This is a genomic window from Paenibacillus bouchesdurhonensis, from assembly GCF_900155685.1.
GTDB classification, from domain to species: Bacteria; Bacillota; Bacilli; order Paenibacillales; family Paenibacillaceae; genus Fontibacillus; species Fontibacillus bouchesdurhonensis.
On the sequence record NZ_LT732548.1, the window covers coordinates 2,631,019 to 2,688,689 of the forward strand.

At 47.9% G+C, this 57,671-nt stretch carries 48 protein-coding genes, 1 tRNA gene and 1 pseudogene (1 of these 50 running past the window's edge); 39 read left to right on the top strand and 11 right to left on the bottom strand.

Annotated features, from left to right (window positions below; all coding sequences use genetic code 11):
• The 5 genes from CZ379_RS16180 to CZ379_RS16200 all read left to right on the top strand — a co-directional run.
• Positions 1–1,883: dynamin family protein (locus CZ379_RS16180; protein ID WP_199925634.1), on the top strand; the 1,883-nt coding region annotated here is incomplete at its 5' end.
• 124 nt (positions 1,884–2,007) lie between these two features.
• Positions 2,008–3,777: an ABC transporter ATP-binding protein gene (locus CZ379_RS16185; RefSeq protein WP_110932565.1), complete on the top strand. Its 1,770-nt coding sequence runs from the start codon at positions 2,008–2,010 to the stop codon at positions 3,775–3,777.
• 1 nt (position 3,778) lies between these two features.
• Complete coding sequence (locus CZ379_RS16190; protein ID WP_234404926.1) at positions 3,779–5,629, top strand: ABC transporter ATP-binding protein; 1,851 nt, start codon at positions 3,779–3,781, stop codon at positions 5,627–5,629.
• A 113-nt stretch (positions 5,630–5,742) separates the two neighbouring features.
• The gene (purT, locus tag CZ379_RS16195) at positions 5,743–6,927 is read left to right on the top strand and encodes a formate-dependent phosphoribosylglycinamide formyltransferase (RefSeq protein ID WP_110932566.1); all 1,185 of its coding nucleotides are present in this window, start codon (positions 5,743–5,745) and stop codon (positions 6,925–6,927) included.
• A complete protein-coding gene (locus tag CZ379_RS16200) occupies positions 6,920–7,378 on the top strand; it encodes a GNAT family N-acetyltransferase (protein ID WP_110932567.1) in 459 nt (152 codons plus the stop codon). The genes purT and CZ379_RS16200 overlap by 8 nt, the downstream gene beginning before the upstream one ends.
• A gap of 112 nt (positions 7,379–7,490) precedes the next feature.
• Here the strand turns inward: CZ379_RS16200 and CZ379_RS16205 are convergent, their stop codons facing one another.
• A complete protein-coding gene (locus CZ379_RS16205) occupies positions 7,491–8,072 on the bottom strand; it encodes a hypothetical protein (protein ID WP_110932568.1) in 582 nt (193 codons plus the stop codon).
• A gap of 193 nt (positions 8,073–8,265) precedes the next feature.
• Between CZ379_RS16205 and CZ379_RS16210 the strand changes: the two genes are divergently transcribed.
• The 7 genes from CZ379_RS16210 (at position 8,266) to CZ379_RS16240 (ending at position 17,393) form a co-directional block, all read left to right on the top strand.
• Entirely contained in the window at positions 8,266–9,921 is a 1,656-nt protein-coding gene (locus CZ379_RS16210) for a response regulator (RefSeq protein ID WP_110932569.1), read from the top strand.
• Complete coding sequence (locus CZ379_RS16215; protein WP_110932570.1) at positions 9,918–11,708, top strand: sensor histidine kinase; 1,791 nt, start codon at positions 9,918–9,920, stop codon at positions 11,706–11,708. The genes CZ379_RS16210 and CZ379_RS16215 overlap by 4 nt, the downstream gene beginning before the upstream one ends.
• 2 nt (positions 11,709–11,710) lie before the next feature.
• Positions 11,711–12,706, top strand: coding sequence for a substrate-binding domain-containing protein (locus CZ379_RS16220; RefSeq protein ID WP_110932571.1), 996 nt, complete (start codon positions 11,711–11,713; stop codon positions 12,704–12,706).
• 318 nt (positions 12,707–13,024) lie between these two features.
• A complete protein-coding gene (locus CZ379_RS16225; protein ID WP_110932572.1) occupies positions 13,025–14,056 on the top strand; it encodes a galactose ABC transporter substrate-binding protein in 1,032 nt (343 codons plus the stop codon).
• A 148-nt stretch (positions 14,057–14,204) separates the two neighbouring features.
• Positions 14,205–15,716 (top strand): sugar ABC transporter ATP-binding protein, encoded by a 1,512-nt coding sequence (locus tag CZ379_RS16230; RefSeq protein ID WP_110932573.1) that lies wholly within the window; start codon positions 14,205–14,207, stop codon positions 15,714–15,716.
• Positions 15,717–15,741: 25 nt separating this feature from the next.
• Entirely contained in the window at positions 15,742–16,749 is a 1,008-nt protein-coding gene (gene mglC, locus CZ379_RS16235; protein ID WP_110932574.1) for a galactose/methyl galactoside ABC transporter permease MglC, read from the top strand.
• A gap of 98 nt (positions 16,750–16,847) precedes the next feature.
• Positions 16,848–17,393 (top strand): CAP domain-containing protein, encoded by a 546-nt coding sequence (locus CZ379_RS16240; RefSeq protein ID WP_110932575.1) that lies wholly within the window; start codon positions 16,848–16,850, stop codon positions 17,391–17,393.
• Positions 17,394–17,537: 144 nt separating this feature from the next.
• Here the strand turns inward: CZ379_RS16240 and CZ379_RS16245 are convergent.
• A tRNA-Lys gene (locus CZ379_RS16245) sits at positions 17,538–17,610 on the bottom strand.
• 204 nt (positions 17,611–17,814) lie between these two features.
• Here CZ379_RS16245 and CZ379_RS16250 point away from each other — a divergent pair.
• The 5 genes from CZ379_RS16250 to gyrA all read left to right on the top strand — a co-directional run bounded on the left by CZ379_RS16250 (position 17,815) and on the right by gyrA (position 25,267).
• Positions 17,815–18,639, top strand: coding sequence for a GDSL-type esterase/lipase family protein (locus CZ379_RS16250; RefSeq protein ID WP_110932576.1), 825 nt, complete (start codon positions 17,815–17,817; stop codon positions 18,637–18,639).
• 39 nt (positions 18,640–18,678) lie between these two features.
• A complete protein-coding gene (locus CZ379_RS16255; protein WP_110932577.1) occupies positions 18,679–19,743 on the top strand; it encodes an ABC transporter ATP-binding protein in 1,065 nt (354 codons plus the stop codon).
• Position 19,744: 1 nt separating this feature from the next.
• The gene (locus CZ379_RS16260; RefSeq protein ID WP_407668705.1) at positions 19,745–20,725 is read left to right on the top strand and encodes an ABC transporter permease subunit; all 981 of its coding nucleotides are present in this window, start codon (positions 19,745–19,747) and stop codon (positions 20,723–20,725) included.
• Positions 20,726–20,805: 80 nt separating this feature from the next.
• Positions 20,806–22,791, top strand: coding sequence for a DNA topoisomerase IV subunit B (parE, locus tag CZ379_RS16265; RefSeq protein ID WP_110932579.1), 1,986 nt, complete (start codon positions 20,806–20,808; stop codon positions 22,789–22,791).
• Between the two features lie 13 nt (positions 22,792–22,804).
• Positions 22,805–25,267 (top strand): DNA gyrase subunit A, encoded by a 2,463-nt coding sequence (gene gyrA / locus CZ379_RS16270; RefSeq protein ID WP_110932580.1) that lies wholly within the window; start codon positions 22,805–22,807, stop codon positions 25,265–25,267.
• A 123-nt stretch (positions 25,268–25,390) separates the two neighbouring features.
• On the opposite strand, the gene CZ379_RS16275 is transcribed toward gyrA, so the two are convergent.
• A complete protein-coding gene (locus CZ379_RS16275) occupies positions 25,391–26,269 on the bottom strand; it encodes a LysR family transcriptional regulator (protein ID WP_110932581.1) in 879 nt (292 codons plus the stop codon).
• A gap of 119 nt (positions 26,270–26,388) precedes the next feature.
• Between CZ379_RS16275 and CZ379_RS16280 the strand changes: the two genes are divergently transcribed.
• Together CZ379_RS16280 and CZ379_RS16290 are read left to right on the top strand one after the other, a co-directional pair.
• Positions 26,389–27,456 carry a branched-chain amino acid aminotransferase gene (locus tag CZ379_RS16280; RefSeq protein WP_110932582.1) on the top strand — a complete coding sequence of 356 codons (1,068 nt, stop codon included), beginning with the start codon at positions 26,389–26,391 and terminating at the stop codon, positions 27,454–27,456.
• 274 nt (positions 27,457–27,730) lie between these two features.
• Positions 27,731–28,141 (top strand): MarR family winged helix-turn-helix transcriptional regulator, encoded by a 411-nt coding sequence (locus CZ379_RS16290; RefSeq protein WP_110932584.1) that lies wholly within the window; start codon positions 27,731–27,733, stop codon positions 28,139–28,141.
• A gap of 149 nt (positions 28,142–28,290) precedes the next feature.
• On the opposite strand, the gene CZ379_RS16295 is transcribed toward CZ379_RS16290, so the two are convergent.
• Positions 28,291–29,043 carry an RluA family pseudouridine synthase gene (locus CZ379_RS16295; protein WP_110932585.1) on the bottom strand — a complete coding sequence of 251 codons (753 nt, stop codon included), beginning with the start codon at positions 29,041–29,043 and terminating at the stop codon, positions 28,291–28,293.
• A 3-nt stretch (positions 29,044–29,046) separates the two neighbouring features.
• The gene (locus tag CZ379_RS16300; RefSeq protein ID WP_110932586.1) at positions 29,047–29,910 is read right to left on the bottom strand and encodes a class I SAM-dependent methyltransferase; all 864 of its coding nucleotides are present in this window, start codon (positions 29,908–29,910) and stop codon (positions 29,047–29,049) included.
• Positions 29,911–30,291: 381 nt separating this feature from the next.
• Between CZ379_RS16300 and CZ379_RS16305 the strand changes: the two genes are divergently transcribed.
• The 3 genes from CZ379_RS16305 (at position 30,292) to CZ379_RS16315 (ending at position 33,681) form a co-directional block, all read left to right on the top strand.
• Entirely contained in the window at positions 30,292–31,098 is an 807-nt protein-coding gene (locus CZ379_RS16305) for an ABC transporter ATP-binding protein (protein ID WP_110932587.1), read from the top strand.
• 108 nt (positions 31,099–31,206) lie between these two features.
• Positions 31,207–32,046: a prohibitin family protein gene (locus tag CZ379_RS16310; protein WP_110932588.1), complete on the top strand. Its 840-nt coding sequence runs from the start codon at positions 31,207–31,209 to the stop codon at positions 32,044–32,046.
• A 207-nt stretch (positions 32,047–32,253) separates the two neighbouring features.
• Positions 32,254–33,681, top strand: coding sequence for a M14 family metallopeptidase (locus CZ379_RS16315; RefSeq protein WP_234404927.1), 1,428 nt, complete (start codon positions 32,254–32,256; stop codon positions 33,679–33,681).
• A gap of 34 nt (positions 33,682–33,715) precedes the next feature.
• Here CZ379_RS16315 and CZ379_RS16320 read toward each other — a convergent pair whose 3' ends face one another.
• The 4 genes from CZ379_RS16320 to CZ379_RS16335 are packed head-to-tail and all read right to left on the bottom strand — an operon-like array spanning position 33,716 to position 37,859.
• Positions 33,716–34,813: a GerAB/ArcD/ProY family transporter gene (locus CZ379_RS16320; protein WP_110932589.1), complete on the bottom strand. Its 1,098-nt coding sequence runs from the start codon at positions 34,811–34,813 to the stop codon at positions 33,716–33,718.
• A 30-nt stretch (positions 34,814–34,843) separates the two neighbouring features.
• Positions 34,844–35,056 carry a hypothetical protein gene (locus CZ379_RS16325; protein WP_110932590.1) on the bottom strand — a complete coding sequence of 71 codons (213 nt, stop codon included), beginning with the start codon at positions 35,054–35,056 and terminating at the stop codon, positions 34,844–34,846.
• 11 nt (positions 35,057–35,067) lie between these two features.
• Complete coding sequence (locus CZ379_RS16330; protein ID WP_199925635.1) at positions 35,068–36,252, bottom strand: Ger(x)C family spore germination protein; 1,185 nt, start codon at positions 36,250–36,252, stop codon at positions 35,068–35,070.
• Between the two features lie 2 nt (positions 36,253–36,254).
• Positions 36,255–37,859, bottom strand: coding sequence for a spore germination protein (locus CZ379_RS16335; RefSeq protein ID WP_110932592.1), 1,605 nt, complete (start codon positions 37,857–37,859; stop codon positions 36,255–36,257).
• Positions 37,860–38,109: 250 nt separating this feature from the next.
• On the opposite strand from CZ379_RS16335, the gene CZ379_RS16340 reads away from it, so the two are divergent.
• The 8 genes and pseudogenes from CZ379_RS16340 (at position 38,110) to nrdF (ending at position 46,317) form a co-directional block, all read left to right on the top strand.
• Positions 38,110–38,937 carry a sensor histidine kinase gene (locus CZ379_RS16340; protein ID WP_110934417.1) on the top strand — a complete coding sequence of 276 codons (828 nt, stop codon included), beginning with the start codon at positions 38,110–38,112 and terminating at the stop codon, positions 38,935–38,937.
• A gap of 81 nt (positions 38,938–39,018) precedes the next feature.
• Positions 39,019–39,114: pseudogene (locus CZ379_RS26695) on the top strand (hypothetical protein); the annotation flags it as partial.
• A gap of 180 nt (positions 39,115–39,294) precedes the next feature.
• Positions 39,295–40,320, top strand: coding sequence for an iron-hydroxamate ABC transporter substrate-binding protein (locus CZ379_RS16345; RefSeq protein WP_110932593.1), 1,026 nt, complete (start codon positions 39,295–39,297; stop codon positions 40,318–40,320).
• Positions 40,321–40,447: 127 nt separating this feature from the next.
• Positions 40,448–41,434, top strand: a complete 987-nt coding sequence (locus tag CZ379_RS16350) for a FecCD family ABC transporter permease (protein ID WP_407668706.1) — start codon at positions 40,448–40,450, stop codon at positions 41,432–41,434.
• Positions 41,435–42,475 (top strand): FecCD family ABC transporter permease, encoded by a 1,041-nt coding sequence (locus tag CZ379_RS16355; RefSeq protein ID WP_110932595.1) that lies wholly within the window; start codon positions 41,435–41,437, stop codon positions 42,473–42,475.
• A gap of 280 nt (positions 42,476–42,755) precedes the next feature.
• Positions 42,756–43,166, top strand: a complete 411-nt coding sequence (nrdI, locus tag CZ379_RS16360; RefSeq protein WP_110934418.1) for a class Ib ribonucleoside-diphosphate reductase assembly flavoprotein NrdI — start codon at positions 42,756–42,758, stop codon at positions 43,164–43,166.
• Between the two features lie 10 nt (positions 43,167–43,176).
• Complete coding sequence (gene nrdE / locus CZ379_RS16365) at positions 43,177–45,231, top strand: class 1b ribonucleoside-diphosphate reductase subunit alpha (protein ID WP_234405055.1); 2,055 nt, start codon at positions 43,177–43,179, stop codon at positions 45,229–45,231.
• Between the two features lie 90 nt (positions 45,232–45,321).
• Complete coding sequence (gene nrdF / locus CZ379_RS16370) at positions 45,322–46,317, top strand: class 1b ribonucleoside-diphosphate reductase subunit beta (RefSeq protein ID WP_110932597.1); 996 nt, start codon at positions 45,322–45,324, stop codon at positions 46,315–46,317.
• Between the two features lie 130 nt (positions 46,318–46,447).
• Here the strand turns inward: nrdF and CZ379_RS16375 are convergent, their stop codons facing one another.
• Entirely contained in the window at positions 46,448–46,876 is a 429-nt protein-coding gene (locus CZ379_RS16375) for a VOC family protein (protein ID WP_110932598.1), read from the bottom strand.
• Positions 46,877–47,216: 340 nt separating this feature from the next.
• On the opposite strand from CZ379_RS16375, the gene CZ379_RS26255 reads away from it, so the two are divergent.
• Both CZ379_RS26255 and CZ379_RS16380 read left to right on the top strand, forming a co-directional pair.
• A complete protein-coding gene (locus tag CZ379_RS26255) occupies positions 47,217–47,558 on the top strand; it encodes a sce7726 family protein (protein ID WP_267890519.1) in 342 nt (113 codons plus the stop codon).
• Positions 47,559–47,744: 186 nt separating this feature from the next.
• A complete protein-coding gene (locus tag CZ379_RS16380) occupies positions 47,745–48,017 on the top strand; it encodes a DUF6809 family protein (RefSeq protein WP_110932599.1) in 273 nt (90 codons plus the stop codon).
• A 206-nt stretch (positions 48,018–48,223) separates the two neighbouring features.
• Here CZ379_RS16380 and CZ379_RS16385 read toward each other — a convergent pair whose 3' ends face one another.
• Entirely contained in the window at positions 48,224–51,148 is a 2,925-nt protein-coding gene (locus CZ379_RS16385) for a hybrid sensor histidine kinase/response regulator (protein WP_234404928.1), read from the bottom strand.
• A 360-nt stretch (positions 51,149–51,508) separates the two neighbouring features.
• On the opposite strand from CZ379_RS16385, the gene CZ379_RS16390 reads away from it, so the two are divergent.
• The 7 genes from CZ379_RS16390 to sigI all read left to right on the top strand — a co-directional run.
• A complete protein-coding gene (locus CZ379_RS16390; RefSeq protein ID WP_110932601.1) occupies positions 51,509–54,109 on the top strand; it encodes a J domain-containing protein in 2,601 nt (866 codons plus the stop codon).
• Positions 54,102–54,770, top strand: coding sequence for a DUF1266 domain-containing protein (locus CZ379_RS16395; protein WP_234404929.1), 669 nt, complete (start codon positions 54,102–54,104; stop codon positions 54,768–54,770). Before CZ379_RS16390 ends, CZ379_RS16395 begins: the two co-directional genes overlap by 8 nt.
• 256 nt (positions 54,771–55,026) lie before the next feature.
• Positions 55,027–55,650: a hypothetical protein gene (locus CZ379_RS16400; RefSeq protein ID WP_110932603.1), complete on the top strand. Its 624-nt coding sequence runs from the start codon at positions 55,027–55,029 to the stop codon at positions 55,648–55,650.
• A complete protein-coding gene (locus tag CZ379_RS16405; RefSeq protein WP_110932604.1) occupies positions 55,643–56,158 on the top strand; it encodes an accessory gene regulator ArgB-like protein in 516 nt (171 codons plus the stop codon). Before CZ379_RS16400 ends, CZ379_RS16405 begins: the two co-directional genes overlap by 8 nt.
• A 2-nt stretch (positions 56,159–56,160) precedes the next feature.
• Positions 56,161–56,283 carry a cyclic lactone autoinducer peptide gene (locus CZ379_RS16410; protein WP_074048639.1) on the top strand — a complete coding sequence of 41 codons (123 nt, stop codon included), beginning with the start codon at positions 56,161–56,163 and terminating at the stop codon, positions 56,281–56,283.
• Positions 56,284–56,452: 169 nt separating this feature from the next.
• Positions 56,453–57,463, top strand: a complete 1,011-nt coding sequence (locus CZ379_RS16415; RefSeq protein WP_110932605.1) for a phosphotransferase — start codon at positions 56,453–56,455, stop codon at positions 57,461–57,463.
• A 98-nt stretch (positions 57,464–57,561) separates the two neighbouring features.
• A protein-coding gene (gene sigI / locus CZ379_RS16420; protein WP_110932606.1) for an RNA polymerase sigma-I factor crosses the window boundary here: on the top strand, positions 57,562–57,671 show its 5' portion. 613 nt of this gene lie beyond the right edge of the window; the window shows 110 of its 723 coding nt (coding positions 1–110); its start codon is at positions 57,562–57,564; its stop codon lies beyond the right edge, outside the window.

Here is a 57,671-nt window from a genome sequence, read left to right on the forward strand (position 1 = left end):
GGCTGAGCGAGGCGGCGGCGGTGCTGAGCGCCGCCGCCGAGGCGCTGGCCCCGTACCCCGCCTTCGGGTCGGGGGTACGGGAGCTGCGCGTCCGCGCGGCGGCACTTCGCGGCGGACGCTTCACAGTCGCGCTGTTCGGAGCCTTCAGCGCGGGCAAATCCTCCTTCGCGAACGCCCTGCTGGGCGCTCAGGTTCTGCCGGTATCGCCGCATCCGACGACCGCGGCGATCAATCGCATTATCGCGCCGGAAGGGGACATGAAGCATGGCCAGGCGGCCATTACCTTCAAGACCCCCGAAGCGATGCGCGAGGATTTGGCTTACTCCTTTGAGGCGCTGCAGCTTGGAGCTTGGAAGGAAGGCAACTGGCTGTCTGAAGTAAGGAGATTGAAGGCGCCAGATGTCCCTCCTTCCGGGCGAGCCCATTTCAGCTTCCTGAAAGCGGCTGCCCTAGGCTGGGAGCAAAATGCTTCGCGGCTTGGAAGCCGGGAAGTGACCGGATTGGAGCAATTCGCAGAATATGTGGCCGAAGAGAGCCGTGCTTGCTTCGTAGCGGGTATCGATTTGTATTATTCTTGTCCGCTCACAGAGCAGGGAATTGTGATCGTGGATACTCCAGGGGCGGATTCTATTCATGCCCGGCATACTGGAGTCACCTTTGAATATATGAAAAACAGTGATGCACTGCTGTATGTTACCTATTACAACCATGCCTTCTCCCGAGCAGATCGCCAGTTCCTGAGCCATTTGGGCCGGGTGAAGGGCAACTTTGCGCTCGACAAAATGTTCTTTATCGTCAACGCTGCCGACTTGGCGGCGACGCCGGGCGAGCTGTCCAGCGTAGTCGAGCATGTGGAAGATGGTCTGCGTGCGGCCGGAATTGAGTCGCCGCAAATTTATCCGGTATCGAGCATCATTGCATTGGAATCCAAGCAAAGCGGAGAGGCCGCCAAGCTCGAAACTTCGGGATTCTCCCGGTTCGAGGCTCGTTTCTTCCGCTTTATCGGCGAAGATTTAGCGGGGGTAGCTATTAATGGGGCACGCCATGAGCTGGAGCAGTTCATTGCGCGGGCAGAGCAGTGGAGCAATACGCTGGCCAAAAGCGAGGAAGAACGCGAACAGCTTAAAGCTCAATTGACCTTGGATCGCCAGCGCTTTATTGCGAAGCTTGGAGAGCTGACGGGTAGCAATAAAGCGGCGGAGATCGCTCAGGAAACCGAAGAATTGTTATTTCATGTTCGCAGACGTCTGCAATTTCTAGCGGGTGATTTGTATCATGAATATTTCCATCCTTCGCTCCTACAGGATGACGGTGGGGATATGAAGCGGAAATTTGCCGCTTCTTTAAAGGGATGGATGGCTCAACTCAGCATAGAGCTTGAGCGCGAGGTTCAAGCGACTTCTCTGCGTCTTGAGAAGAAATGCGAGTCGCTGCTTTCGAAGGAAGCCCATGCTTGGCTTGTGGTGCTGAAGGAAGAAATCGAGTCGCTGCCTGGATTGTCGATTTATGGAACCTCTGCCTGGCTGACTCCGAGCATCCAAGAAGGAGGCTTGGGGGATGGCCTTAAGGCTGCCTCATATTGGAGCTATTTTAGAAATCCAAAGACATTTTTTGAAGGAGGGGGTAAGCAGAGATTGCGTGACGCGCTGGAGGAACCGCTAAGCGCAAGCATCAAAGAAGCGGTTCAGCGTTGCGGAGACGATTTAATCCAATTTTATGCGGAAGAGACCTCGTCAAGATTTGCAGCGATTGCTGCTTCGTTTGAGGCGCAGTGGAATGAATGGGAGAACAGCGTATCCAGTATGCCTGACGCGGCGAATCCAGATGAGTCGTGGAAGGCTGTTCCGCAGCGCCTTCAAACTCTGTATCAGGAATTGCTTTAAAGAACACAAGAACACAAGAACACAAAAACAACATAACTGAAGAGTAACGCAGACGTCGCGAAGAGGGGCAAATAATTTTAATATTGCAAGCCATCGATGACAGGCGTTACTGGGAGGAAATGACATGGAAGTACTAAGGCAATTAAGAGGTTATTATCGGGAACGGCGAACTTATTTAATATTGTCGATCCTGTGCTTGGCTGCAGCGACTGGATTTGGACTCGTATATCCTTTGCTGCTTCGAAATTTGATTGATGATGTGATTAGTCCCGGCAATTACGAAGGGGTATTATGGATTGCTTTGACGGCCTTAGGTGTCGTCATCATCAAAGCATTCTTGCAGTTTTTACACGGATTTTTCGGCGGAAGGCTTGGCAACTATCTCGCTTATCGACTTCGGAATGCCTGTTATGAGAAGCTGCAATTTCTATCGTTCCGCTATTATGATAGAGCGAAGACTGGGGATTTGATGTCCCGGCTAACGGGAGATCTGGAGGCAATTCGGAACTTCGTCGGCTTTGGATTTGCACAATTGCTCAATCTGGTGCTGATGGTTGTGTTTGGATCGATTATGATGATGTCGATTCACTGGCAGTTAACCCTGATCACGATGATCACGATTCCGTTTCTAGCTGGGGTTGCCTTGAAGTTCGAGTCCAAAATTCACCCGGCCTTCCAGGAAATGCGTCTTGCTCTGAGTTCGCTGACGACGGCGGTTCAGGAGAATGTAACTGGGGTGCGTACTGTCAAATCATTTGCCCGCGAGCCCTACGAGATGGAGAAGTTCTCTCATCGCAATGAGCGCTATAAGGATAATCAGATTTTTGCCTCAATGCTGTGGAGTAAATTTTTCCCTGTCATGGAGCTGCTTGCGTCGATTAGTGTAGCTGTTCTGCTGGCTGTTGGAGGAACTCTTGTCGTTAAGGAGCAGTTGACGCTTGGAGATTTGGTCGCCTTCTTCAGCTTAATTTGGTTCATTATCGGCCCGATGTGGGGGCTAGGCTTCCATATTAACAACTATACGCAATCCAAGGCCTCGGGGGAACGGGTGCTGGAAATCCTGAATCAGAACGTAGATGTGAAGGATGAAGACAGTGCGGTCGATCTGGATTTGGAGAATGTGCAGGGCAAGGTGGAATTCGATCATGTCACCTTTGCTTACGGCAACAAAATGCCTGCGTTAACGGATATCCATTTTACAGCGGAGCCGGGGGCGGTCATCGGCTTTCTTGGCGGCACCGGATCAGGCAAGTCGACGATTATTCAGCTGCTCATGCGCGCCTATAATGTGAATGAGGGAAGCATTCGACTCGACGGAAGAGATATTAATGATATACGCATCCAAAGTTTGCGCAGCGGGATTGCAACTGTATTTCAGGAGACCTTCCTGTTCTCTTCCAGCATTCGGAACAATATCGCTTACGGCATTACACAAGTATCCATGGAGGAAATCATTCATGCGGCCAAGCTCGCGAAGGCCCATGATTTCATAATGGAATTGCCCGATGGATACGATACCGTCGTCGGCGAACGAGGGATGGGGCTGTCCGGGGGCCAGAAGCAGCGGATCGCCATTGCGCGCGCTTTGCTTATAAATCCTAAGATTCTCATTCTTGACGATGCAACAAGTGCGGTTGATATGGAAACCGAGCATGAAATTCAATCGGGCTTCCAAGAAGTAATGCAGGGCCGAACCACCTTCATTATTGCCCACCGAATCTCATCGCTTCGTCATGCGGATGAAATTCTGGTGTTGGATGAAGGGCGAATTGTACAGCGTGGCAAGCATGAAGAACTGATTCATGTCCCTGGACCGTATCAAGAAGTATACCGAATTCAATATGCTGACCATCTGTCCCGGGCTAACGAGAGCAATGAAGGGAAGGTGTTGTAGCATGCATACTGAAACTCATAGCAATCAGGCGTTCAAGGGAAAGAAGCAGAAGACGCGGATTGAGGAGCGCTTCGTATATCAGGATGATGAGCTGATCGACAAGGCGTTTGACTGGAAGCAGTTCCGCCGCTTGTTCTCTTACATGAAGCCTTATGCGAAGCAGATGCTGCCGCTTGTGCTGCTAATGACCGTCCTAGGGACGATTACGAAGCTGACCGTTCCTTTTTTGACGAGTGTCGCCATTGACAAAGCGATAGCTCCCGCGATTGGCAACCCCAGCTTAAGGCTGCTTTACATTTTAACGGGGATTATCGTCGCGCTTTACATCGTGCAGTGGATATCCAGTCGACTTCGCATCAAGTATACGAACATTATCGGACAGAGAGTGATCTATGACCTTCGTTCCGACCTGTTCAAGCATATCCAGAAGCTGTCGTTTAATTTCTTTGATAAGCGACCGGCGGGTTCGGTGCTCGTACGCGTCACGAACGACGTCAACTCGCTGCAGGATTTGTTCACGAACGGCGTCGTCAACTTGATGATCGACTGTGTACAATTAGCAGGGATCGTTGTCATTCTGCTGCTGATTAACTGGCAGCTGGGCCTTGCCGTCATGATTACCGTTCCGATTATGTTCTTCGTGTCGACAAAGCTAAGGCAGAAGATCCGAATCGCATGGCAGGAAGTGCGGATGCGAAATTCCCGGATCAATTCTCACTTGAATGAATCGATTCAAGGAATCCGCGTAACCCAGGCGTATACGCAGGAGCATGAGAACATGCGCTTTTTCGATATGATGAATATGGACAGCAAGAAGTCTTGGGATAAAGCCTCGGCGATGAACCAGATGTTTGGACCAATTATCGAAATCACCGGCGGATTAGGAACTTTTATTTTGTTCATGCTCGGTGCCTACATGATTCAAACCGGCGAGCTGACGATCGGGCTGCTTGTAGCGTTCAGCAACTACGTCGGGAATTTCTGGGATCCGATCAACCGACTTGGAATGATGTATAACCAACTGCTTGTCGCCATGGCTTCATCGGAGCGTATCTTTGAATTTATCGATGAGGAGCCGAGTATTGCCGATAAGGCGGGGGCGAAGCCGCTTCCGCCGATTGAAGGGAATATTGAGTTCAAAAATGTCATATTTGAATATGAGAAGAACCGGCCGGCTCTGAAGGGAATTTCCTTGGACGTTCAAGCAGGGCAATCAATCGCCCTTGTGGGCCACACCGGATCAGGGAAAAGCACGATCATTAATCTGTTAAGCAGGTTCTATGATACGACCGAGGGCTCCGTTCATATCGACGGCCATGATATCCGGGATGTTACGGTTCGCAGCCTGCGAAGCCAGATCGGCATCGTTCTTCAGGACACGTTCATTTTCTCGGGAAGCATCCGCGACAATATTCGTTTTGGCCGGCTAGATGCCACGGATGAGGAGGTCGAAGCAGCGGCTAAAGCGGTGGATGCGCATGACTTCATCATGAAGCTCCCGGGCGGCTATGATACCGAGGTGGAGGAGCGCGGAAACGCCTTGTCGATGGGACAGCGTCAGCTGTTGTCCTTCGCGCGGGCGCTGCTGGCCAACCCTCGTATCCTGATTCTTGACGAAGCGACGGCGAGTATTGATACGGAAACCGAACTTAAAATCCAAGAGGCGCTGAAGGTGCTGTTGAAGGGAAGAACGTCATTTATTGTTGCCCACCGTTTGTCCACGATCCGAAATGCTGATAATATCGTCGTGCTGGATCATGGAGAGATTAAGGAGCAAGGTTCCCATGAACAATTAATGGCGAAAAAGGGAATTTATAGCGGACTTGTCGAAGCCCAGTTTCGTTTTTTGTAATTTTCTGAAGATTTTAATCACATTTTAATGTCGAACTCTTGCTTTATTTCTCATAAAACCTGAAAATAGATGGAGATGAATTAACTCAACATTCAAGGGGGATATCTGTAGTCATGTGGGGTGCTCCTCTATCAGAGCATGCCAAGAGCATTATGCTGCTTGGCAGTGGGGAATTAGGTAAGGAAGTTGTCATTGAAGCTCAGCGGCTCGGCGTCAGGTGCATTGCCGTGGATCGCTATGAGCACGCGCCCGCAATGGGAGTCGCACATGAATCCTATGTTATCGATATGCTGGATGGTGAGGCGCTTCGCGCGTTGATTGCCAGCGTCTCACCAGATCTTATTATTCCAGAGGTCGAAGCAATTGCGACAGATGTTCTTGTTGAACTGGAGCGAGAGGGCTATAAAGTTATCCCGACGGCAGGAGCTACCAGGCTCACGATGGATCGGGAGGGCATTCGCCGGCTTGCTGCGGAAGAGCTTGGCCTGCCGACGGCTAGTTATCGGTTTGCCAACAGCTTGGAAGAGCTGGAATCGGCCGTAGCCGAAATCGGCTACCCTTGTGTAATTAAGCCGTTAATGAGCTCATCTGGCAAGGGACAAAGCGTATGCCGGAAACCAGCCGATGTATCGCATTGCTGGCAGGCTGCTCTGGAGGGGGCTCGCGCCAAGCAAATGCGGGTCATTGTTGAATCTTTTATCCCTTTTACAAGCGAGATTACGTTGTTGACTGTTCGATCTGCCTCAGGGACGCTCTTTTGCCCGCCGATCGGCCATGTCCAGCAGGATGGTGATTATGTCGAATCATGGCAGCCTCATGTCATGAGCCCAGCCCAGCTTTCGGAAGTGGAGATGATCGCCCGGAAAGTAACGGACGCGCTCGGGGGCTACGGTGTGTTCGGCGTTGAATTGTTCCTGACGGAGGAGGGGGTCGTGTTTAGCGAGGTATCCCCCAGGCCGCATGATACGGGCATGGTCACGATGATGACCCAGGATTTATCGGAGTTCGCCTTGCATGTAAGGGCGATTCTGGGATTCCCGATACCATCCATTGAACTGGTTACACCAGGTGCTTCTGCAACACTCAAGAGTGATCAGGAAGGGGAAGCCTTCATTATCACAGGCATGGAGGAAGCTTTGAGCGTGCCAAGAACGCAAATTCGCGTGTTCGGCAAACCGCTTAGCAAGCAGGGAAGACGGATGGCTGTTGCTCTAAGTGGAGCAGAGGATGTTGAAACAGCTCGCAGCCGCGCGAAACAAGCGGCTAGCTCATTAAAGGTGGTAAAGATCAATGAGTAGTATGGTGTTGGCACCGGCTTTAGTCATTCGCAGAAGTTGTTCCGGAGATGTCGAGCAGATGCTGCCCTTAATGCGCCAGCTTAAATATCCAACGACACCAAGCGTGCTGCATGAGCGGCTTTGCCTGCTGGAGGAGCATCCGTTATTGTGTAGTTATGTCGCTGAATTGGATGGCAAACTTATAGGTACAACCTTTTTGAAGCAGCATCAGACGCATGACATGAGCCATCCGGTAACGCTGATTACAGCGATGGTTGTTGACGAGAAGCACCGCAGTACGGGTGTTGGTCGTCAGCTTGTGGAGGCGGCTGAAGCTTGGGCCCAGGAGCAAGGCAGCAACCAGCTTGTTCTGTCTGCTGGTGGAGAGCGCAATATGCTGGCGAAGTCTTTTTACGAGCATATGGGCTTTATATGCCGGGGATACCGTCTAAGCAAGTCATTAGATTCATAGAGAGAGTAGATATCGAACCTTCGAATATAGCTGAATTTATAAGAACCTCGCCCATGGCGAGGTTCTTTGCTGCATTCTATTTGATTGTCGGAGACATGATTTGCGAAGCTTCCTATACGACGTATGAAGGCTGCTGCTGAAGCTTATTATTTCTTCGATAGCAGCATAGCTCACGATAGGTTTCTAGGCGGCCTCGGAATATGAGCTCAAGGTGAGAGCAGGATTCCAAATCCGCAGGGGTTGTGAGGGCGGCGGACTTATTTACGAGATGTACTCCGCCTTGTAGAAACACGGAGCTGACGAATTGGGAGCAGAAGTAAGAGTTCGCTCCGCCGAGCTCCATGTTGAGGATGATGCCGAGAATACCCAGAAAATTATAGCTGTACAGTTCATCGTTTTCTTCAAACTGACGGACGTAGGTTCGCATACGTTCGTAAGTCTCTTTACTGACGGTGCAGCTATAAATGGCGCAAGTTGCTTTCTCGAATACACCGGAGTGGATGTTCTCCTTCACAAAACCACCGAAGACGGGGATGAGAGGATGCTTCCGGCCAAAGCTGTAAACTTCACGAAGTTCGGAATCAAATGCGATCGAGGCATGATTATATGGCGCTCTTGTGTACAAACCAATCATTTTCGTGACGATGGTCCGCGGATTACTCAGCAGAATAAAAATTTGTGTTTCGTTGTTCATATTTTTTTCAACCGCCATTTAATTTTTAGGTTATGTACTACTATTTATTGATATTACCATGGTATGACAGTTCATGGAATACCAAAACCGTCTAAAGGCGTAAATAATACTAGACTATAGTCTTGGCCACCAGTTTACATTTAGCAGTCGATGTTATAAAATCGGGTGGAAATCTAGGAGGAGTTGATGCTCCATGTATAAATTAATATTAGCAGACGATGAAGCGGATGTGCGGGAAGGGCTCATCGGGCAGATCGATTGGGCTGGTCTAGGGTTTATAGTCATGGATACGGCTGAGAACGGGAAGGAAGCGGCAGAGCTGATTGAGAAGCATGTCCCGGATGTCGTTGTAACAGATATTCAAATGCCGTTTATGAACGGCTTGCAGCTGTCGGAGTGGACGAGGACTCATTATCCGTCTACAAAGATCATTATACTTACCGGCTTTGAGGAGTTTGAATACGCTCAGCAGGCGATCCGCCTGCAAATCGATGAATACATACTTAAACCGTTCTCCGCAGGCGAGTTGGCGGCGGTATTGCAGAAGGTGAAACGGCATATTGACGAGGAATTGGCGGAGAGAGAAAATGTACAGACGTTAACGGAACATTATCGTCAAAGCTTGCCGGTTCTCCAAAGCTTGTTCCTCTCCTCCCTCGTATCCCGGCGTTTGCCGAAGGCTGAAATACGGGAGAAAGGCAGACACTATGAAATGGACTTAGAGGGACAGGGTTATATGGTTTCGGTCGTTAGTGTAGACTCTCTACAACTGTCGGAGCCAAAAGAAGAGGAATCCTCAACTGCCGGTTCTCCCTCTCTGCGGGATATGAAGGATAACCAGCTTCAGCTGTTTGCAGTGCTGAATATCGCGGATGAAATTACGAAACGGGAACAATTCGGCCGTGTCTTCATTCATCATGATGTCGTAGTGCTATTAAGCATATGCTCGGTGCAGGACAAGGAGCATATTACCGCGAGAACACTGGAGATCCTCGAAGAAATCCGCTTTAGCGTGGAACGCTATCTGAAGCTGAGCATTACCTGTGGGGCCGGCTCGGCCGTGATGAACCTGAGCGATTTGGTGATTTCATATGATGAGGCTCAACAGGCGCTGGATTATCGCCTAATTCTCGGTCTTAACAAGGTGATTTGGATTCATGATGTCGAGACAAGGCAGAGCATGCCATTCATTTATGACGATACCCGCGAGAAGGAATTGATTCGCTGCCTTAAGGTAGGAAGCGATGGCGAATTGCATCAATTGCTGGACGAGTTGTTCTCGGTTTTAGTCGACAGTAGGGTTTCGTACGAGGATTTCCAAGTGCACCTGCTAGAAATGCTGACGACGGTCATTCGGGTAGCCAAAGAATTCCGGGTCAACCTGGATCAGTTATTTGGCGATGAAAGAGCACTGCTTGGACATTTCGCTAAAATCACCCATGCTAGTGAAGCGAAATCCTGGTTTATCAGCATATGTGTCAAGCTAAGGAGTTCAATCGCATCGGAACGGCAATCCAGCTACAGCCGGTTAGTGGCTGAGGCCAAGGAATACATCGAGGCCAATTATCATGACAGCGATATTTCGATAAACAGAGTATCCAAGCATCTGCATATTAGTACGGGGTACTTCAGTAATATTTTTAAACGGGAAATGAAAATGACCTTCGTCAATTATTTGCTGGGAATTCGCATGGAAGCGGCGCAGCACTTACTTCGGAACACGGAATTGAAAGCGTTTGAAATCGCTGAGAAGGTAGGCTTTACCGATCCAAATTACTTCAGCTTCTGCTTTCGAAAGAAATTCGGCATTTCTCCGAAGGAATTTCGTAATGGAGCCGAATCGTCATGAAAATATGGAGACATGTCAGTTCATTCTTCAAGCAATTTCATGTGCGAAAAATCCAAACGATTATTTCGTTATCTACTATTTCGATTACAGTGCTCGTAGTCATTCTTGTCAGCTACATGTTATTTGACCGCTTCTCCCAAGCTTCGGAAGAAAATACATATTTGAATTTAAATCAAATCATTGAACAAGTTAACGCGAATTTGGAGCTATATGTAAGCGGTATGGAGGATATATTCGAGGTTGCCGAGGAGAAGGTCAACGCGGGAGGCAAGCTAAGCGACGAGACGCTTGAGGAACAGCTGGGAACGATCCTAAATACGCGTGAAGATCTTGTGTCGATTGCTCTGTTCTCTATGGATGGTCAATTGGTGCGCAACGTGCCTTCTATTCCAATGCGACAAAATACAAAGCTAACGGAGCAGGCCTGGTTTACAATGGCTCAGAAAAATCCCGGGAAACTGCAGTTTACACCGCCCCACATTCAAAATTTATTCAAGTGGGAGTATCGTTGGGTCGTTTCGATGAGCAAAGTTATTCCGTATTATGATGGGGACATGATCAAACAAGGCGTACTCGCGATTGATGTGAACTTCCGAACGATTGATGAGCTTAGCCAGAGAGTGAGCCTTGGCAAGCAGGGTTATGTCTATATTATCGATGCGGCGGGAAACATTGTGTATCATCCGCAGCAGCAGCTGATTTATGCTGGGCTGAAATATGAAAATTTGGAGCCCGTTCTGAATTATAGCTTCGGGAGCTACTTGGATGAGGCGGAAGGAGAGCAGCGAATTATTCTCATTCAGACGGTACAGCCAATTGGGTGGAAAATAGTGGGAGTTGCCTATGTGGAAGAATTTCTGACTACGAAGCAGGATTTGCGGGATTTCATCGTCTGGTTTCTGATAGGTGTTCTCGTTGTCGTTCTGATTGTATCGATATACGTGTCCGCCAGAATATCACAGCCGATCCGCAGGCTGGAGCGTTCCGTTAAAATGGTGGAAAAGGGGAATTTTCGTACTGCGGTAGATGTCGGCGGGGTATATGAAGTAGAGCAGTTGTCCAAACGCTTTAATCTTATGCTGCGGCGCATTCGTGAACTGATGGATCAAATCATTGAGGAGCAGGAAGCCAAGCGAAAAAGCGAGCTGGATGTGCTTCAATCTCAGATTAATCCGCATTTTTTGTACAATACCTTGAACTCGGTTACCCGGCTTGCCGAAATGGGAAGGAACGAAGAGGTTGTAACGACGATTACGTCGTTGTCCCGATTTTTCCGCATTAGCTTGAGCAAAGGCAGTCATATTATTTCGGTTCAGGAAGAACTGGAGCACGTCAGGAACTATTTGATTATTCAGACAATTCGTTTTAAAAATAAATTTCGCTATGAAATCGAATGCGAGGAGCAGGCGCTCGAATGTCTTACTCTCAAGCTTATATTGCAGCCGCTGGTTGAGAATGCGATTCACCATGGAATCGAGCAACTGGCGGAGGAAGGCTTTATTGGGGTCTATATTTCTTTGCAGGATGAGCATTTGCGGCTGAAAATTAAAGACAATGGCGTGGGCATGACTCCGGACAGATTATCGAAAGTAAGGACAGGGGCCGCGCGGAGTGATAGCGGCTCCGGCTCCGGTGTAGGCGTGAGGAACGTTCAGGAGCGGATTGCTTTATATTACGGGGCCCCATATGGATTGCATTTTGAAAGCGAGCTTGAAGAGGGAACTACCGTGACGATTAGGATACCCGTCGTTAGGCCGGAAAACGAGCAAGGGGGGAAGAGAGCTTGAGAATGTTATTGAAATGGAGCGAGTGCCTGCGGATATCCCGCTTGCTTCCCTTGCTCTTGATCCCGGTCGTAATTCTGCTTGCTTCCTGTACTTCCGCTGTAAATCCGCAGCATGAACGAAATGTGCTTGTTGTGGATATGATCGTTAAGTTGGATCGCGGGGATTATTGGAGAACGATTCGCATGGGCGCTGAAGTAGCTGCGAAAGAATATAATGTCCAGTTGAATTATATGGCGCCAAGCAATGAGAATGACTTCAGAGATCAAATTATGCTCATGGAGGAGGCTATCGCAAGACGACCGGACGCAATTATTCTGTCGGCAAGTGATTATGAAGCGCTCGGACAGGTAACGGATCGCTCCTCCTACTATGATATACCCGTTGTTTCCATGGACTCGGAGGTCGCCTCTACCAAGGTAAAAACTTACGTCGGCACCAACAATTATGAAGCAGGTCAGAAGGCAGCAGAGCGTTTAGTGCAGCTCATTGGAGAGAATAGCCAGGTTGGGATTGTAAATTTCGTGAAGGGTGCCAAGAATGCCGATCAGCGGGAGGAAGGATTCCTGGATTATGTGGCTCGCTTTCCGGGCATTGAGGTCGTGGATATTCAATACTGCGGTTCCGATGAGGAGCTTGCTTACCGGTTAACGAAGGAAATGCTGGCAAATTACCCCGGAATAGATGGGTTGGTGTCCTTAAGCGCGGAATCCTCGATTGGTGCGGGACGGGCGGTTAGCGATCTAGGCTATGGCGGCATCGTCAAGATGATCACATTCGATAATCCACCGGAGATGCTGGAGCTGATGCAGGAGGATAAGGTACAGGCGATGGTCGTACAAAATCCGTTCAATAACGGATATTTGGCCGTGGTCGCCGCGGTTCAAGCCGCACGCGGGGAGAAACTGGAGGATCGGATACCGACAGATACGAAGCTGATCGACTTGGATAATATGCTGTGGCCAGAGCACCAGAAGCTGCTTTTTCCATTTGTGCAGTAGGATTGTCGCTTGATGGAGAAGAACTGAAGCAGGGGCTGCGGCGGCTGGCGGAGCATTTTGGTGAAATCACAGTGTCGCGTCAAGGGAGATATGTAGACTAAGCAAAAATAATATGGTGCTGGATCGCTGCACTTAGCGGCAGGCCTGGGTTACAGCCTCGTTCCAATTTGGAACGGGGCTTCTTATGTTTTTCATACTTCCTCAGAATTTTAATAGAACATCTCAGAATTTTTGATTCGCTTTAACGGAGAAACCCGTCATAATGTAAGCGTAACTACAACATAAAGAAGATAAAAATGATTTCAGGAGGTCAAAACGATGAAAAAAATTGCTTCTGCAATGCTGGCTGCCGCACTTCTTGGTACTGCGGTAGTTGGATGCTCCAACGGCGGTAATAAGGAGGGCTCTGGCGGGGGCGCGACTCCTAATGTAGGCGTGGCTATATACAAGTTCGATGATACCTTCATGACTGGCGTCCGCAATTCGATCAGGCAGAACGCGGATGGGCTCGCAAAGGTAGAGATTGTCGACAGTCAAAACTCCCAGCCTACTCAGAATGACAAGGTCGACTTATTCCTAACGAAGAAAACAAACGCACTGATTATTAATCCGGTTGATCGTACAGCGGCTGGCGTCATTATCGATAAAGCAAAGGCCAAGGATACGCCGGTCGTATTCTTGAACCGGGAACCGCTGCCTGAAGATATGAAGAAATGGGATAAGGTGTATTACGTTGGGGCGAGAGCAGAAGAATCTGGAACATTATCCGGCCAAATCATTGCAGATTACTGGAAAGCCAACCCGGAGGCCGACAAGAATGGTGACGGTGTGTTGCAATACGTCATGCTGAAGGGCGAGCCAGGCCACCAAGACGCCGAGCTGCGTACCCAGTACTCCATCCAAGCTATTGAGGATGCTGGAATTAAAGTAGAGAAAGTAAATGAGGATACGGCCATGTGGGATCGGGTAAAAGGTCAGGAAAAAATGGCGGCATTCCTTGCAGCTAACGGCGATAAGATCGAAGCTGTTCTTGCAAATAACGATGACATGGCCTTAGGTGCTATCGAATCGCTTAAAGCGGCTGGCTATTTCACAGGCGACAAATATATTCCGGTTGTGGGCGTCGATGCGACAGCCCCTGCACTGCAAGCCCTTGAGCAAGGCACGATGCTTGGAACAGTGCTAAACGACGCACAGAACCAAGGTAAAGCTGCGGTTACGCTTGCTTCCTTGCTTGCCCAAGGAGCGGAAATTAATAGCGACAGCGTTGGCTTCGAAATTTCCGATAATCAGTTTGTTTGGATTCCTTATCAGAAAGTAACGAAGGAAAACGCAGCCGAGTTCAAATAAGTCAACGGACAGCAGGGTTCTCAGCAAGAGACAGAAATGGGAGGTTCGGGACTTTCGGGAACGAGCCTCCTTTTTTCATAAGATAGGAACAATTAGAGCAACGCTTGCTGTGCCTCTCATACAAGAAATAAATCAGGAGGCGTAAATAATGTCTGAACAATCATATATGCTTGAAATGAAAAAGATTACGAAAGAGTTCCCCGGCGTCAAGGCGCTGGATGAGGTTACTCTACAGGTAAGGCCAGGTACCGTCCATGCCCTAATGGGGGAGAATGGGGCGGGCAAATCAACGCTAATGAAGTGCCTGTTCGGCATTTATCGGCCGGACGGCGGAGAAATATTTATTAACGGCAAGAAAGCGGATATTAACAATTCTAGCAATGCGCTGGCTCTCGGCGTGTCGATGATTCATCAGGAGCTGCATCCCGTTCCTTACCGTAATGTGATGGAAAACATATGGCTCGGAAGGTTCCCGGTGCGAGGCTTCGGCCCCTTTAAGATGGTCGATCACCGTAAAATGTATCGGGATACGGAGGAGCTGTTTAAAGAGCTCGATATAGATATTGAACCCGAGATCCTTGTCGGTAAATTATCGGTTTCAAAAATTCAATCGATCGAAATTGCGAAGGCAGTTTCTTTCAATTCGCAAATTATCGTTATGGATGAGCCAACCTCCTCGTTAACGAGTGTGGAGGTGGAGCAGTTGTTCCGAATTATTAATGATTTGAAGAAGCGCGGCGTCGCGATTATATATATATCGCACAAGATGGAAGAAATCTTGAGAATATCCGATGATGTGACGATTATGCGTGACGGGCAAAAAATCGGGACGTGGCCCGCGGCTGAAATGACGACGGATCTCATTATTTCGAAGATGGTTGGACGGGATTTAACTCAGCGTTTTCCCGATCGGCATAATACGCCGAATGGAGTCATCATGAAAGTGGATCAATTGACTTCTCCGGAGCCGAAATCATTCAAGAACATTTCATTTGAGCTGCGCAAAGGCGAAATTCTCGGTATAGGCGGCCTCGTGGGTGCACAGCGCACGGAATTGGTGGAGGCTTTGTTCGGTCTGCGCAAAATCCAGTCCGGCACGATCGAGATTAACGGAAAAGTAGCGAAAATCCGCAGCTCCAGCGATGCGAAGAAGCTAGGATTTGCTCTGCTTACGGAGGAGCGGCGCACGACAGGCATTTTCTCGGTGCTATCGGTGCACGAGAACGGGGCTATAGCCAATATGAAGCGTTATGTTAAGCCCTATGGATTGCTCGATGAGAAGAAGAAGAAGCTCGAAGTCAACTCGATGGTCGAGAAATTGCGAACGAAGACACCGACACATAAGACCCTGATTATGAACTTGTCGGGCGGCAATCAGCAGAAGGTGCTGCTGGCAAGATGGCTGCTGACCGAACCGGAAATCCTGCTGCTCGATGAGCCGACGCGCGGCATTGATGTAGGCGCTAAATTTGAAATCTACTCTATTATTGCCGAACTGGCGGAGCAAGGGAAAAGCATCATCATGATTTCATCCGAAATGCCTGAGCTGCTGGGCATGTCTGACCGAATCATGGTTATGTCCGAAGGCCGGCTTACCGGTATTCTGGATGGGGATCAAGCTTCGGAGAGAGAAATTATGACTTTGGCAGCCCAGCATTGAGGCTTATAAAGAAGGAGAGACGATCATGAATGTTAAGAAAATGCAAGGATTCGTATCCGAGTACGCGATCTATATTGTGCTTGCCGTGCTAATTATCGGAATTACCGTATACGATCCTAACTTTATCGGAATTAGCTCATTGCGGGATATTTTGATTCAATCATCCACGCGGGTAATTATCGCCCTTGGGGTGGCATTTATTCTGATCACTGGGGGCACGGATTTGTCCGCCGGACGGATGGTGGGCTTGACGGCGGTCATCTCGGCATCCATGCTGCAACTGCAGGACTATCCACGGCGATTTTTTCCGAATCTGCCCGAGCTGCCGCTAATCGTTCCGATTTTGCTTGCAATCGCCGTAGGCGTCGTGTTCGGATTAATTAACGGTATCATTGTATCGAAGTTTAAAGTACCGCCGTTTATTGCGACATTAGGCTCCATGGTTGCTATTTATGGCATCAACTCATTGTATTTCGACACAGCGCCGAACCATTCGCAACCGATCGGCGGGCTACGTGAGGATTTTACGATGCTGGGCTCGGGGAGCATCGGCACGGGACAATTTTCCATACCCAACATCGTGATTATCGCCATTTTCGTCTGTCTGATTGTTTGGGTCATGTTCAACAAGACAAGACTCGGCAAAAATATGTATGCGATCGGCGGCAATGAGCAGGCTGCGAAAGTATCGGGGATTAATGTCTCCAGAAACCTGATCATTATTTATTCGATCGCCGGTGCTTTATATGGCTTGGCTGGTGTGCTTGAAGCGGCGCGTACAGGCGGGGCTACGAACAACTACGGCAACATGTATGAGCTTGATGCGATTGCTGCTTGTGTTGTCGGCGGCGTATCGACAACGGGCGGGATCGGCAAGGTTCAAGGCGTGATGGCTGGGGTACTTATTTTTACAGTAATCAACTACGGGTTGACGTTTATCGGTGTTGGGCCGTACTGGCAGCAAATTATTAAAGGGGCGATTATTGTCGCAGCAGTAGCCTTTGATATGCGGAAATACGCGGCTAAGAAGTAATCTTTCCCATAAATTACTCATGCAGTACTCCCGGAGTCATGTTAGAATATGACATGATACTCCAAAGAATGTAAGGAGTCTGAAGGAGGGAATACAGCATGAATAAACTGAAGGCGGCAGCAATTCTGTCAGGCGTGATGTTATTTGGCTTGATGGCTTCGCTAACAGTGGCTCCGGGGCTAGCAGGCGTTGGGAACGGAACAGTCTTTGCGGCTTCGACAAAAACATCTCAGGCATCCGCCAAGCAGATGGCTGCCGTATATGCGCAAATCCAAGCCGAGAATGCGGCCAAGGTAGTCGCTTTGGTCAATGTGGAACGGAAGAATGCGGGACTGAAGCCGCTCATCGTGCATACGAACTTATCCAAAATGGCTAAAGACAAAGCCATCGATATGTACAAAAATAATTATTTTAGCCATACCTCGCCTAACTATGGATCGCCATTCGATATGATGGATGCCTACAATATTACTTATCGATATGCAGGCGAGAATATTGCTAAAGGACAGAAGACCCCTTCTGAGGTCGTAACCGCTTGGATGAACAGCCCAGGGCATAAAGCAAATATGTTGAATTCCAAGTATACTTTAATAGGCGTTGGTTATTTCAACGGCCACTGGGTTCAGGAATTTATCGGAAAATAATATGATATGACAAAGATTTACCCGGTAATTAAGTTTGCCGGGTAAATTTTTTTGACTAGGCTTTATTCGTACTTTTCTCTAACACAAAAGAGCCGCTTTGTCATCCAGTGCGGATGCAAAACAGCTCTTAATCAAGCTTAAAAATGGGTTATGCAGGGGTCGAACCTGCGACCTGCCGATTAAGAGTCGGCTGCTCTACCAGCTAAGCTAATAACCCTTATAATTACCTGCACAAAGTATTATACTCCTCTCATTTTTGAAAATCCAGTTTTTTTATTTGGGTTTTTATGGATACTATTTAAAGGCAAGGACAAGACGGATTTGCTTATTATTAGAAGAAGTTTTATGTTAGTTATTAGCTGGAAAGGTTATTAAGGAACGAATGAATCGGAAATAATGGCACAGGAGGACGAGGGACAAGATGAATTCCACTTCACGAGTATGGCGGACGACGGGGGTATTATCGTTGTTGTCCACCTTATTGCTTATTGCCGGATTTCTGTACGCCGTGAGAGATGTGATATTGCCTGGAGCAGTTGGAAGTGGGGCTGAAGTGCACCAAGGAACGGCTGGAAATCCTGAAGAAGAGTCTAACGTACCGCCACAGAAGGCCGAAGTGCTGAATGTGACGGCGATCGGTGACTCTCTTGCCAAAGGGACGGGTGATGACAGCGGGAAAGGGTTTGCCAGGCGTTTCGTGGAGCTGATCAAAGAGCAAGGGATGGATTCCAAACTGGTGAATAACCTTGGCATCAACGGCTTGACGACGGAAGGTCTCATGGCTCTCCTGGATGAAAAGGGAGTTCAATATTCATTGAGTCAGGCCCATATTATCATCCTGTCCATCGGTGGAAACGATCTGTTTGATGGAGGGGAGAATTTGCAAACCGCAGGGAAGCTTCCTACGGAATTAGACCTGGAGCAATCCGTGTCACAAGCCTCCATGCGGCTAGGGGCAATTGCCGATAAGATTCGGGAGACGAATCCCGAGGCGCAGCTTGTCTACATCAGCTTATATAACCCGTTTTCCGATTTGCCCGGGATGCGGGAAATTGGCGATGAAGCCGTATCGCGCTGGAATCATATCGTAACAAATATATTGCGTGAACGGGAAAGAACGCTCGTCGTGCCGACCTTTGATTTATTTACATACAATTCACAGAAATATTTAGCAAGCGACCATTTTCACCCGAATGGGGCAGGATATCAGATTATTGCTGAACGGATGATGCAGGGGATTTATTGATGCTGAATCCATCATGTGAAGGCAGAAGGAGTGGGATATATGACCGCGGCGGACAAGGCTGTGAAGGAACAAGTTCAAAAGGAGCGGCATAAAACGGAAGAACGAACGGCGCTTGGAAGCCGTGAAGGGACGGAAAAGCGCAACGAAAAACAGCGGAAGACGGTGCTAAGCGTACAGCATCTACGGAAGAAGATCGGCCGCAAGTGGATTGTGAAGGATGTTACTTTTGAGGTGCAGGAAGGCGAGGTTTTTGGCTTTCTAGGGCCAAATGGAGCCGGGAAGACAACAACGATCCGGATGCTGGTTGATTTGATTCGACCGACCAAGGGCAAGGTGACGATTTGCGGATACGATGTGAGAAGACAGCCGGAGCAAGCGCTTGCCTACGTAGGTTCGATTGTAGAGAACCCTGAGGTGTACCCTTATTTGACGGGATGGGAAAATCTGCAGCATTTTGGCCGGATGCTGCCTGGCGTGGATGAGCAGCGAATCAGCGAGGTAGTGGATGTCGTTGGTCTTGACCAGCGTATTCATGATAAGGTTAAGACATATTCACTTGGCATGCGCCAGCGCCTTGGCATTGCTCAAGCCTTGCTCGGACGACCCAAGCTGTTGATCCTGGATGAGCCAACGAATGGGCTCGACCCGAAGGGGATCAAGGAATTGCGCCTGTTTATTCGGCGGCTGGCCGAAGAGGGCTTAGCCGTATTTGTGTCCAGTCATTTGCTTAGCGAAATTCAATTGCTGTGCGATCGCGTAGCAATTATTAGCCGAGGCCGCGTGCTTGCAGTAGGAGCCGTCGAAGAGCTGATCTCTGAAAATTCCAATTACATCGTATGGGAGCTTTCCCCTCGAGACCGCGGCCTAAAGCTTCTTGAAGAAGCCGGAATTACGATGATTCCTGAAGTGGATGCGGTGCTGGATGATACAATCATCGCTGGATTGAGCGAGGAGGCTATTGTTACGCAAATGCTGCCTGACGATGTACAAGCAGTCCTTCCCCGCCTAGTCGCCGAAGGCATCCGAATTCACGCTGTTCAAAGAATCAATCCTACATTAGAACAGCTATTCCTGGAATTGACGGAAGGTGAGAGTATTGAATAGTATGATGGCATTAGTGAAGAATGAAACCATTAAGATGATCAAGAAGAAGCGCTTCTATGTCATCCTGCTGGTGTTGCTCGTACTTGTACCTATATTTTCCTATGCGCAGTTAAGGGCCGCTGAGGAGAAGCGGAGTAAATTCGGCACCGATTGGCGCCGGGAGGTACAGCAGGCGATAACCGATAATCAAAACTCGCTCGGGAGCGACCGTGTGCCGGAGGAGTGGAAGAAATACCGCCAAATCTATATTCAGCAGATGAAATATTATCTGGAGCATGATGTGAACCCTCGACAGCCGGGGGCCGTTGCGTTCACGAAGGAGTTCCTGGATAATGCGGCGACTTTATTTATTCCGCTGCTGATCATGGGGGTTGGGTCGGATATTGTTTCTTCCGAAAGAACGAGCGGGACGATTAAAATGCTGCTGACACGGCCCATCAGACGCTGGAAAGTGCTGCTTAGCAAGCTGATTACGCTGCTGATGTTCGTATCGCTCATCATTGTCTCCACGTTTGTCGTCTGTTATTTGGTGTCCGGATTGTTTTTTGGCTATAAAGGATTCAATCTGCCAGTGTTCACCGGATTTAAGCTTCAAGGCGCAGATGTCGATATATCAGGAGTACACGCTGTACCTCAGTGGAAGTATATATTGATGCAAATGGGGCTCATCTGGTTTGTTAGCTCGGTCGTTGCTATGCTGGCATTTATGGTGTCTGTGCTCGTACGCAGCACGGCAGCCAGTATCGTCATTATGATGGCAGCGTTAATAGCCGGTAATATTCTAACGAATTTGGCCTCAGCGTGGACGAGTGCGAAATATTTGTTCATGGTCAATTTAGGATTGACGCAATATCTGGCGGGAACGCCTGCCCCGATTGAGGGAATGACGCTTGGCTTCTCGCTGGCGGTACTTGCCGTTTGGGGGCTTGGTTCACTCCTTGTTTCATTCCTTGTCTTTACGAAACAGGACATATTGAATTAAAATGTACAAGGAAACCAAAACATCTGTTTGCATTTGTTAGTAAAATGTCTACATAAAGAAGTATAAAAGGGGGAGCATGAATGGCCGATCAAATCGATTTGTTCGAGGAAACTGCCCTGCCAGCGGCAGGCGGAGCGGACTCAGGATACGACGCGGACGACATTCAAGTGCTCGAAGGGCTTGTCGCGGTACGCAAACGACCAGGTATGTATATCGGCAGTACGAGCTCGTCGGGACTTCATCATTTGGTGTGGGAGATCGTGGATAATGCCGTAGACGAGCACTTAGCGAAGTACTGTTCAAAAATTGATATTTCGCTGAATAGGGACGGTTCAGTCACCATATTCGACAATGGGCGTGGCATTCCAACGAGTATACACAAAACCGGGATACCGACCCCGCAGGTCGTATTCACGATTCTGCATGCCGGGGGCAAATTCGGCGGTTCAGGCTACAAGAAATCGGGCGGCCTGCACGGTGTCGGCGCTTCGGTAACGAATGCGTTATCAGAGTGGCTCGAAGTAGATATTTATCGGGACGGCAAAATTCACCGCCAGCGCTTCGAGTACTGGGTTGATAAAAAGGGGATTGAGCATGTCGGAGAACCGGTGACCGGGCTAGAAATCATCGGCAACACGAACCGAACTGGAACGAAAGTCACGTTCAAGCCGGATATTCGGGTCTTTCCTTCTGGAATCGGACTTAGTTATGATACGCTTGCTGAACGTTTGCAGGAGATTGCGTTCTTGAATTCTGGGCTCAAAGTTACGCTTAAGGACGAACGATCCGATCGTGCGGACGAGTTCTTCTATGAAGGCGGGGCGAGCCAGTTCGTTCAATTTCTGAATGAAGGCAAAGATGTTCTACATGACGTGATCCACTTCTACTCGGAGAAGGATGATGTGGAAGTCGAGGTTGCTTTGCAGTATAACGGCGGTTATACTGAGACGCTTGCCTCGTTCGTCAACTCGATTCCTACCCGTGGAGGAGGAACGCATGAGACAGGGTTTAAGACTGCTTATACGAGGGTGATGAATGATTATGCCCGCAAGAACAGCATCCTGAAGGAGAAGGACAAGAACTTGGAGGGAAATGATCTCCGCGAAGGCATGATGGCGGTAATCAACGTGAAAATGGCGGAAGTGGAGTTCGTTGGCCAGACTAAGGATCAACTGGGCAGCGCTTCGGCCCGAAGCACGGTAGATGCCGTCGTATCGGAGAATATGGCGCTGTTTCTGGAGGAGAATCCGCAGGTTGCACAGCTGCTCATTAAGAAAGCTGTGCAGGCGTCCAAGGCGCGAGAAGCAGCTCGTAAAGCCCGGGATGAAATGCGAACGGGCAAGAAGCGCAGCGAGAGCTCAAATCTCGGCGGCAAGCTAACGCCGGCCCAATCGAAGGATTTTACGCGCAATGAGCTGTTTATCGTAGAAGGTGACTCTGCTGGAGGCTCCGCGAAACAGGGGCGGGACTCGAAAATCCAGGCGATCCTTCCGCTGAAAGGGAAGCCGATGAACCCGGAGAAGGCCAAGCTGGCCGATATTTTGAAGAACGATGAGTATCGATATATTATTTCGGCGATCGGTGCAGGAATAGGTACGGAATTTGCGCTGGAAGACAGCAATTATTCCAAGATCATCATTATGACGGATGCGGATACAGACGGCGCGCATATCCAGGTGCTGCTGCTGACCTTTTTCTATCGCTATATGAAGCCGCTGATCGATGCAGGACGGGTGTATATCGCCCAGCCTCCGTTATATAAAATTACGCGCAAATCTGGCAAGCTGGAGACCGTCAGATATGCATGGACGGATGAACAGCTTCAAAATTATTTGAAGGAATTCGGCAAAAACTTTGAGTTGCAGCGTTATAAAGGACTCGGAGAGATGAACCCGGATCAGCTGTGGGAAACGACGATGAATCCGGAAACGCGCACGCTGCTCCAGGTGCAGATTGAAGATGCTACGAAGGCCGAGCGCCGCGTGTCCACGCTGATGGGCGATAAGGTCGATCCACGGAAGCGCTGGATCGTCGAGAATGTAGATTTCACGGAGTATGAGGAATAGAGGGTGACTTGATTTGAGTTTATTGGAGAACTTTTTGCCGGCCTATCTGGAGGAAGTCGTTGGTGACCGGTTCGGCCGGTATTCCAAATATATCATTCAGGATCGCGCCATTCCGGATGTGCGCGACGGCCTGAAGCCCGTTCAAAGACGGATTTTGTATGCGATGTACGACTCGGGGAATAACCCGGACAAGCCATACCGCAAATCCGCCAAAACCGTCGGTGACGTCATGGGGAACTATCACCCGCATGGCGACTCTTCAATCTACGAGGGAATGGTGCGGATGGCGCAGCCTTGGAAGATGGGGCATGTGCTCATCGACGGTCATGGGAACTGGGGCTCTCAGGATGACGACCCGGCGGCCGCGATGCGTTATACCGAAGCGAGACTGTCGCCGATCGCCATGGAGCTGCTGCGCGACATCGATAAGCGGACGGTGCAATTTAAAGATAACTTCGATAATACGGCGATGGAGCCTGTCGTGCTTCCTTCTCGTTATCCGAATCTGCTCGTAAATGGCGTAAGCGGAATTTCTGCCGGTTTCGCCACCGAAATTCCGCCGCATAATCTGCGCGAGGTGATTGATGCCTGTATCGCGGTAATGGAGAAGCCAAGTATGAGCCTGGAGGATATTCGCGCTTATGTGAAAGGCCCGGATTTCCCGACCAGCGGTATCATTATGGGGGAAGAAGGCATCAACGACGCTTACGAGACAGGGAGAGGCCGCATCTATATTCGCGCCAAGACGGAAATCGAATCGCTGCGCGGCGGAAAGCAGCAGATCGTCATAACGGAGATTCCTTATCAGGTGGTCAAATCCCGTCTAGTTACCGCGATGGAAAATATTCGTCTGGAGAAGAAGGTGGACGGCATTGCCGAAGTACGTGATGAGAGCGGCCGTGAAGGGCTGCGGATTGTCGTCGAGCTGCGGAAGGATGCCGATGCCCAGGGGATATTGGCTTATTTGCTGAAGAAAACCGATTTGCAGGTGACTTATAACTTTAATATGGTAGCGATTGTGAACAAGGCACCACGTCAGCTTGGCCTAAAAGCAATCCTCGAAGCTTATATCGCTCATCAGCGTGAGGTTGTGACCTACCGGACGCAGTATGAGCTGGAGAAAGCGGAGGATCGGGCTCATGTTCTCGAAGGCTTGGTAAAGGCGTTGAACATTTTAGACGAGGTCATCGCTGCCATCAAGGCTTCCAAGAACCGTCAGGACGCGCAGAACAATTTGCAGTGGATGTTCGGTTTTACCGAGCGGCAAGCGGATTCGATTCTGACCTTGCAATTGTACCGATTGACGAATTTGGAAATAACGTCGCTGCAGAAAGAACTGAATGAACTGCAAAAGAAAATAGCCACACTGCGGGGAATTTTGGATAGCGACAAGAAGTTGGTCTCGGTTATTAAGAAGGAACTGCTTGAAATCCGGGACAAATACGGCATAGATCGCCGTTCGGCGATTCAGGAGGAAGTAGAGGAAATCAAGGTTAATCTTGAGGTCATGGTCGCTCAAGAGGATGTACTCGTGACCATGTCCCACGAGGGTTATATCAAGCGTACGAGCATGCTGTCCTTTACACGCTCCGGCGGAGAGTTGGATGGATCGGGCGTGAAGGATGGGGACTATATGAAGCACATCCTGGAGGTCGATACGCTGCAAAATGTGCTGATATTCACGCAGCGCGGACAATATTTCGTACTACCGGTGCATCAAATCCCCGAATTCAAGTGGAAGGACAACGGGACGGCGATCGTCAACGTAATCGGATTGGCCAAGGAAGACCGAATCGTCAGCGTCATTCCGCTGAAAACCTTTGAGGAGCCGGATGCGAGCCTCGTATTCGTCACGAAACGGGGGCAGGTAAAACGCACTCTGCTTAAAGACTACGAGACGAAGCGATCTGGAGCCGTTGCTGCTGCAAGGGTCGCGGACGGTGATGAAATTATCCAGGTGCAATTAAGCCGGAATCAAGCCGAGATACTACTGTTAACGAAGGACGGCATGGCCATTCGCTTTGCGGAAAATGAAGTTAATCCAATGGGGCGCGTCGCTGCTGGCGTCAGGGGCATCGGCCTGAAAGACGGCGATGAAGTGGTGAGCGCAATCTGGGTGGAAGGCGAGGAAGGCGAAGTCCTCGTCGTCTCGGACTTAGGATATGGCAAGCGCAGTCTGCTGCTGGATTATCCAATGCAGAGCCGGGGAGGTCGCGGCGTACAGACGTTTGAGTTCAAGGAGGGCAAGCGCGTGAAGCCCAACGGAAGCCGCATCGTGGGCGGATTCCATTGCAAGGACGCGCTGAACATCATGGCGATGACGAAGCAGGGCGAGTCTTATGTGTTTAACACGGAGTCTGCACCTCTAGCTGATCGTAAATCAATAGGCAAGGGATTGGCTGCTGTAGGCAAAGGGGATGAAATTATCGATCTGCTGGTTATTCCGCAGCGCGATCATGAAGAACCTGTAAAGTAGCCCCAGAATACATTGAAGAAAGCTCTTCTATCGTTTTTAAGTTTTGTGGAGGAGAGCTTTTTCGAGTGATTAGGCCAGCCAGAATATTCTGGCTGGCCTTTTTTGTTAATTTAGATGTGTCTGTCAGGTGGTCTGCAAATTGGAGGATAAGTGCTCGATAAAAGCCTGAATCGCCGTATCCATGTATGTATCTTTGCGGTACACGATACCGACGCTTCTGTAGGGAGAGGGATCACCAATCGGGATGCTGACCAGACCCGGATCCTTTAGTGTCGCGGTGTAGGATCTAGGTACGACGGTCAAGCCTACGTGATGGGCGACCATCTGGCATTGGGATTCCATGGTGGATAGTTCTATGACGGGGCTAAGCTGTAGGCCGATTTCAGCGCAAGCCGCATCAAGCATCTGCCGCGCGAGAAATTTCGGAGGAAATAAGACAAGCGGCGACTTGGCAAGCTCCGTCAATTCAATGCTACGGAGCCCTGCAAAAGGATGATCGCAGGGAACGATAACGACGAGCTCCTCTTTGTACAACGGAAGACTGACGAGTTGTTCATCCTTCAGCGGCAGAAATACAACTCCCAAATCGAGCTTATTGCTCAACAGCCGCTCCCGCGTCTCCTCGGTAGCCAGCTCTACGACAGATAACTCTATACCCGGGAATTGGCGGTGAAAGGAGATGAGGGAATGGATTAGCAGATGATTGCCCGAGCAGCCGATTCTCAATCTGCCGCGCCTCATTCCGGTAAGTTCGCCGATCACTAGCTTGGCTTGATCCAATTCATGGAATACCCGGCGTGCATGCTCCAGCAGAACGAAGCCTGCTTGTGTTAGATGTATTTTTTTGCCCGATCGGTGAAAAAGCGGCGTGCCCAGCTCCTCCTCCAGCAAACGGATTTGGTGGCTAAGCGTCGGTTGGGATATGCCGAGATTCTCGGCAGCCTTTGTGAAATGCAGTTCCTCGCTTACCGCGATAAAATATTCTAGCAGCCGATGCTCCAAGTTCTCCCTCCTATTGATAGATATGATCTATGATTATAATCGATACCATATTATTGATCAATAATCGAATCAACGCTATAGTAAGAATAGAGTTATTATTCGAGAGGACGTGTCGTAGTATGGATAGCTTGCACATTGAACTTAGTCAGAACTTGAAGCAGAAGCCGGAGTCGGGCGCCTTGGGCTTTGGGCAATATTTCAGTGATCATATGTTTGTGATGGAGTATTCGCTCGAGAAAGGATGGCATGATTCCAAAATCGTACCTTACGGGCCGATCGCGCTCGATCCTTCAGCGATGGTGTTCCATTATGGACAAGAAGTGTTTGAAGGGATGAAGGCTTATCGGTCGTCAACGGGGGAGTTAGTGCTGTTCCGGCCGGATATGAATTTGAAGCGGCTGAACGAGTCATGCGAGCGATTAAGCATTCCTACGGTGGATTCTTCCACGCTGCTGCATGCAATTACGGAGCTTGTGAAAATCGATGCATCCTGGATTCCTTCCGGAGAAGAGAATGCACTGTATATTCGTCCGTTTATTATCGCGACTGAGCCTTGTCTTGGTGTACGGGCCTCGCACACATATAAACTGCTTGTTATTCTCTCGCCGGTCGGCTCATATTATCCAGAAGGCATTCATCCGGTCAGCATTTATGTCGAGCAGCGCTATGTTCGGGCATTCCGAGGCGGAACGGGAGCAGCCAAAACAGCAAGCAACTATGCGGCCAGTATTAAAGCACAGGAGGACGCAAAGAAATCAGGATTCTCGCAGGTGCTGTGGCTTGATGGCATAGAGAGCAAGTATGTGGAGGAAGTCGGAAGTATGAATGTCTTCTTTAAGGTGAACGGAGAGGTCATTACACCAGCGCTTTCGGGGAGTATTCTTGCCGGGGTCACGCGCGACTCCGTCATCGCTCTGCTGAAATCTTGGGGGATTCCCGTAAGCGAACGCAAAGTGGCGATGAAGGAATTGGTCGAAGCGCATGAGCAGGGATTGCTTGAAGAAGCCTTTGGAACAGGTACGGCTGCTGTTATCTCGCCGATTGGCAGTATGAAATGGGGAGAGATGGAGCTGAGCATTGCCGATGGTAAGACCGGGGAGTTGTCTAAGAAGCTGTATGATACGATTACAGGCATTCAGCGCGGACAATTGGATGATCCGCTTGGCTGGAGATATACGATGGAGTAATTTATTTGAATAGCAGATATAAAGATAGAACGAAATGCACAGATCCAGCCGATTCTTCGGCTGGTTTTTTGTACATTATGGATTTTACTGGAATATAGGAGGATTTTGTAGGAAGGACGGCGAATTTAATTAAAGACGTGAAGAAAACAATGCTAATCATATCGATGGTGCTTTTTCTTACATATGACGAATGAAGGTTATCAGCAAGGACGCGAATATCCAATATAAGAAAGAACCACTTAAATCAAGCAGTGAGGCGGACAGGGGGATATCAGTGCATACCGAGGAATTTGGAAAGTTACTGAGCAAAATAGTGAAAGACTACCAGAATCACTTGGAGGAGGAGCTTGCACCAACATTAACTACGTCGCAGTTGTCGGTGCTCGAAGTATTAGAGCAGAATGGCCAACTGAAGCCGTCTGACCTAATTCCATTTCTAGCAACGACCCCGGCGGCAGTGACGATGCTATTGGATCGCATGGAGAAAGCAGAGCTTATTCGCAGGGATCGGGATGAGGCGGATCGGCGGATCGTCTGGATTTCGATTACGGAGAAGGGCAAGGCCGAGGCTGACCGCGGAATTTCAATTCGACATGAATATTTGGACGGCGTGCTTAGCCGCATTTCCACGCATAATCAGCAGCTGCTTGTTTATTTAATGGGTAAAATTTCTGGAACGAAGTAGGGATTCTACTATCAAAATAATATAGACAAAGACGCGCATTACTTGCGAGACTGGAATGTTAAAAGTGCAATCATTGTAAATACTTGGCGCTGAAGCAATGAAGAACCTGAGATTTGAGTCTCAGGTTCTTTTTTGGCACTCGACCAAATTTAGAACTGACGAGCCAGTTCCTGATAGCTTTGCCTGTTCCACAGGCTCCATGGGGCCTCGTCCGGCGGTAGGGAAGTGATATGAATCTGCTCCCTCGATACCGGATGAGGGAAGCCGACATACAGCGACCACAGAGCGATCTGCTGGCCGGGCTTGTTGAAGGCCTGTCCGTACTTCTGGTCGCCGTATAGCGGGCAGCCGATATGGCTGAGCTGCACCCGGATTTGGTGGGGGCGGCCGGTGAGCAGGGTAACCTGGATCAGCGTCAGATTGTCGCCTGCGGCTGTCCCAATGACCTCATAATCGAGAATGGCCTCTTTGCCGCCAGGCGTTCCCTTGGCAACGACGGAGACGGTATTGGTGCGTTCGTTTTTTAGAAGCGTGTTCGTAAGGCGGCCCTGCCGCTTCGAAGGCAGCCCATGCACGATGGCAAGGTAAGTCTTGTCGAATCTGCGGCTGCGGACGGCCTCGGATAACCGAGAGGCGGCCTTGGATGTCTTTGCAAAGATCATCGCGCCGCCGACAGGCCGATCCAGCCGATGGACGAGCCCCAAATACACATTGCCCGGCTTCTGGTAACGTTCCTTGATATCCTCCTTCAGCAAGGACAGCAGGTCAGGATCGCCGCTCGCATCCCCTTGGGTAGGGATGTTAACCGGCTTAACGATCCCCAATAGATGGTTATCCTCGTATAAAATATCGAAATCTGATTCGCTCGCGTTTCGGCCCCCGACGTTGTTGTTCGCAGTCATGAATCATTCCTCCCAGCGGCCGAGGATCCCGCAAGGAAGATTCAGTCCGGAATTCGTAATTGGCAGGCCGATTTCGCCGGCAGAGATGCTGCCTCCGTAGCGCTTCTTAACGGTCATCGACAGGATGTTATGAAGCACGGTTGGAGAGATGCCTGTTGTGTAGGAATTGATTAGGAAGAAGAGCGGGTTGTCCGACAGAATGGACACACACGACTCTACGAATGGATACAAGCTTGTCTCCAGCTTCCACATTTCGCCGCCAGGTCCACGTCCATAGGAAGGGGGATCCATAATGATGGCATCATAGCGATTGCCGCGCCGCTGCTCACGCTGGACGAATTTGAATACGTCATCCGTAATGTAGCGTATCGGCCGATCGGCAAGTCCGGACAAGGCCGCGTTCTCCTTGGCCCACGACACCATTCCTTTAGCAGCATCAACGTGCACAACGGATGCGCCGGCGGAAGCAGCTGCAACAGTAGCTCCCCCCGTATAGGCAAACAAGTTCAGCACCTGGATTTTGCGGCCAGCACGCGATATTTTGTCCATCATCCAGCTCCAGTTCGCTGCTTGCTCTGGGAAAAGACCGGTGTGCTTGAAGCTCGTAGGCCGAATATAAAACTTAAGCTGCTCGTACGAGATCGTCCAACGCTCCGGGATTTGCTTCTTCATCTCCCATTGTCCGCCGCCTGAGGAGCTTCGGTGGTAATGGCCGTGTACATTTCTCCACTGTTGGGATTCGTGCTGAATCGGCCAAATAATTTGCGGATCGGGACGGCGCAGAATGATATCTCCCCAGCGCTCCAGTTTCTCCCCGCCTCCCGCATCAATGATTTCGTAGTCCTGCCAGTTGTTTGCTACATGCATTAGTTAATCCATCCTTCCGATATCCTCTAAAAAATCATCGTTAAAACTATCAAATGAAAACGGACAAGCCGCCTCACATCGCGTTATTTACGCTGCAAACCTTCGGATGTTATTGTACCTCATTATTCCATACCCATGCTACCCAGTTGTAGAACAAGTATGCTTTGAACACGCTTGAACAATGTTATTGTTATAAAATGTGAAGTTTTCTTTAAACTTTGTGTATCAAAAGTGACTGATGCTGGTGTGGAATCATTGTTTCATACGGAAAATGACTATTTTTATTAACTTGACAAGTTTATTGCAGCGGGTTAGCTTGGTAAATATTATACTAGAGAATTAATGGCTGGTCGGAGTTTAGTATGGCAGGGAGGCTTTTAAATGAATGAAGTGAATCGATCTGCTCATCAGAATCAAGTGATTGAGATGCATGATGTAAGCTGGCGGCGTGACGGGAAAACCGTGCTCAAGGCGATAGATTGGCAGATAGCCGAGGGTGAGAATTGGGCTTTGTTCGGGCTGAACGGCTCCGGCAAAACCACGCTGTTAAACATGCTGAATGGATACATTTGGCCCACGACAGGCACCGTTTCCGTGCTAGGGCATAAATATGGTGAAGTGGATGTTAGGGAAATGCGCAAATCGATCGGTTGGGTTAGTTCATCCCTGCAGCAAAGACTGCATGGGTCTGAGAAGGTACAGGATTTGGTTGTAAGCGGCAAGTTTGCCTCAATCGGTCTATATGAGAAGCCGAGCAGTGAGGATTTTGATCGTGCTGAAATGTTAATGCATCAGCTGAGATGCGATCATTTATTGGGTCGTATGTATCAGACATGCTCGCAGGGCGAACAGCAGAAGCTGCTGATTGCCCGTGCACTGATGGCGCAGCCAAAGCTGCTTATTCTGGACGAAGCCGCCAACGGCCTTGATTTCATATCAAAGGAAGGGCTGCTGGACAGTATTCAGGAACTGGCGCTGGACAAAGAAGCTCCTCACATGATTTATGTGACTCATCATACCGAGGAAATCGTTCCGGCTTTTGCGAAGACGCTGTTGCTTCGGCGCGGCGAAGTATTTATGCAGGGGGATACGACAGAAATGTTCAGCGGGGAAATCCTTTCTGATTTCTTTGAGATGCCAGTGGATGTCAGCTGGAGGAATGATAGGGCTTGGTTATCCAAAAGATAAATATATGCAATTCCATTAAATTGTTACCTTTTGCGATGTGGTGCGTATTACAAAGAAACGACGCCAAGTTAGCCGGCGAACGCTATATACATGTGGAGGGGATCTTAAATGGAAGCAGTACCAAACAAACCGAAGAAAAACCCAGGATACCGGGGAGCCATTGCAGTCGTAGTCATCGTGATATTAGCTATAGTGGGTATGAATAGTGTAACGCAGGTTCAATATGGTCATGTTGGATTGTATAAAACTTTTGGCAAGCTGAACGATAACGTGCTTGCGCCTGGGATACATTTGAAGGTTCCTTTTATTCAAACTGTAATTCAAGTCAATACTCAGGTAACGAAAGCGGAAACAGACACGACTGCATCCTCCAAGGATTTACAGCCTGTATCCACCCATGTCGTTGTGAACTATTCCGTAAATAAAGAGGCTGCCTTCAATCTGATGAACAACGTCGGCGGCAATTATGATTCCGTTATTATTAATCCTGCTGTACAAGAAGTGGTGAAGGAAGTCACCGCACGTTATCCCGCTGAGGATTTGATTGCAAAGCGTGACGTCGTAGCTGGGGAAATCAGCGAGCATTTAACCACAAGAATGGCGAAATATGATTTGATCGTGAATGAAATCAACATCGTTAATTTCAAATTCTCCGAGGCGTTTGACACCTCCATCGAAGCGAAGCAGGTTGCTCAGCAGCAGGCGTTGAAGGCGGAAAATGATCTGAAGCGGATCGAAATCGAAGCGAAGCAAAAAATCGCACAGGCCCAAGCCGAGGCAGAATCCCTCAAGCTGAAAAAGCAGGAAGTTACGCCAGAGCTCGTGCAATTGAAGCAAATCGAGGTACAAGAGAAGGCGCTGGAAAAATGGGACGGACGTCTTCCGTCCGTGACTGGTGGGGCAACTCCGTTCATCGACATTCAGTCTTTCACAAATCAGCAGCAATAAATAGGAATGACAATGTGCTACTAAACCGTCAAGCGTCGGCTTGACGGTTTTTCTTGTTGCAGGCTAAAGCCAGGAGGTTTAATTGGCGGGCCGCTATGTCGAAATGTGGTGAAAAATAACGAAAAATATATTGCCAGATTGCTAGATTTCTTATATCCTCCCTAATAGGTCTAAAGAATGATATTACATGTTGCGGGGGAAAGTTGGATGAACAGTCATAGCGGCATCAGCAGAAAGTTATGGCTTCCAGTCGTTGTAGTATTTCTATCAGTTACTATGCTTAGTTCTATCGCTAGTGCGAGCAGTGGCGGCATCGTGAAAAACGATGCGGTGATGAGTTATGAGAAGATGACCTCGTACATTGCCGAGCTGGCGGAACGTTATCCAGAAATCATAGAGTATCACTCTATTGGCAAGACGCCTTATGGCCGAGAGATTTGGGCAGTGAGAATGGGGCAGGGCGAAGCAACCATTTTTATTAACGGGTCGCATCATGCTAGGGAATGGTTGACCACGACATTAAATATGCAGATGATCGAGTATTATGCCCAGGCGTATCGGGCAGGCACGAACATCGAGGGGTACGATGTCCGAAAAGTGCTCAATGAAACGACGATCTGGTTCGTGCCCATGGTTAATCCGGACGGGGTTACGCTCCAACAGTCTGGTCTAAAGGCATTTCCGGAGAATTCAAGAAATGCTCTGCTTCAAATGAATAGAGGCAGTAAAGACTTTAAACGCTGGAAAGCCAATGCACAGGGCATAGATTTGAACCGCCAATATCCTGCGGGATGGAACACGATACATAATAATGCGCCAGGGCCGAACTGGATGAATTACAAAGGGACAAAGCCGCTGCAAACGAAGGAAAATCAAAGTCTAGTAGATTTTACCTACTCCATTAATCCGGAAATCGCTATATCCTATCATTCGGCAGGAAGAATTCTATATTGGAACTATATGAATAATCCTGCTAATTTGGCTCGGGATCAAAAGCTCGCTAATACTTTTTCCACTATGACGGGGTATAGCTTGGTTCAGCCTGTGAGTACCTCTTCCGGGGGAGGATATACAGATTGGTTCATCAGCACATTTGGCCGGCCCGCATTTACACCAGAGATTGGAATTAAGACAGGGGAATCGCATTTGCCGCTTTCTGCGTTTGCTGAAGAATGGAGGCGCAACAAGGGAGTCGGTCTGTGGCTCGCGGATGAAGGATACCGGCTGTGGCTGAGCAGTAATCGAAACCGGGCGGAGCAGCCTGTGGAGGAGAGCGATTTCGTGCTTACCGAGGAGCGGGATGTATATGACGAGCCTCATTTTCTGTCCACGGCAAAGGGGAAAGTAAGTCCACAAACGTTACAAGCGATTGCTAAAGTGGGTCATTGGTATAAAATTCAGGCTAGTGACGGTTTGGGCTGGATCTATGAACCCTATCCGCTGCTCGGTAGCGAAACCGAAGTGAACGAAACTCTTGAGCTTAAGCAGGTTACCGTTTTTTATGAGAAGCCTTTGAATCGGACGACGGAGAAGGGCAGACTCGCTCCGATGACTGTACAGGCAAGCAAAAAGTGGGGGGAATGGTATTTGGTATTAACTCCGATAGGAGAATACTGGATTGAATGGGATAACTAATATCGTTGGACTATGCGAAGGAAACAAGGAATGCCTAGGCATTCCTTGTTCTGTTTTTACGGGATTTGATGCCGTTCGTAATCCAGTAAATCGTTGGAATTACAAACACTGTGAAGAGGAGAATCGGCGGCAATCCCTGTAAAAGCAGATGATTCAACTCGACCTGGGAGCGGACAAAGATCGGCGATAGAATGCAGGAAAATGCGGTGAATGGAAGGGCCAGCGATTTGTGATCCGGTAATTTCAGCAACAGGGATATGCAATAGACGGCGATAAATAACATAAAAGAAATTTTAATAAAAAGGCTCGTAAGCCATAATACGATCAAAATAGGATCTAAAGTTTCAACGAATGAACTTATCCGCAAGGAGCGAACGAGATCCAGATCGGGATAGGTTAGGTTGGCTGCCAAATCCGGGCCAAGGATCATCAAGGCTGGGAGTAAATGGGACAATATAATGATAATCGAAGAAATCGATGTAATCGCAATCGTCCTGTATACTTTCTTTGGCGATTTAATATATGGCATGATTAGGAAGAGGAAAGCAAACTCACCAAAGATGCTGCAGCTGTTATATATGCCTATGCCAACATGCCTGAGGCTTAATTGGTTAAAAAAAGCCGGCAGCATTTCTATTTGTATGGCTTGCGACACCAAAAAAGGGACGGCGATAAAGGCCAGCATGCTAATAAGTAAAATACCTAAGGACGCTCTGAAAATTGTGATGATGCCTGATCGAACTCCATAAGAGACGCAAATTCCGAATAGCAGCGCTACTACCCATGGTGGTGTTCCGGGCAAGTATACTTGAATGAGAAAGTCTTCAAGCTCTCGAAAGTTGATCGAGGCGAGCAAAAGATTGATTATGGCTACTAAGCCGACAAAAATCGTATGGGGCACTTTTCCTACAATGCTGCCACCATATTCAATAATCGTTTCATTAGGACGGGACACGGTGACTTTATACGCGGGGTAAAGCAAAACGATGCTTAACAGTCCCCCTGCTATTAAGCTAACAGGAGTGGAAAAGTGGCTTTTCTGGATGAACAGGCCCATCATGAAAGCGAGTGTCACCGTAAATATATACAAACTATACATCGCAAATATTTGCAGATGAGTTACTTTTTGCATATGTATTCCTCCCTTCAAGGATGAACTTTGTTACAGCCATCTGCCTAAAAAGCGATAGAGTCCATTCAAGGCTAATTCTAGATTATATTTGTCCCTTACCAGGTGCTGAGCTTCTAGAATGATGAGCAAAATGATATTAACGGTAACGAGCTTCCACAGCTTGGATGTTCCATCATGGCGCTTGCGCCAATCTGCCCATTCAAACCAAGTGATGAGAACGAAAATGAGGGCAATGATGAACATGCGGTGTCCCCCTATTCTATTTTGATCGTCTGATAAGCTTCACCGGTTCGCAGCAGCTTCATGTTTACTACGGATTCGATATCTAAATCCTTGGCATAGAACTCATTCCAGTCGGACTTCATTCCTCGCCAGACCGCAGGGTATTTCCAGCTTAAATAATCCTTTAAGTGGAACACGTCGGATCGAGCCTTGCGGGTCAAATTAATTAATTGCATAATTCGGCTTTGAATTTCCCGATCCAGCGCCTTTTGCAAAAGAATAAGATGTTCTTCGTTTCTGAGATTCAGATTAGAATCCGAGGTTAATACTATTGCGGTACCTTTGGTATGTAATCGAAAATAGGGTACATCATTTTTGATTCTTGTTTTGAATTTCGTATTGACGTGCTGCACATTAAAAGTGATATCCTTTCCATCGGTAGGCGATTTAATGCCGATCGTCATATCCTTGATATTGGAACTGACCAATAAGGCGGAACCCATTTCTTGCTTATTTAGAAGGGGGCTGATTACCCGCCCCCTTTTTAGAATAGCGGCACCATCAACGCCAAGCCATTTGTCAGTACTTTCCATTTTGGCCAAAATGGCAGGCTGCTTCCCATAGGTCAGCATAGGTATGAGCACATCTCCAGATTCGTATCTTGCACGGAGAACGTCTCTCAACGTGGTATCAATCGTTTGCTTTTGATCAACATATGCTCTTAGAATAACGGAAATAAAACGTTCAAATGTTGTCGGTGTCTCAACGAGCTCCAGCACTCTCCCCGGGAATATAAATACGTTGGCACTGATATGAAAGGCGATATGTCTGCTGATGAAATCCAGCACGGGGTCGGTTCCCTGCTGCGCCAGTTTTTGGCCAAGCACGAGGATCCGGGTTTGCCCAAAGGTAATATCTCTGGATAGATCGCTCTGAATGTCCTGTAAGGCTAACGCCAGGTTTTTCCCCGTCTTCGTTACATAGGCAAAAGGATTTTTGCCGGCTTGGCCTGATCCTCCAACATCTCCAGGAATCATCCGGTTGGGCAGCGGAAAACCGAGCGTCAGCTCAAATTGTCCATTATCATTCAAATCAATCATCATCAAATTGGCAAATGCCCGTTCGTTCAGCTCTACGGGTGACCAGCAGCCGCTGATGTTTAAAAAAACGATGGCAGATAGAATGAGAAGAAACGATCTATTCTTCAGCGTCTTCACGCTCATTCCTCCTTTTGCTTTTCCCAGCCGCGCGCATTATTCTTCTGGCGCTTCTCGTTATGCGTTGAGAGTATAGGGCGGTTCTGCATCGCCCACCAAGGTGCACGGAAAATTGTATCGTTCAGATCCGCTTTGACAAGCGGGGTGAAAGGTGACAAGTAAGGTATTCCGAAAGATTTGAGATTAAGCAAATGGATATAGAGAATGATTAATCCACAGGTGATTCCGAACAGACCCAAAATGGAGGCCAAAGCCATTATCGGAAAGCGGAGCAGTCGTATAGACAGCCCGAGATCAAAATGGGGGATAATAAAAGAGGCAATCCCGGTCAGCGAGACAATGATGACCATGGCTGCTGAGACGATCCCCGCCTGAACCGCTGCGGTGCCGATAATAAGCGCTCCAATAATCGATACTGCCTGGCCGATGGACTTGGGAATGCGTATCGAAGCTTCCCGTAGAGCTTCGAAGGCAAGCTCCATGATAAAGGCTTCGACAAAGGCGGGAAAGGGCACGATTTCTCTAGCCGCAGCGATGGTCATTAACAATTTGTAAGGAATCATTTCCGGATGAAAAGTCGTAATTGCGATGTATAAAGATGGCAGCAGCAGAGAAACGATGAGAAACAGGTAGCGAATCCAGCGAATCCACGTTGCCGCGATGTAACGCTGATAATAATCTTCTGCGGTCTGCATCAGCATGGCCAGAGTAACCGGAGCAATAATCGCAGAGGGGCTACCGTCCACGATGATGGATACACGCCCTTCAAGCAGTGAGGCGCTGACGATATCGGGCCGCTCAGTATATTCCACTTGCGGAAAAGGGGAGAAGGGGGAGTCTTCGATCGTTTCCTCTAAGGTCGAGGAGCCTACGACACCGTCGATTTCCAGATAGGATAACCTTCTTTTAAGTTCCCGGACAAGCTCAGGTTTGCAGACGCCATCGATATAAGCAATGATGATTCTTGTATTCGTTTCCGTGCCCATCGTAATTTCTTCCGTCTTAAAATTTTTGCTCTTTAATCTTCTGCGCACCATGGTCAGATTCGTCTCAAGACTCTCGATAAAGGCTTCCCTTGGTCCGCGAATGACCGATTCATTCGGAGCTTCTTCGATCGCTCTGGTAGAGAACGAGGAGACGGAAGGAAAGGTCATAATCCTAGGTTCTCCATCAATAATTAACGCTATTCCTGAGCTGAGGACGGTGGAAATGGCTTGATTGCTATCTGTGATGATTTGAATCTCGGATACGGATATCGCTTTTTCCTCAAACAGAAAGCGGATCAGATCACCATCCTTGGATGGGTCATAATTCAGCAGGCCGCGCATGATGACATCTTGGATCGTCGTCTGGTCGGCCATGCCTCTTAGATAAATTAATGTGCAAGCTTGTCCAGTGCTGATTGAGAATTGGCGGTATACGACATCCGAGCAATTTTCAAGCTCTTGCTTGATCCATGGCAAACGCCATCCGAGCTGTTCTTGTTCAGTGAAAGGAGGGGGATTGTCAAGGGAATACGGGCTGTTGGCGGATGACGCATTTTTCGATTCAGAAATATTAGCCGAATTTTTAGATGGTTTGCGCAATATTCTTCTCCATAACGGCATCTCGCTTATTCCTCCTTTCGAATCTGCAGGTAATATAAACATTTACTTACCCCTGATTTTTTATTCCAGAAATAGCTTTGTTTCGGCCATATCGCTATTTGGCACGGGTGACATTTGCCGAATCGTCCCCTTTCTTATTACTGACAGTACGATATTTTTATAACCGTACATTGTTCGCAAGAACAGTTTCCATTAAAGTAAGGATAGCTGGCAGCAGCAATGTCATCTTATCTGGAGGCTGTATATGCGGATGTCGTATAAACAAATCAAATGGCTGATTCTTATTATTCCTACTATCACAATTGGACTGTGGGAGTATATTCGTCATGAATATTTGCTTGCCTATATTTCGATGGAGCTTGGAAATTGGCTAACTCCAGCCATCGTATTTTTGGTGTCTATTCTTTTGTTGACTCAGCTATTCAGAAAAATGGAGCTTATTCAAAAGGAATTAAACGAAGCTAAAGCGCTTAAAGCGGCACTGGAGGAGCGTGAAAAAATAGCTAGGGAGATTCATGACGGCATAGCCCAGTCTTTGTTCCTTCTAAATACGCAGATCAATAAAATAGAGCAGGTGCAGGTTTCCGACAAAATCACGTTCGAGAAATTGAAAAAGAATATTTATCGGATGAATACCGATGCAAGACAAGCGATCGCGAATTTGCGCTATCCGGTGACCCCCGAATCCATATCCTGGATGCAAGGCATCAGCAGTATACTGGAGGAGCTGGAGAGGGAGTCCAATTTGAAATCCCGAGTTAACTGGGACATCCCGGAGGAGCTGCTTTCGGCACGGGACAAGATCGAGCTGTTTGCGCTGATACGCGAGTCGCTCTTTAATATTCGCAAGCATGCAAATGCGTCCGAGGTTCAAATTGAAGGCCATATTGCGGACAAGGGGTGGCAATGTCTCATCATGGATGATGGAGTTGGTTTTGATCGGGGGGAACAACTTAGCAGTGACCGGTATGGCATTAAAATGATGCAGGATCGTGCGGCAGCCATGGACTGGTATTTCAATATTGAAAGAGTCGCTGCGCAAACGATCGTTATGATTCGCAAGGAGAAAACGATGTGACGAAGGGCAACTTGCGTGGAATTCTCCCAATTTCTTTAGCCATAATACGAAAACGCCTACAGTATTTTTATTTATCATTGCGAGCTGGAGGTATTCCGCGGAAAACGAGTGCTGATCTCCGGGGGCGGCGATTCCGCGGTGGATTGGGCGAACGAACTGGAGCCTATTGCGGCGACTCCTGCTAAATGGCCTCGGGGGTAACTCCACAACATCAAAGTATTATCTTGACGATATTTATCTAAGGACATATAATGAGAACGATTATCAATATCAATGAATATTGAGTCAAAGGATTAGACGGCTTCTAGTCAACGATAAGTAATCACTAGCGATATTAAGAAGAGGAGATTAATAGAGATGAGAAACCATCAAGTACGTAGATTCGGTTATGCTATGATCATTATTTTACTGTTGGGCATGCTGTCCGCTTGCGGGAAAAATACGGTAGCTGATCCTGTATCCAGCTCAGGCTCTGATGTTAGCGCCGGGAATGTTGCTAATTTGGAATCGGCCAATTCTGCGAACAGCAGCAATAATGCCGATCATACTGGAACAATTACATATGAAGCGGCGAACGGCGAGGTGGAAATACCGCGGAATCCGCAGCGTGTCGTCGTATTGGCGGATAGTTATGTAGGCTACTTCCTTGCGCTGGGGATCGAGCCTGTCGGCGTATCGCAGCATGTATTGAGCAATCCATATTTCAAAGGTCATTTGGACGGGATTGAAAATTTGGGGGACGGGAAATCAGTGGAGAAAATATTGGAGCTGCAGCCTGATTTAATTATCGAATTTGCCGCTGCGGATACAGCACATATTGATAATCTATCCAAAATCGCCCCGACAGTTGGCGTGGAATATGGTAAGCTTCCGTTAAGGGAACAATTGCTGGAATTCGGTAAAATGATCGGCAAAGAGGATGAAGCGAAGAAATGGATTTCCAAATGGGAGCAGTTGATCGCTGATAATGAACCAAAAGTGAAAGCTGCTGTGGGGGATCAAACGATTTCTATTTTACAGCCTTATTCCAAAGGAATATACGCCTTCGGCCATAATTATGCCAGAGGCGGGGAAATCATTTATGGCGAGTTTCAGCTAAAAGCGCCTGAGCTTCTCCAGAAGGAGGCGATTGACAGCGGCACAGGGTGGGCCAGCATATCGCTGGAGGTGCTGCCTGAATATGCAGGGGACTTTATATTCACCAGCCCATGGTCGGGGGACGATGCTAACCCTGATGTTGTATTTGAAAGTACGATTTGGAAGGATCTCCCGGCTGTCAAAAATAATCGTGTGTTTCCGCTTGATGCTGCGGGCTCATATTTCAACGATCCGATTTCTTTAGAAGCACAATTGGAGTTCATTGTCGAAAGCTTAACCCAATAATCATTAATTCCATGAATCGAGCTTACCGATTCGAGCTGAAGGATGAGGAGAACTTAGTATGACAGAGTTGTTGGAAGGTACAAAGACGGAGGAGCGTTTACCCGCATCGAAGCGGCGGACAAGACCCATGGTCACTTCCTTTATCTTATTAGGGGGGATAGCGGCTCTCCTATTTGGAATTGCGTTGTCTGTCTCCTTTGGTGCGGCGGACATTGAGTTCCTTACCGTCTGGGAAGCGGTGTTTCGCTTTAATCCAGAGCTGACCCAGCACCAGATCATTCAAGAACTGCGACTGCCCCGTGTGCTTGGCGGAGCGATGGTTGGCGCGAGCTTCGCCGTCGCGGGCGCGCTCATGCAGGGAATGACCCGAAATCCAATGGCGGATTCCGGGCTGCTTGGGCTTAATGCGGGGGCGGGCTTCGCGTTGGCGCTGTGCTTTGCATTTTTTCCAGGATTATCATTTAATCTGCTCATTTTGTATTCCTTCCTGGGTGCTGGAGTGGGTGCCGGGCTTGTATTCGGGATCAGTTCTCTGGCGAAAGGGGGACTGACTCCGGTTCGTCTCGTATTAGCCGGGGCGGCTGTCAGCGCATTGCTAGTAGCTTTAAGCGAAGGGGTAGCGTTGTATTTTCGCATCGGGCAGGATCTGGCATTTTGGTCGGCAGGCGGTGTTGCCGGAACGAAGTGGTTCCAGTTGAAAATTATTTTTCCCTGGGTAGGAGGAGCCATTCTCGGTGCGATGATACTCTCCAGATCAATTACGATGTTAAGTCTTGGAGAAGAGGTGGCTGTCGGACTAGGACAACGTACTGGGCTTGTTAAGCTGGCAGGAACGGTTATCGTGCTCATTTTGGCTGGTTCAGCGGTAGCGGTTGTCGGTTCCGTCGGCTTTGTGGGACTTATTATTCCGCATTTAACCCGGTTTCTTGTTGGAGTGGATTATCGCTCAATCATACCTTGCTCAGCGATTTTGGGCAGTCTGCTTGTCGTCTTTGCCGACCTTGCGGCGAGAATGATCAACCCACCATTCGAAACGCCGATTGGGGCGCTCATCGCCCTGATTGGCGTGCCATTCTTCCTCTATCTTGCGCGTAAAGAGAGGAGGGAGCTATAGATGGAACCCGTTCAAGCAGTGTCTTCATCTTCGAACAAACGGAGAATGAAGCGCGGGGTTGTTGTGATGACGATTTTGGGCATTTTAATTATTTGTGCTTTTATTGTGAGTATGAATACGGGATATATCCGTTTGTCGCCGCTTGATGTAGTCAAAACGCTATTTGGCATGGGAACGGAAAAGCAGTCGCTTATCTTGTTTCAATTTCGGCTTCCGCGCATCGTCATTTCCGTGCTGATCGGTGCAGGACTAGCTGTATCGGGCTGTATTTTGCAAGGGATTTCTCGCAATGCGCTGGCTGATCCGGGCATTCTTGGCATTAATGCTGGCGCCGGGCTTATGGTGATGCTGTATGTTTCTTTCTTTCCGGCGACGTCAGCTGGTTCCATATTTCTGCTTCCTGTGCTGGCGCTAGTTGGTGCTGGATTCACCGCCGCACTGATTTATGTGCTGTCTTATAAGCGGAATGAAGGAATATCGCCGACAAGGCTCATTCTTACGGGAATTGGTGTAGCCGCCGGGATTAGCGCGGCAATGATCGTACTGACGCTGAAGCTCGATCCGAATAAGTATCAGTTTGTTGCGACTTGGCTGGCGGGAAGTATTTGGGGTTCCAACTGGAAATTTGTACTTGCGCTGCTGCCGTGGATCATTATACTTCTTCCGTATGTATTCTATAAAGCCCGGGTCATGAACGTGCTGAATCTTGGCGAGAACACGGCAACAGGACTTGGCGCACCTGTAGAGAAAGAGCGTCTGCTGCTGCTTGCCGCGGCGGTTGGCTTGGCAGGCTCCTCCGTTGCGGTGAGCGGCGGGATTGGCTTTGTCGGTCTGATAGGACCTCATCTGGCAAGGAGGCTTGTTGGCCCTAAGCACCAACTGCTATTGCCGACATCGGCTTTGATAGGGGCGCTGCTGGTTATTGTTGCCGATACGATTGGCCGCTGGATATTGCAGCCCTCGGAAATTCCGACGGGAATTGTCGTGTCGGTCATTGGCGCACCATATTTTCTCTATTTGCTCTCAAAAACAAAGGTATAGCAATAAAGCTGTGACGAACTGCAAATCCGGCAGGGGTCGCAGCTTTTTTAACGGGAAAATCGCCAATGCAAACGAAGGCTTTTTATTTTGGGGAAATACCTCTTGATTAATTATGGGAAAACAGGTATATTACAAAGGCGCACTATATTTAGTGTGGCTAGGTGGTCGTATACACCATATATAGTGTGAAAGATGATGGATAAGAATGACTCTAATTAAGAAGGATGCTGCCGATGGCTCATCTCCTGGGATGGGCTATTTGTTTACGGGAGGGAAAGCAATGCTCATTGTCTACGACTCGAAGACGGGAAACGTTAAGCGATTCGTCGGTAAACTGGATGTAGAGCATGTCCAGATTCAAGAGGGCTTGGTCGTTGACCAGCCATTTGTACTCATTACATACACGACGGGATTTGGCCAAGTGCCACAGTCGACCCTGAAATTTCTGGAGGACAATGGCGAACTGCTTCAGGGCGTTGCCTCGAGCGGCAACACGAATTGGGGCGTCCGTTACGGACTTGCCGGAGATCAGGTGGCGGAAATGTACTCCGTCCCTTTATTAATGAAATTCGAACTCAGCGGCACCAAGAAGGATGTCGAGCGATTTAAACAGGAGGTTAAGCAAATTGTCTACACTTACTCAAACTCAAACCGTCACGCAAACGCAAATTCCCAATTGGATACAGCTTAATAATGAAATCATGGTGCAAAAGGACGGGCAATTCCAGTTCCATAAAGACCTGGAGGCCGCTCGAAGCTATTTTGTTGATTACGTCAATCAGAATACGGTTTTCTTCCACGATCTTAAGGAGAAAATCGATTATTTAATAGAGCATCAATATTATGAAGAAGAGCTGTTCGCTAAATATGATTTTGCGGAAGTGAAGAAGCTATATGAAGCGTTATATGCTCGCAAGTTTCGATTCCCTTCATTTATGAGCGCTTTTAAATTCTATAATAACTACGCGATGAAGACGAATGACGGAACGAAGTTTCTGGAGCGCTACGAGGATCGGATTGCCGTTGCGGCATTGTTCCTTGGCGACGGCGACATTAAGAAAGCGAATGACTATGCGGATGTCCTGATTTCACAGGAATATCAGCCGGCTACGCCAACATTTCTGAATGCGGGAAAAAAACGCCGCGGCGAACTGGTCAGCTGCTTTCTACTGGAAGTCGATGATTCGATGAACTCCATTGGGTTCGCGATCAATTCGGCGCTGCAGTTAAGTAAAATCGGGGGCGGGGTCAGCCTGAATCTCAGTAAAATTCGCGCGGCGAGCGAACAAATCAAAGGACTGGATGGCAAGGCAAGCGGCGTGCTGCCGGTAATGAAGCTGTTCGAGGATGCGTTCTCTTATGCGAACCAGCTAGGCCAGCGGGATGGCAGCGGAGTCGTCTATCTCAATTTGTTCCATGCGGATATTCATGAATTTCTAGATACAAAGAAGATCAACAGCGACGAGAAAATCCGCATCAAAACCTTGTCTCTTGGCGTCGTTGCACCGAATAAATTCTTCGAGCTGGTGGAGCAGGATAAGGATATGTATTTGTTCTACCCGCATACCGTCTTTCAGGAATACGGCGTTCACCTGGATGATATGGATTTAACGGCCATGTATGATGAGCTTGTGAATAACCCGAGAGTTCGCAAGAAGAAAATCGTAGCACGCGACCTGATCATCAAAATCGCGCAGACGCAAATGGAGTCCGGCTACCCTTATATTATGTATGTAGATAACACAAATGAGCAGCATGCCTTGAAAGACATCGGGCGCGTCAAATTTTCGAACCTCTGCAGCGAAATTGCGCAGTTGAGCGAAGTGTCAACGATCAATGATTACGGGCAGGAGGATGTCATCAACCGCGATATTTCCTGTAATCTGGGATCATTGAACATTGTCAATGTGATGAAGAACCAGCGGATGCAGGAAACCGTTCATTTGGCAATGGACGCACTGACCGAGGTTTCAGACCGTACTGAGCTGGAAATCGTGCCATCCGTGGCGAAAGCGAACCGGGAGCTGCATTCCGTCGGCCTTGGAGCAATGAACTTGCATGGATTCTTGGCACTGAACCATATTCCTTATGAGTCGAAGGAAGCGATCGACTTTGCAAGGACGTTCTTTATGATGCTGAACTATTACTCGATCGAGCGCTCCATGCTAATCGCCAAAGAGAGACAAGTAAAGTTCAAGGACTTTGAGCGCAGCGAATATGCGAGCGGGGCGTATTTCAAGCGCTATGAGGAGAATGACTATTCGCCGCGTACCGATAAGGTGAAGGCGCTGTTTGAGGGGCATCATATCCCTACTCGGGAGGACTGGCTGCTACTGAAAGAAGAGACGATGAAGCACGGGCTGTACCATGCTTATCGACTGGCCATCGCGCCAACGGGTTCGATATCGTATTTGCAGTCGTCAACGGCTTCGATCGCACCGATTACGCAGCGCATTGAAGAGCGGGAGTACGGGGATTCCAAGACGATTTACCCGATGCCGTTCTTGAACGAGAGCAATTACTTCTTCTATAAAGAAGCTTATGATATGGATATGTTCAATCTGATCGATCTTGTAGCCGAGGTACAGGTGCATATCGACCAGGCAATTTCGACGATTCTGTACGTGAAGGATAACCTGACAACAAGAGATTTGGCGAAATACTATATTTATGCACAGAAAAAAGGGCTAAAGACGCTTTATTATACTCGTACGAGAAAAAGAACGATCGAGGAGTGCATCAGCTGCGTTATTTAAGCGGCAAAGCTGCTTTGATACAAGAAATTTAGCTAGTAATGGCTAGTGCGGTGAGTGAAGCTGCTCGCAGAATACAGGAGGAAAGATAGAATGACAAAGTTCGAAGCGGTCAACTGGAACGCACCTGAAACAGAATATACGGAAATGCTCTGGACGCAGAATACGTCGCAATTTTGGCTGGACACGGAAATTCCGGTATCCAAGGACTTGAAATCTTGGACGGAGCTGAGCGGCGACGAGAAGAATACGTTTATGAAGGTATTGGGCGGACTGACGCTGCTTGACACGGAGCAAGGAAACGTCGGCATGCCGCTGATTGCGCAGCATGTGGAAGGGAAGCAGAAGAAGGCGATTCTAATTTTTCAGGCGGCGATGGAGGAAATCCACGCGAAGAGCTATAGTACGATTTTTACGACCGTGGCTAGCAGTGAGATGATCGGCGATACCTTCCAATGGGTGCGCGGCAATAAATATTTGCAGTATAAGACGCACCGAATTGACACCTATTATCGAGATATTGAACAGGGGAATCTGCTAAGCCTGTATCAGGCGATGGTAGCTTCGGTCTTCTTGGAGAGCTTCTTATTCTACTCCGGGTTCTTCTACCCGCTATACCTGGCGGGACAAGGCAAAATGGTAGCAAGCGGCGAGATCATTAAGCTGATCATCCGCGACGAGAGCGTGCACGGGGTATTCGTTGGACTACTTGCGCAGGAGGTATTCCAGCAGTTGAGCGCAGAAGAGCAGAATTTTGCCGAGAAGTTCGTGAGCGAGCTGTTGATGGATCTATACAAGAATGAGCTGGAGTACACTGAGGAGCTGTACGATCCGATCGGCTTGACCCATGAAGTGAAGAAGTATATTCGTTACAACGCGAACAAAGCGCTTATGAACCTAGGCATCGAGCCGGTCTTTGAAGAGGAAGAGATCAACCCGGTGGTGCTGAATGGAATTCGCACGGAGACGAGCACGCATGATTTCTTCTCCACGAAGGGGAAAGGTTATCAAAAAGGAACCGTCGAGCCATTGCGGGACGATGACTTCGCATTTCTGGATGAAAGAGTGAAGGAATCGAATATTTGGTAATCGAGGCGAATTGAACCGCTGACCGATCAACATAAACTAACATCCCATGACACTAGTGCAGTGTGATGGGATGTTTGCTTTTTGGTGCATTATTATTGATGCGAGCTATTGTGCTCCTTCAGTCGTTAAATTACATTGCGCTTTCGCCGCTGTCGTGGCTGACCTGCCACTCCGTGCCGAACTTGTCCTTGATGTTGCCATAGCATTTGCTCCAGAACGTCTCCTGCAGCTCCATATTCACCGTACCGCCTTCCTTCAGCTTATGGAATACGGATTTGATTTCATCCAGATCTGTGCTGACGAAGGCCAGGGTAATGTTGTTGCCCTGAACATAAGGCATTCCCGGGAAGACGTCGGAGAACATGACATTGCTTCCGTTAATGTTGATGCGTGCATGCATGACTAAATCTTTCGCTTCCTCGGGAAGCTTGTACTCCGGATTCGGCGGCGCTTCTCCAAAGGTCATGATTTGTGGTGCTTCGGTGTTAAATACATCGGCGTAGAACTCTACAGCCTCACGACAGTTGCCATCAAAATTGAAATACACATCAACAGCCATTTGCCACACTCCTATCGGATTTAGGATGATGCTTGACTTCCTTATTGTAGCATTTGGCGAAAGGAAAATAAATTAGTTAGAATTTTAGCTTTATTTTTATGTATTGTTGCTCTCTAAAGGGTTTGATATAATATAATAACAGGAACATTTGTTCTGAATGCCCTAACGGAATTAGATGGATAATAAGGAATTACCGATCCGATAAATAGGCTGAATATCTATGCAAATCTTGTGGAAACTGTAGTGAAGATACCGTATGATTAACTCAAGAAATAAATTATTGACTTCAAGATAAGGTGAACCGCAAAATGAAATAAATGTATTTGAAAATAAGGCCGCTATTGACAACGGAAAAGCGGCGGTATATGAGATCAAGACGGAACTAGATTCATTAGATAGGTTAAGTACCCAAATTAACGATTACTATGCAGCCTTTAATCATGTATGTCTAGTTACCTGTGAATCGAATTTCAGCAAGGTTAGCAGCATCCTCCATAACTCAAACGTTGGTATTTGTATTTTAACAGATAGAAATACCATAAGTACTCGAAAATACCCCCTAGAAGACAACTCTCTACTTAGTCATAAAGCAACCTTTGGTAATTTGAAGAAATATAGTCATGTGTTAAACGATTTGAAAACATCGAAGTGCTTCAAGCTTATAAGTATATGCTTGATCTAGAATTCGATCAGACATAATAGAATATTATTTAATGTTGAATTTAATTACTATTAAATTATAGAACCACGGGTGCTGTAATGTAATCGTGGTTCTTAATATTATTTGTTAGCGATAATTTCGCTAAAAGCTCTTACTGGGGTATCTTTACAATATAATAGTTTAAGTAATAACAGAAAGGGGCAAACAATGAAAAGCTTCTTGGAAGAACTCTATTACGGCAAACTGTATCCGAGCGAGCAGATTGTTCCCGATGATCCCAAATACCGTGCGTTGAGCCGTCAGATATCCGAGATGATGCAGATGTGGAGGCAGAGGCTGTCGGAAGAGGATTTCAGGCAGCTTGAAGCAATGCTGGATTTGCAAGGAGAGTCGAACTCGATACATAATATGGAGACATTCGTCCAGGGTTTTAAGCTGGGGGCTTCCATGATGATCGAGGTATTGAATGGGAAAGAGTAGCTTCATGAAGGCAGGATGTGGGGAGATTTATCCCAGTGTACATAATAGCGATACTACATAAAGTTCTAAAAGGAGAGTAAGCATTCTCGAAAAACGTGAGAAATTACAAAGAGACACTGACCGACTTTAAGGTTAGTGTCTCTTGTATTATTCTAATCCTATTTTGTTGACGGCTTTGCTAAATAGATTCAAGCCTTTGCTTTGTACTATTTTCTAATGGAAAAAGACACCGTGGTTCCTTCACCAAGCTTGCTATCGATCTTCAGACCGCTTCCGTACAGCTGCTTCAGCCGCCTATCCGTATTGTGAAGGCCAATCCCCGTGCGGTGATTGATCTGCCGCTCGAGGATTGTCTGAAGCCTATCATTCGCGATGCCAATCCCGTTATCCGAAATTCGCACCTCAACCTCATACTCGTTCTGCGTAATGCCAATCCTCACCTCTCCGCCTGCTGAACGCTTCAATACGCCGTGGATGACTGCGTTTTCTACGAGTGGCTGAATCGTGAGCGGGGGAATAAAGATCTGAATTGAATCATCGACCTCCCAAATGACCTGCAATCGCCCCCCGAATCGTTCCTTTTGGATATAGAGGTAGGATTGCACTAGGCTAAGTTCATGCTCTAGCGAAGCGGCTTGATCGGAGTTTTGGAAATCGATGCTTAGCCGAATAAAATGGTTCAGTTCCTCAACCAAGGCGTCCATGCGCTCCATATCCACTCTGCTGAGCTCAGCAATAGCCGTGAACGTATTCAGTATGAAATGCGGCTTTATTTGGGCCTGAAGCCAAGCTGCCTCCATTCGTAGACGATCGTTTACCGATTTTTTTAGCTTCGTTAAAGATTTGACACGCGATTTTAGCTCGGTCGCCTTCATCGGTTTGGTAACGTAATCGTTGGCGCCCGCCCGGAAGCCAGCCTCAATGTCCTCGTCTCTGCTGTATGCCGTCAGCAGCAGCACAGGCAGCTCGGACAGCGAATAGCGCTCTCGTACGCGGGACGTCAACTCGTAGCCGGACATGTTAGGCATCATGACGTCGCTGATCACTAAATCAAAGGTGCACCGGTCGAGCTTTGATAGTGCATCCTGACCGCTAGTCGCCGTAATGACTTCATAGGGTTCGGTCGCAAATATACTCTCCAGCACCTTCAAATTGACCGGATCATCATCGACTGCCAGCAGCCGGACGCGATCGCTTATTGGCTCTAGCGTTGCCGCTGATTCTGAAGTGCTAGACACTTGAAATGCATTGGATACCGGAAGGGATATCGGTTCATGAGCCGCTTTAGAAGATTCGGCTATTTTCAAGGTGAAGGCAAATACCGAGCCTTCGCCTGCCTTTGAGTTGGCAGTCATTGTTCCGCCATGCATCTCGACGAGCTGCTTGCAAATGCTGAGCCCAAGGCCGAAGCCGCCGCCTAGCGCGGTAATGCCTTGAACTGCTTGCTCGTAGGGCTCAAAGATTCTCTTCAATACCTCCGTCTCCATGCCGATTCCAGAGTCGGCTACGGAAATAGTCGCCCATCCGTTCGCTGCCGATGCGTGAACCGATACCTCGCCAGCATACGAATATTTGACGGCATTATGCAAAAGATTGAAAAGAATTTGAATCAAGCGGTTCTCATCGGCCATGACGAGAGGGAAATCGCTAGGAATCCGATTGCTGAACTGGAGAGGTTTGCCCTCGGTCATAAATTGCAGCATGTCGATAACGGCCGCAGTCAAGCTGTGAATGGAGACAGGAGCAGGCTGCAGCTTGATACGGTTTTCCTTAAGCCTGCCCAAATCAAGCAGCTCATTCAACATAAAGGACATATGCTGTCCAACCGTAACAAGCAAATCAAGATCCTTGGCGCTTTTGTCGCCCAATGTATTTTTCTCCCTCTCGGATACGGACTGTGAAATATTCAATATGCCATGCAGCGGGTTTCGCAGCTCATGGGCGACCGTCGCTAGAAAGTCATCCTTATGTTTGTCCGCCCTTTGCAGCTTTCTGGCGAGCATCTGAGAATCATCAATAATCTGGAAATATCGCTTAAACCAATACGCTGCAAAACAGATGGTTGCAATGATCAGATCGAACGGGTAAGACACCATCTCAATGCGGAGCGTATAAAGGATGAAGAGCCAGATCAAGCTGCTTATCGCCGCGATAGCAGCGAGCAGCAAGAAGATGTTCTCTTTGCTGTTCTTGATCGTTGAGCCGAACATAACTGCCGGAGCTAGCAGGCAGGGAATAAACATGAGCAGAATATAGAAAGGCTGCAGCACTAGGCTGTAGGAAACAGGCAGTAGCAGAACGATCAACATGCTCGCCATGCATGCGATGATATATAGGAGCGAACCTGTAGTCCGCAGCCAATAAGGCAAACGATGACGGATCGTTTGCACCAGGAAATAACCGCCGGAGATGATGGTGATAAATAAAATTTTTATGCTCCACTCATAATTAAAAGGCAGCCACACCAATAGCAGCCTCTCGCCGTCGAGCAACGTTCCAAGCACGATACAAGTAATCATGCCTGAAAAGTAGAGCAAGCGCTTATCGCGGCTGCCGATAAAAAATAGCACGACTCCATATAGCGCATGGATCATGTAAGCTATACAAGCGAAACGGATCATATCTCTCACAAAGTGAATTTCCCGATCAAGTGTATTTTCTAATCCAAACTTTATGGGTCGATTAAGCCCGCCTGTACGTATGTTATCAAAGTTCGCTACTTGAATGACGAGATCGAGAACATTCTCGTTTTCCAGCGTGTAATAAGCGGTAAAGGGAAGATCCAGCGGCTCGTATGCCCCCTTATGTTCCGCTGGTTGTCCGGTTTGCCCGATCAATTGGCCGTTGACGTAAACCTTCGACGAGGCCGTGATGCTAGTGATGTGGAAGCCAAAGGATTTGCCCTGGTTCGGATCGACTAGAATTCGCAAGCGGTATGAGCCGAATCCATAATATGGATTCACGCCTTGCTCCTTGGGAAATTTCCAGCTGTCCGGAACCGATATGTAATCGACTGTATGTTCGATAGGCGTGCTGTTATCGCTGCTCTGCATAAGAAAGGTGTGGGGATAAAAAATCCATTCGCCATCCAGCTTTACCGTGTGTTTCGCCAACGGGCTCCAGTTCCTCAAATCTAATTCTCCCCGAACTGCATGCGGTTGAGCGGGGGCGGTGAAGAAATGCATCCACACAAAGCGAAATCCTGTAAGAATGGATAAAAACAACAGAGATATAAGTATTGTTTTTCTTATATTCATTATAATCCACCTGAATCCGACACGATTCGTCAAACTCCTTTTAAATAATTATGAGGATACTCTATCAATATAGCAAGGAAATAATAACATACCTACATCTACTAAAAATGAACACGTGCTCGTGGCAGCTAATTTAATATTGATCGGTTTGACATGGCAAAGGAAGGAGGAAAAAGTAGGAAAATAGCGAATAGTTCTTTTATACTAAAATTGCTGAATTAAGGGGTTTGTTGAATGAATTTTTGGGACCGCTTGGGAATTTCCCCTACATTTGAAACGGTTGTCATAAAACGCGCTTATGCTAAGATGCTGCAAGTATATCATCCGGAGGAGGATCCTGAAGGATTTCAGCTGTTGAGAGAAGCCTATGAGCAGGCGCTAATTGAATCGAAATACATAAAAGAACTGCAGCAGAATCAATTGGAGCTTGAGCCTGAATCTGTGCCGGATGGACAAACGGCGCCATCTCATCAGGAGAGCATGGAGTTTGATATAAAGACCTTTGCCGGTGATCCTGCAAGCGGATTACACCGTGAGGAAATCTCAGCTCAGGCTTATGCGGATTGTTTTATGAACCATGTTGAAGCACTTTATAATAACTTTGCGGCACGAAGGGATCTGGAGCAGTGGAGGTCTTTGGTGCTACGAGAAGAAATGTGGCGGCTGGACATCAAGGAATTAGTCAACATGCGGTTGTTATCATTTCTCACCGAGAGCTACCATTTGCCAAAGGCAGTTTGGACGCTGTTAAATGAGAATTTCGCTTGGACAGATCAAGAGCTGGAGCTGAATAAGCATTTCTCAAGCGACTTTGTAGACTATTTGCTTATGGAAGTGAGAAAAGCATGGGGACTGCGTTACGATTTTATTCCAGATGATTTACCGGAAGTGGATACTTATTTGTCCCATCGGAATGAGGCTCATTTCGCGCTGATTCATAACCAATTGGAACATGCCAATCACTATCTGGCAGCAGCGCAGGAAATATATGCAGATGACCCGGAATTGTTGCGACTAGGTGCCGAGTTCTTCGGGCGCAGTGGCGATATTAATCAGGCCTCTATTGCGGTTAATCGGATTATTGAGCTGGAACCAGCAAATATCGATGGATTTATGCATCGGGCCAACCTCGCGTTCAGGCTAGGAGAGATCGCACAAGCGTTCGCGGACTATCAGTATATTTTATCCCAGAATCCCAACGATTTAACGGCCCTGAACGGGCTGGCACGATGCTACTTGGCTTATGATCAACCAAGAGAAGCGAAATCGATCTGGGAACACATCATAGAACGGTATCCGTTTGATTTAGATGCTCGCGTAAGTCTGCTTCAAGCGAATAAGCTTCTCCTGGAAGTTGCGATGCAGGAGCTGAGGGAATCCCCGGGCAACGAGACATTACGATTTTCATTAGCTGAGTTGTACTATGACTTGGAAATGTGGAGCGAATGCTGTCAGGCCCTTGAATCTCTTCATGCAGCAAATCTGCGAACATCTGATTTATATTTGCTGTGGGGGCGCGCGCTGTGGTCGCAGGAATTGATTAGGGAAAGTGTGGATTTCTATGATCAGGCGTGGGCTGTGGCAATGGAAGAAGGAGTCAACGGTTACGATATTCTCGTGGCACGGGGGACTGCTTACGTCAAGCTGGAGGAAATACAGTTTGGAATCCGGGATCTTACCGCTGCGCTGCAGATGAATCCCAATGACATTGACGTCTTATATGAGTTAAGCTGGGCCTATTATCTGGAGAAAGATCCAGAGAAGGGAATAGAGCTTTCGACGCGAGCCATATCCTTGGATCCTACGTTTTGGGGACTATATAACGTTAGAAGCGGCTGTTATTTTAATTCAGGACAGTATAGAGCCTCGATTGCGGACGATATTAAGGTATTGGGGCATGAATTTGGTTTCGCATACGTTTGGTTCAGAAAGGGGATCAGCCATTTATATATGGAAGAATATGAGGAGGCGGCTGAGTGTCTTGAAAATGCATTAGAATGGAACTATAGGAAGTTCGCCTATTATGAATTGGCTGGCGCTCGCTTCTTAAACCAAAATTACGAAGGGGCCTTGGAGGCCATTCGGGAATATATACGTCACTTCCCGGAGGAGTCCCGCGGTTATGTATTGGAGGGCGATATCTACCGTGCGATAGGTAATGACGCTAAAGCTACAGCTATCTACTGCGAAGCTGCCGAGATGTTCCCTGAAGATTACTATTCTTCAAAATTGGCACTCTATATGCTGTTAAAACAATGGGATTTGGAGCAGATGGAGCGGATTGACGCCAGTATTTCTAGAATAATGCAGCAGCGGCCGGACGATCAGTGGGTACTTCTCGAAACCATTAAGCTATTGTTGAACTTAAAGCAATGGAAGCCTATCCCGAGTATTGTCCAGAATTACCTCATGCAAAGAGGTGAGGATGATCCCTACGCATCCCTCGTCTGGCTGTATTCCGGGGTCGCTTATTACCATATGGGTAATTACCAAGATAGCATTAAGCATTTGCTTCGGGGATATGAGCTTGGGGAACGGAATGAAGTGCTCGTATACTTGAGCGCGGCATATTACAAGCGCGGAGATTTGGAGTTGGCGGCAGCTTATGCCCAGCTGACCTGTCAGCAATATCCTAATGAGTCCGATTATGCTCTATATTATGAACAGATTCAGCAGAAGCTGGCAAACTCAAAGAAATTTCTGCAAGCAGTGTTTGGGCGTAGAAATTCAGCAGGGATTACGATGCCAGACAAAATTTATCTCGATCATCAGACTGTAAGTAAAGTTTGTTCTCTGCATTTTGTTGTGAATGGAGTTGAGTACATTGTTGAGTAGCAGCAATCCAGATCGTTATACATTGGCGGATCGTTGGTGTACTGCATTAGGCGCTGTATTATTAGAGAGGAATGGTCTCAACCCTGCCAATAATTATGAATTTGAATATACCGAGGAAATTGATGCGGAGCACAGGCATGCATTGAAACGAGATTGGGGCATCGCTAGCAAGGGAGAATTAATGAGTAATTTGCAAGATTTGCAGCAAGGGGGACACAATGCCTCGTTTCTAAACATTCGTTCTTTTCTGTCCACGTTATCCGTCAGCGACCAAAATCAATATATTGCATCCATGCCGAACTCCACGCAAGAGTACAGGCAACACCGAATTGTGCAGGCTTATATGAATAGGCTGCCATCCGTAGGGATCGCTGCATGGGACTGGGGCAGATACGTCTATTTATGCAAAAATAGTGTGTTCCTCGGCTATATCTCGAGAGAAGAGGCCGAGGAACTGGTAATGCCTATCGCCAAGATGACTCAGCAATGTTATTCGAGCTGGCATGAATACGGCATTAGCTATTTAATTGGCAGGCAGTTCTGGTGGGGACAAATTACGGCCGACAGCGCAGAGCAAATGACAAGATACGTTCATCGGCTCGTTATCCACCCAGACAGTCCATGGAACCAATTAGATTGGAACACGCCATTGGAAGGCTAATCTTTGCATTGAAGCTTGTCCCATTTGAAGTATTTCATAGGCCTAAAAGTATAGTTCTTAGGAACAATGTCTCAATTATACCAAAACTAGTAAAATTCTCTTGCAAAATCATGGGCTACAGTGTATATTTTAATTAACTAAATAGACCAAATTTTACCAGAGATAATACTGGTTTCCAGAAGCCGCATGAGGTCACTGAAGGCGACCGCAAACAAATACAGAAAAGACGTAAATCGCTAAAGGGTGAGCTCGAATTATGGAATCAGTCGCTTTTATGGCTTTTTCAACCATCGAGGGGCTTGGTATTTTCGCACTGATGATGACAATATTCAAGATAAATCCTCTGCATTACTCTTGGCAGGCCTTGTTTGTTATTCTATTAATGTCATTGCAAAGCTACTTGCTGCGCAGTGAACTTCCTCTCTATTATTTAGTACCGATTATTAATATCATGTTATTTATATTTTTTGTGGCGACGGTGGTAAAAGAACCTTTGGTTGGTGCTGCGGTCATCACGCTTACTGGCTATACGGCATTTAGTTTACTGCAGACCATGATTGTAAAATTCGTATTCGATTCCATTATTGAATCGCAGACCATATTGGTCTATGGCTATGCCTTGCAAACTTCTAGCGCAGTTACGACCGGGCTTGTGGCGTGGCTGCTTTATAAGCTCGGAATCGGATTTACGTGGAGTTTCGAGAGGGTCAGGTTCAAACGTGAGGACTTAATTGTCAGCTCTTCCATTTTTGTTGTATTGATATTTTTCACTATTATTCTATATCGGAATGAGATATGGTCCAATATATTATTTTTCTCTATCACGCTCTCCTTTTTTCTATATTATGCAGTTAGGAAGGAGAAGAAGGATCATGATTAATGTGATGGCCGATAAAATCGCTGTCGGAATTAAGCGAACGGCTCCTGATCATCCTGCCTCCATCGCCGTTCTGCGCTACTCCATCGCTCTGCTGTTGAATGCCGCACTAATTATATCGATAACATTGCTGCTGTCGGTATTCACCGGCAGAACGAAAGAAATTATGATCCTGTTAGTATCGTTTGCCGTTCTACGTCAGGTTTCTGGCGGAATTCACCTGAATTCCGGCATAAAATGCATTCTTACAACGACCACGCTGTTTACATTGCTGTCCGTCATCGAACTTACTTTTTCTTATGCGATGATCATCAACGGAATAGCAGCCATTCTTTGCCTCATCTTTGCCCCTTCTAGAATTGAGAAACAGACGCGTATTCCCTTGAAATATTATCCACTCCTAAAATTGGCTTCCGTGCTGATCGTCAGCTCTAATTTTCTAATCATGTCACCCGTACTTAGCCTATCCTTTGTTGCCCAGTCAGTGCTGTTAATCAAACTAAGGAGGTGAGAATGATGAAGAAAGTAGCCTATGCCAGCGCATCCATGTTGTCTCTCTTCGCTGCGTTTGTTGTATCCACCGCTAGCTTCCTGTACATTTATCAAGGCGAAACGCCGGAGGAATTGCTCAAGTAAGTAACTTAAATTGCATTGATGTGAAAATTTATTCGAATATGAAGTAAGACAGGAAACTCAGTGGCGAAGAGAAGCTGCTGGGTTTCTTTGTTTTTGAGTTTTATTTTTGTTAGAGTAAAATAGTTTTAATATGAAATCCCTTCCAGGGGAGAAGAGAGAGGAACAAGAGATGCTAAGTTCAATTCTGAATCATTATCCGCAGGAATACATAGGGAAAGCACAGCAGGGGGCGAGCGGCTGGAACAATACGACATACTTTATTGAAGGCAGCCTTCGCCGCAGTGTGCTGCGGGTATATGAAACGCATCGGGATACGGATAAAATACGATTCGAGCATGCGGTGCTGCAGACGCTGGATCAAGCCGCTGCGAGCTTTCGCGTGCCGCTTCCGATTACAACACTTGCTGGCGAGACAATCGTGAGATTGGAGGATGGCAGTGGACGATATGCTTGCATGTTTGAGTTCATAGAAGGCATGCGGCTGGAAGGGGATAGCGCTAGAGCAGCCTTCTCCTTCGGAGAAGCCGCGGGCGAATTGCTGCTGGCCTTGGCAGAGGTTGAGCCCGGGCTGCAGCCGGCTTATCGGCCGTATTATGAGCTATCCCAGTCTTATCCGGCATGCAGCCCAGATATCGTTATGGCATTTTGCAATCATCCTCCTGAGCCGTTCAAAGATTTGCAGGATTCGCTGATCGAACTGGCGCAAGCGTACCATGATATGCTTCAGAAGCTGGATGGATTGGAGAAGCTGCCGCAGCAATTGATTCATGGGGATCTCAACTATTCTAACCTGCTGGTAGATGCACATGATCCGGCACGGGTGACAGCGCTGCTTGATTTCGAATTTTGTACGAAGGATGTACGGTCGATGGAGCCTGCAGTCGTTATTTCCGGGCTGCTGGGTCAAGGCGAGAGCGAGAATCGGGAAGCCGTAAGGCTGTTCTGTCAAGGGTTTGGGGGAAGGATTCGCCTAATGCCTGAAGAGATTGAGGCGATTCCGGTACTTATGCGCTTACGTCAAATCGATGTCTTCTTACATTTTTTGAGCCGCTTCTTTAACGGTACGGATGGCCCTCGGGTATTGCGCGATCAAGTAGAGTCTATTTCAACCGAGCTGAGACAGCTAGAGCGGAACGATGCTTGGTTTACGGATTGCCTGATGCAATACATCAGCCTCTAAGGCTTCCGAGCTCTAATTACGATATATATCTTATACTAGTGGGAGATTACCCCCATAAACAGCTATGACATACACGTAATAGGAAGTGATTACATTTGATGGACAGGCCGATAGATCAGGTTCTTAAGGAAATTCAACAAAAGGGGAACGTGGCCGAAAGGGATATGCTGATTGAGCACTATCGTCCCTTTATCCTGCGGACGGTTTC

Coding starts and splice junctions, on each gene's coding strand:
- CZ379_RS16410 (WP_074048639.1), top strand. CDS start 56,161: ATGATGAAGAAAGTAGCCTATGCCAGCGCATCCATGTTGTCTCTCTTC.
- CZ379_RS16340 (WP_110934417.1), top strand. CDS start 38,110: ATGTCGTATAAACAAATCAAATGGCTGATTCTTATTATTCCTACTATC.
- CZ379_RS16350 (WP_407668706.1), top strand. CDS start 40,448: ATGGTCACTTCCTTTATCTTATTAGGGGGGATAGCGGCTCTCCTATTT.
- CZ379_RS16300 (WP_110932586.1), bottom strand. CDS start 29,910: ATGCATGTAGCAAACAACTGGCAGGACTACGAAATCATTGATGCGGGA.
- CZ379_RS16225 (WP_110932572.1), top strand. CDS start 13,025: ATGAAAAAAATTGCTTCTGCAATGCTGGCTGCCGCACTTCTTGGTACT.
- CZ379_RS16215 (WP_110932570.1), top strand. CDS start 9,918: ATGAAAATATGGAGACATGTCAGTTCATTCTTCAAGCAATTTCATGTG.
- parE (WP_110932579.1), top strand. CDS start 20,806: ATGGCCGATCAAATCGATTTGTTCGAGGAAACTGCCCTGCCAGCGGCA.
- CZ379_RS16190 (WP_234404926.1), top strand. CDS start 3,779: ATGCATACTGAAACTCATAGCAATCAGGCGTTCAAGGGAAAGAAGCAG.
- CZ379_RS16325 (WP_110932590.1), bottom strand. CDS start 35,056: ATGTTCATCATTGCCCTCATTTTCGTTCTCATCACTTGGTTTGAATGG.
- CZ379_RS16405 (WP_110932604.1), top strand. CDS start 55,643: ATGATTAATGTGATGGCCGATAAAATCGCTGTCGGAATTAAGCGAACG.
- CZ379_RS16200 (WP_110932567.1), top strand. CDS start 6,920: ATGAGTAGTATGGTGTTGGCACCGGCTTTAGTCATTCGCAGAAGTTGT.
- CZ379_RS16315 (WP_234404927.1), top strand. CDS start 32,254: ATGAACAGTCATAGCGGCATCAGCAGAAAGTTATGGCTTCCAGTCGTT.
- CZ379_RS16305 (WP_110932587.1), top strand. CDS start 30,292: ATGAATGAAGTGAATCGATCTGCTCATCAGAATCAAGTGATTGAGATG.
- CZ379_RS16205 (WP_110932568.1), bottom strand. CDS start 8,072: ATGAACAACGAAACACAAATTTTTATTCTGCTGAGTAATCCGCGGACC.
- purT (WP_110932566.1), top strand. CDS start 5,743: ATGTGGGGTGCTCCTCTATCAGAGCATGCCAAGAGCATTATGCTGCTT.
- CZ379_RS16415 (WP_110932605.1), top strand. CDS start 56,453: ATGCTAAGTTCAATTCTGAATCATTATCCGCAGGAATACATAGGGAAA.
- nrdE (WP_234405055.1), top strand. CDS start 43,177: ATGGTGCAAAAGGACGGGCAATTCCAGTTCCATAAAGACCTGGAGGCC.
- CZ379_RS16355 (WP_110932595.1), top strand. CDS start 41,435: ATGGAACCCGTTCAAGCAGTGTCTTCATCTTCGAACAAACGGAGAATG.
- CZ379_RS16295 (WP_110932585.1), bottom strand. CDS start 29,043: ATGACTGCGAACAACAACGTCGGGGGCCGAAACGCGAGCGAATCAGAT.
- mglC (WP_110932574.1), top strand. CDS start 15,742: ATGAATGTTAAGAAAATGCAAGGATTCGTATCCGAGTACGCGATCTAT.
- CZ379_RS16210 (WP_110932569.1), top strand. CDS start 8,266: ATGTATAAATTAATATTAGCAGACGATGAAGCGGATGTGCGGGAAGGG.
- CZ379_RS16255 (WP_110932577.1), top strand. CDS start 18,679: ATGACCGCGGCGGACAAGGCTGTGAAGGAACAAGTTCAAAAGGAGCGG.
- nrdI (WP_110934418.1), top strand. CDS start 42,756: ATGCTCATTGTCTACGACTCGAAGACGGGAAACGTTAAGCGATTCGTC.
- CZ379_RS16310 (WP_110932588.1), top strand. CDS start 31,207: ATGGAAGCAGTACCAAACAAACCGAAGAAAAACCCAGGATACCGGGGA.
- CZ379_RS16220 (WP_110932571.1), top strand. CDS start 11,711: ATGTTATTGAAATGGAGCGAGTGCCTGCGGATATCCCGCTTGCTTCCC.
- CZ379_RS16400 (WP_110932603.1), top strand. CDS start 55,027: ATGGAATCAGTCGCTTTTATGGCTTTTTCAACCATCGAGGGGCTTGGT.
- CZ379_RS16335 (WP_110932592.1), bottom strand. CDS start 37,859: ATGCCGTTATGGAGAAGAATATTGCGCAAACCATCTAAAAATTCGGCT.
- CZ379_RS16250 (WP_110932576.1), top strand. CDS start 17,815: ATGAATTCCACTTCACGAGTATGGCGGACGACGGGGGTATTATCGTTG.
- CZ379_RS16240 (WP_110932575.1), top strand. CDS start 16,848: ATGAATAAACTGAAGGCGGCAGCAATTCTGTCAGGCGTGATGTTATTT.
- CZ379_RS16230 (WP_110932573.1), top strand. CDS start 14,205: ATGTCTGAACAATCATATATGCTTGAAATGAAAAAGATTACGAAAGAG.
- CZ379_RS16375 (WP_110932598.1), bottom strand. CDS start 46,876: ATGGCTGTTGATGTGTATTTCAATTTTGATGGCAACTGTCGTGAGGCT.
- CZ379_RS16320 (WP_110932589.1), bottom strand. CDS start 34,813: ATGCAAAAAGTAACTCATCTGCAAATATTTGCGATGTATAGTTTGTAT.
- CZ379_RS16185 (WP_110932565.1), top strand. CDS start 2,008: ATGGAAGTACTAAGGCAATTAAGAGGTTATTATCGGGAACGGCGAACT.
- CZ379_RS16260 (WP_407668705.1), top strand. CDS start 19,745: ATGATGGCATTAGTGAAGAATGAAACCATTAAGATGATCAAGAAGAAG.
- nrdF (WP_110932597.1), top strand. CDS start 45,322: ATGACAAAGTTCGAAGCGGTCAACTGGAACGCACCTGAAACAGAATAT.
- CZ379_RS16390 (WP_110932601.1), top strand. CDS start 51,509: ATGAATTTTTGGGACCGCTTGGGAATTTCCCCTACATTTGAAACGGTT.
- CZ379_RS16280 (WP_110932582.1), top strand. CDS start 26,389: ATGGATAGCTTGCACATTGAACTTAGTCAGAACTTGAAGCAGAAGCCG.
- CZ379_RS16345 (WP_110932593.1), top strand. CDS start 39,295: ATGAGAAACCATCAAGTACGTAGATTCGGTTATGCTATGATCATTATT.
- CZ379_RS16380 (WP_110932599.1), top strand. CDS start 47,745: ATGAAAAGCTTCTTGGAAGAACTCTATTACGGCAAACTGTATCCGAGC.